The sequence below is a fragment of the Metabacillus herbersteinensis genome, from assembly GCF_042433335.1.
GTDB lineage: Bacteria > Bacillota > Bacilli > Bacillales > Bacillaceae > Metabacillus > Metabacillus herbersteinensis.
The window spans coordinates 57,672-108,515 of record NZ_JBHLVO010000016.1 but is presented as its reverse complement, the minus strand read 5'-3'; the positions used below and the strand labels follow the sequence as shown (position 1 = coordinate 108,515).

The following is a 50,844-nucleotide window of genomic DNA, read 5'->3' as shown; positions in this document are numbered from 1 at the left end:
GCATCATTCATCACCTCAAGATTTTTATTACTTCTATTTTAATACAAAAAAGACTGTAGGCAAACTCGATAAAATCGAGTTTGTCTACAGTCTGAGCTGACTCTATATCCTAAGAGTCAGCTCTTCCTTTTATACGTTTTTTCCATTTTTTAAAGCTTTTGTTAGTATTTCGTCATTTTCTGTCAGTTGTTCTTTTCGATACTGAATGTTTGCGACATCAAGACCATTTCCTAAAGAACCATAAAGATGTCCTTGATGAGGGTCAATTAATTCACTACCTTGATAGTAAATCCTAGGTGTTTTCCAAAGAGCAACGAGTGCCTTACTCATCGGCATTTCATGATAAAGCTCAGGCCACACTTTTTTTATATGTTCTTTAACTAATGGATAATACTTCGAACTCATACCTGGGAAAATGTGATGCTCTGTGTGGTATGAGAAATTAAAGTGAAGAACATCAACCCATTTTGGAACGGTAACCGTCAAACTGTTTGCGAGTGGATCATTCACTTCAGTCATTGGATTCAATCTATGATTTGTTGAAATATAGCCCATTACAATCGCGTTGGCAATTAGTAATGGGATGAAGAATGCGAAGAGCCATTTTAAAGGACCCATAATGAACAACAAGCCAATCCAAGTTACCCATGGTAAAATGAGCTGCATCCATACTTTAGGTTGATTTTTTGGATTGAATTCTTTTATATACATCACAAAACATTTTGTAGAATGTGCTGTAAACATCAAAGTTAATAATGCAAAGCTTGAAAATGCCCGGAAAGAATGTGGCAGTTTATAAATCCAACGTAGAAAACGTGAACGTTTCCATTTTTCCAATGTAGGCCAAGCATCAGGATCTTTTTCATCATTCTGTGTATGAACATGATGTGTTAAGTTATGCCATTTTCTCCACAACATAGGACCTGTCGTTAACGGCCAAAATGCAATAGCACCTAATAAATCACGTAGCCATGCCTTTCTTACAACCGTACCATGAAGAATTTCATGTCCGAGAAAGCCCATTGCTGCAAAACTAGTTCCAATAATGAACGCAATTCCTAAATACAGAAACGGGTTAAAGCTGAATAAACCTATCGTTAAAAATCCAGCCACAACGACAAGTAAATAAGCTAGACCACCCCATAAACGTGTTGGTACTGGTTTAAATGCCTTTTTAGGTAGATGAGGGGATATGCGAGCTGCGTACCACCCAAAGGAATGAAGATCTTTCATGTTGTAACTCCTTTCATAGTAAAGAGTATCTCTACTAATTCCCAATCTTTCTCATATTTAGATACATCTATTTTTCCCGAATTTCTAGAAAAACTAACTTTTTTTTAACATTTTTTTCGCTTTCTTAAAATGAACCTTTTTACCACAGGTTCAATCGTATCAGCACAGAGAATGAATTGCAATTAATAATTATTACCTGGTACTAACAATTGATTCCAAATGCCGATCTATTGTAAAAGACATCTTCCTCGCTTTTCACTGGAGTAAAGAAAAGTCCTCAAATGATACTAGATTACTCTGAGTCTTCGTTCACTGTTCTTAAATTAGAGGGGTTAATATTTTGAGGGGTTTGCGCTTTCACTCGCTTTTCTCTTTCAAGGGGCGATCGGATTGGAACGATTATTGTTACTTGAACTCTGGGGTTTGTTGTTCATTTTTATTCTGTTTTTGAAAATTTACTTAAAAAAATGAGTGCTCGTGTTTCATTCTAGTGAACACTTACACTCATTTGGTGTTTTTCCTATTTTATTAAAAGAGCTTTCACCCTAGATATTACATTCTCAACTGTAAATCCGTACTCTTGTAAAATCTTTTCCTTTGGAGCGGACGCACCGTACTGATCAATTGCAAGGATATCCCCTTCAGTCCCTACATATTTATGCCAACCTAAGGAAACTCCCATTTCTATTGCAAGACGTGCGTACATAGATAACTGGTAATTTCATTAGTGCTGCTAATCGAATCGCAGGTCTTAAATAGTCAGAAAAGACGAAGAATGTTGCTCCAAAAACTTTTAATCCTCCATGTAGAGCCATTCCATTCATTGCTGCTCCCATTCCAAATTTGCGAACGCCGAACCAGAGGTTACGTCCACTATAATTGGTAGATGAAGCAAGATCAGCTGAGCCACCGATGATCTGTGGAACATGATTTGCAAGAAGATACAATACTTCACCAGAAGTGGCACGTGTTGCTGCTTCATGTTCGCCTTCATAGGCTGGCAGGATCGTGTCTAGATTATCGGGTAGTTCACCTTTTATCCCGCTAGATTTTTAGATTAAATACCTCTTCAGAGACAGGACGTAGCATAGAACGAAGTTCATTTTTCAAATTGAGTATGGTTGTATCATTAAAAGAAACGTGGTTCACTCCATTTTTAGCATTCCACCCAAGTCCTTCCATTTCCCATCCATTTCTAAGAACATGCTGGGATAGAGAAACATAGATTGTTTGAAAGCTTACAATAGAATCAATTCCTAAAACACCTATTTTCATAGAATCCCTCTCTTAGAAATTTTTTTAATTAAAAAGCGCAAGCGCCTTGGTCAGCCCCGACAAGTATAAGGCGATTATAAATAGAAGGCGTTCTTTGCCTTCAATTTATAATTGACTTATGACCTCGAGGCAGTTACAACCGCGACGTCCTGTCGCTATAACTGCACTAGCACGTCCTGTGCGTCGGGGCTAGGCGCTGGAGCCGGATTCAGAAACGCATGCTTAGTCTAAAATTGATATAAATTCTAGTTTAAAAGAGGCACCCCATGCCTCTTTTGTTATTAAATCATCTTCTTTTGAAATGCAGCGATATTCTCATATTCATCTTTTAATAACCTAGAGATTCGAATGAAAATTGGAATTAACTCTTTGTAGACTAGTACATTCTCTTTGTTAGGCTTATGGTTAATATTTGCACCGACCATTTCTGAGACTACATTTAATGACTCAATTTCACCTATGGAATATAAGCCAAGTATTGCTGCTCCTAAGCAAGAACTTTCAAAGCTTTCAGGAACGTAAACCTCTTGGTCAAAGATATCAGCCATCATTTGTCTCCAAAGCTCTGATCTTGCAAATCCACCTGTAGCCTGTATTTTCTTTGGTTCACCGATTAGTTCCTCTAATGCAAGCAGAACCGTGTATAAGTTAAAGATGACGCCTTCTAAAACCGCACGAATGAGGTGTTCCTTTTTATGATGTAATCCAAGTCCAAAAAAGGAGCCTCTAGCATTTGCGTCCCATAAAGGAGCTCGTTCTCCCGCCAAGTATGGGTGGAAAAGCAAACCATCAGAACCCGGATTCACTCTTGCCGCCATCTCTGTTAGCAATTCATAAGGATCTTTACCTAAGCGATGTGCAGCATCAATTTCTGAAGAGCCTAGTTGATCACGTGCCCATCTGAAAATCATGCCTCCATTATTCACTGGCCCACCAATGACCCAATGATTTTCTGTTAAGGCGTAACAGAATATTCTTCCCTTCGGATCTGTAACAGGCTTATCTGTTACCGTTCTGATCGCACCGCTTGTCCCAATCGTGACGGCTACAACTCCTGGTTCAATTGCGTTGACGCCGAGGTTGGATAATACGCCATCACTTGCTCCAACCACAAATGGGGTAGAAGGAATTAAGTTCATTTCTCTTGCAAACGTTTCGTCTAGTCCTGTCAACTTATAAGTTGTCGTGACAGGTTGTGATAGTTGTTCCTTTGTAACACCTGCGACACGAAGCGCTTCTTCATCCCAATCTAGCGCTTCTAAATTGAACATTCCAGTTGCTGATGCAATGGAGTAGTCAATAACATACCGCTTAAAAAGTTTAAAAAATACATACTCTTTAATCGAAATGAATTTAAAGCTCTTTGAAAAAAGTTCTTGTTGCTCGTTTCGAAGCCACGTTAACTTCACAAGAGGTGACATTGGATGAATAGGCGTTCCAGTTCGGAGATAAATGTTATGTCCATCCATCTCTTTTAGAATTTTCTGAGCCCATTCAGAACTTCTATTATCAGCCCAAGTCATACATTTTGATAACGGCTTGCCCTCTTTATCAACAGCAATAACACTATGCATCGCTGAACTAAAAGATACACATAGAATGTCACTAGGTTGAACGTTACTTGTTTGAACTACTTGCTTGATTGTTTTAACAACAGCTTCAAAGATTTCTTCTGGGTTTTGTTCCGCTGTGTCTGGTGTCGGTGAGTACAAAGGGTATTCAATTCCATGGCTTGTAATAATCGAACCATTAACGGAAAAAAGAACAGACTTCGTACTAGTTGTTCCAATATCAACACCGATTACATATTTCGAGCTCATTTTATTCCTCCTAACATCTCTCTTCCTAAACAAGAAGAGCAACCACTTTCCTATTACTTATTCACAACACTGTGTCCGCCGAATTCATTCCGAAGTGCTGCCACTACTTTTCCTGAGAATGTGTCTTCCTCTAATGAGCGGTATCTCATCATTAATGATAGAGCAATGACTGGAGTTGCCGTTTGAAGATCAAGTGCTGTTTCAACAGTCCATTTCCCTTCACCTGACGATTGCATAACGCCCTTTAGTCCTGAAAGCTTTGCATCCTTTGAGAAGGCACTTTCTGTAAGTTCCATTAACCAAGAACGAATCACTGATCCGTTGTTCCAGACTCTAGCAACACTCTCGTAATCGAAGTCATATGAACTTTTCTCTAATATCTCAAATCCTTCTGCAATGGATTGCATCATCCCATACTCAACTCCATTATGGACCATCTTCAAAAAGTGACCGCTACCACTTTCACCTGCATACATATAGCCATTTTCAACGCATATATCTTTGAAAAGCTTTTCCACAACTTGAAAAGCTTCCTTATTTCCGCCAATCATCGTACAAGCGCCATTTCGGGCACCTTCCATCCCACCACTTGTACCTACATCTAGGAAATAAATTCCCTGTCCTATTAATTCTTCTGCTCGTCGTTTGGACTCCTTATAATTAGAGTTTCCACCATCAATCACAATATCTCCTGGTTGTAATAAACTTTTTAATTCCTGGATGACATTCTCTGTGATTTCGCCTGCAGGAACCATCAGCCATACTACTCTTGGAGTTGGGAGTTTTTCGACAACCTCTGAAAGAGAAGAAACGCCCGTTCCACCCTCTTGGGAAAGACTTTCAACTGCTTCTATATTCACATCTGTTGCAACAACTTCATGGCTATGCTCCATTATATTTAAAGAGAGGTTATACCCCATTTTACCTAATCCAATGATACCAATTTTCATAACTAAGTGCCCCTTTTGAAATATTTTTTCATGGTAACATCTATTATACGAAATTTTTTTCATTTTGCAATCGTTTACAAGGAATTTATTTTCTTTTATTACTTATGCTATACTTCTTTTAGAACAGGTTGAATTTTATGTAAGCGGACAATACAGATAGAGCTTTACTCTTTTAAAGGGGAATATCACATGACAACTAACAACTTAGGAAAAATACGATCTTATTATGCAAGATTAAGTGATAAGGAGAAAAAGATCGCTACTTATATCTTGGATAATCCTGAAAAAATTATTCATAATACAATAAATGAGGTAGCAGAGGAACTTGATGTTGCCGACGCGACTGTCTTCAGGTTTTGCAAGCGTATGGGCTTCAAGGGGTATCAAGCTTTGAAAATTGCTCTTGCTTCCGAAATTATGACACCAATTCAGCAGATACATGAGGAAATTAACGAATTAGACAATGAAAAGTCTGTTGCTGAAAAGGTCTTTAAGTCGAATATTAGAACACTAGAAAATACTTTGCAAATCCTAGAAGGCGACTCAATTCAAAAAGCAGTAGAACTCATTCTCAGTGCAAATAGGGTAGAGTTATATGGAACTGGTGGATCTGCTGTGATTGCAATGGATGCCTACCATAAGTTTATTAGAACGGGAATTAAGGCCTTCGCTTTTTTAGATTCTCACTTTCAGTTAATGGCAGCCTCCCAATTGACGGAAAATGATGTCGGTATTGTCATTTCTCATTCAGGGATGAATAAAGATACGATCCGTATTTTAAACACATTAAATGAAAACGGTGTCAAAACGATTGGAATCACTGGTTTTCCTAAATCGCCTATTGGCCAAAAGGTAAGTGTTCCTCTCTATACAAGTTCAGAGGAAACCGAATATCGGTCAGAAGCATTGGCTTCACGAATTGGCCAACTTAGTTTAATTGATGCATTATATGTTAACCTAATGATCCTAAATAAAGAGAGCGCAAAGAAATCTCTTAAAAAAGTAAGAAGTGCCATCTCCGAAACACGGATGTAACCGAATTTCATGAACTTACCAAATAATTAGCCGACTCCAACAAATAGGGAGAACGCTAATTTTTTTTTGATTTTGGGATAAATTATAATAAATGATCCCAGATATTTTTGACTAATGACCCTTTCTCGAAAAATAAATAAATTTTTTTTGAAAAAATGTGTTGATAAAAGAAAATTTTTTTCATATAATCGATTCACCGGATGAAAGTGCTTTCAAAAATATACACTCATAAATATAGGAGGTTACAAAAAATGTTATTATTAATTGTTTTAGCAGCAATAATTGCACTTCTTTTACTTATAACTGTTGCAAAATTGAACCCATTCGTTGCACTAATTGTTACGGCAATCGGGGTTGGATTAGCAACAGGCATGCCTCTCTTCACCACTTCACCAGAAGATCCTGGTATTGTAGATTCGATTAAAACTGGTATGGGTAATACACTAGGATTCTTAGCGATAGTCTTAGCACTTGGGACGATGTTAGGTAAAATGATGGCAGAATCAGGTGGAGCAGAGCGAATTGCTCAAACGTTAATTTCACGTTTTGGTGAAAAAAATGTTCACTGGGCAATGATGTTCGTTGCATTCATCGTAGGTATTCCAGTATTTTTCCAAGTAGGATTTGTTCTATTAATTCCATTATTATTTACAATTGCACGTCAAACTGGTGTTTCACTCGTTAAAATTGGTGTTCCTTTAGTAGCAGGTCTCTCAGTTGTCCATGGCCTTGTACCACCGCATCCTGCAGCAATGGCAGCGGTTGGAATTTTCCAAGCAGACGTAGGTTTAACCATTCTTTATTCACTAATTGTTGGTCTCCCAACAGCCATCCTTGCTGGTCCTGTTTATGGTAATTGGATTGGTAAACGCATTCACAAAACAGTTCCTAAAGAAATTGGCGATCAGCTTGCGGAGAAGAAAGAAGGGAAAGAACTTCCAGGCTTCTTCAATACATTATTTACAGTTTTAGTCCCTGTTTTCTTAATGCTATCAGCTTCTATCGCAGAGCTTACCTTACCAAAAGAGAGCCTTGCGTTTGGCGTGTTCCGTTTCTTAGGAGATCCTGTAATTGCACTATTAATTGCAACGATTTATTCATTCTTTAGCCTAGGTTTCTTCCGTGGTTTAAGTCGTGACACTGTATTAAAATTCACAAATGATTGTTTGGCACCCACTGCAACAATACTTTTAGTTATCGGTGCCGGTGGAGCATTTAACCGAGTGTTACTTGATTCTGGTATTGGTGAGTATATTGCGGAATTAGCAGAAGGATCCAATGTATCACCTATTATCTTAGGTTGGGGAATTGCGGCAATGATACGTGTTGCGACTGGTTCTGCAACAGTTTCGATGATGACTGCTGCAGGTATTGTTGCTCCAATCGCAGCTGTTGTCCCAGGCGTAAACTTAGAATTACTTGTTTTAGCAACAGGTGCAGGATCACTTATTTTGTCACATGTTAACGATTCTGGCTTCTGGATGATTAAAGAATACTTCGGCATGACTGTAAAAGAAACATTGCAAACTTGGACTGTATTGGAAACAATCATTGCTGTGGTAGCACTAGGGTTGATATTAGTTCTTGATTTGTTTGTTTAATACTTTTAAGAGAGATGAGCCTTTGTGGTTCATCTCTCTTTATTTAGAAATCAAAACTACCTATCTTTCTTGTAATGTGACTACACACAAAGAAACCCAACACCTCACGATTAGAGGGTTGGGTTTTTGGTATTGAACATTTCCAATAAAAGTTAATCAGCGAGTTGGTCTGAACAAACAACAAAGCTCTTCGGATAATAAATGATTAACCTCTTCCAAGTTTAGCTGATAATAACTCCAGGTACCTCTTGTTTCTCTTACGATAATTTTAGCATCAAGAAGTATTTTTAGATGATAGGACAACTTTGACTGTGGCATATCGACTAATGGAACAAGATCACATACACACATCTCTCCACGCTGAGTTAAAATGTTCATAATTTGGAGTCTCTTTTTGTCAGCAAGTGCTTTAAATTTTGCTTCATATGTCTCAAACGATTTTTCTAAAGAAATATCGTGTATGTTAAAGTTTGTGCTCATGGCAAACACCTTTTCTTTAATCAAATTTTATTGATATTACTAGTTTATAGCTGGAGTTTGCCTTTGTCAATGATTGATCAATTAAAATTGATATACTTAAAATCAATTGTACTTACTGTGTTAAAAACCTACGAAAACACAATTGTTTTATTACCATGAACAATTATACGATCCTCGAGGTGCCATTTTACCGCACGAGCTAGGACGCTTCTTTCGATTGAACGACCAATCTTCTTTAAGGATTCAATTTGATCCCTGTGGTCTACACGCATAATGTCTTGCTCAATAATCGGTCCCTCATCAAGTTCATTGGTCACATAGTGGGAAGTCGCACCGATTAACTTTACTCCGCGTTGATATGCTCGTTCATATGGTCTTGCTCCAACAAATGCTGGTAAAAACGAATGGTGAATATTAATGATTGAAATTGGATGAGCGCTCACAAACTCTGGTGTTAAGATTTGCATATAACGGGCTAACACAACGACATCAATTGCATATTCTTCGAGTAGCTGTAATTGTTTAGATTCTGCTTCTGCTCGGTTTTCCTTATTTGCTTGAATGTAATAAAATGGAATACCCAAAGCTTCAACCGTCTCCCTCGCGTCCTCATGGTTACTAATGACTAACGCAACTTCAGCCATTAAATCTCCACTTTGCCATTCCCATAACAGTTCTCTCAAGCAATGAAGTTCCTTTGATACGAAAATAGCCGTCTTTTTTACATCATACACAAACGTAAATTTCCACTTCATTATAAATTTTTCAGCAATCGGTAGAAAATTATTTTTCAAAATTTCTTCTTTCAATGAAAGTTCGGGACAATCGAATTCAATGCGCATAAAAAATGTTCCGCCTTTTGGATCCGTTGAATATTGGCTTGATTCAATAATATTTGCACCTTGCTCAAATAGAAATTGAGATACCGCTGTAACAATACCTGGTTGATCAGGACAATTTATAAGCAGTCGGCCTCGACTTTGTTGACTCCTTTGAAAGAACTCAATCCGTTCTTGTATTTCGTTTTTCATTATAATCCCTCATTTCGTTTTGCTACACATTATACCTAAAAATTTTTAAAATGACAGGAAGAATTTAAAAACAAACTCTTCTTCCAAATACTGTTTTTATGATTACTTTCCATTATAATAGTTGGAAACGTTCCTTTTAGCAAAACATAATTCGCTTTTTTGCTAATCTAGGGTATCTAAATTACGGATCAAAGAAAGAAGTGGAAAGAGTGGAGAATACCAACAAGAAGCACATTTACATCATTTTATTCTTGATCATGATTGTCTGGGGATTTAATGTAATTGCCACAAAAATGCTAGTGACAAGTTTCTTACCTGTTACGATGACCGCGTTCCGGATTTTCATCGCAGGAGTCAGTGTATTTATTATTTTATTTTTTTTGAAACAAATACGTTTACCTTCAAAAAAGGAGTTTCAGTACATCATCCTTGGTGGATTATTAGGAGTAGTCGGACATCACTATTATTTGTCAGTTGGACTTTCCGAAACAACCGCTTCAAACGGTGGACTTATCTTAGGCTTGATCCCGTTAATTACAACGATCTTATCAATTTTTTTATTAAATGCAAAAGTTACTTTGATTCGCTTTTTGGGAATTGTATTAGGACTCGTTGGTGTTTCAATCATCGTTTTCAATAATCGGGGCATTGGTGGAGGTATATCAATCGGGGATTTACATATTTTTTTATCTGCATTATTTCAAGGAGCAAGCTTTATCGTGATTAAAAAGGCAGCAAAAACTCTAGATCCCCGCCTATTAACTGGATACATGTTGGTTCTTGGTTCGGTTTTCTTATTTATTCTTAGTTTATTCCTTGAGCCAGAGGGTTTAAAAAGTATGACAACTGGCTCTGTTAGTATATGGGCCATCTTTTTTGCATCAGCGATCATTGCGACTGCCCTTGGTCATATGATTTATAATGCTGCAGTAGGAAAAGTTGGCGCTGCTGAAGCTTCCATTTTCATTAACCTAAATCCCTTTTTCGCATTAATTGGCGCAGCTATTTTCCTTAATGAAGTGATAACTCTTACACAAATTCTAGGATTTATCCTGATTCTTATTGGTGTTATTTTCGGTTCTGGTGCTTTTGAGGAAATGCTTCGAGCTAACAGACGAAAGCGAGAAAATATAGAAATGTCAAATTCTTCATCTGTATAATGACAAAACACTCTAAAGGATGGTCAGAAACTGACCATCCTCTTTATTCTTTATTCAATGTTATCGTGACCTTAAATAAATCTCCATCTACTGCAATATCAAGACTACCTTCATGAAGATCGACAATCGATTTGGCAATCGCAAGTCCAAGCCCAGACCCATCTGTATGCCTAGAGGTGTCCCCTCGTTTAAATCGTTCAAAAAGTTCATCAATGTTTTCACTAAGTTCATATTTGGTGACATTTTTGAAAATAATGACCACTTTACCCTCAATTGATTGGACAGAAAGATAAACTCTCGTGTTTTCTAGCGAATATTTAAGAATATTTCCAATCAGATTCTCAAATACTCTCCAAAACTTCTGACCATCAACAATCGCATAGACAGGTGTATCGGGATTGATCAGTCTAAAGTCCAAAGTGGATTCCTTAATTGTTTCATTATATTCAGCTACTGATTGCTGCAATAACTGGACAATATCTACTCTCTCTTTAACTAGTTCAATATTCCCACTCGCCATTTTAGAGGCTACGAATAAATCATCAATGAGCATTTTCAGACGTTTTGATTTACGGTCGATGATTTCAATATAGGCTTCTCGATCTTCAACTGTTAAATCTGGTGTTTTCAGCAGCTCTGTATAGGTGATGATTGACGTTAAGGGTGTCCGTAAGTCGTGACTAACATTCGTGATAAGCTCAGTTTTTAAACGTTCGCTTTTTGCTCGATCTTTTTGAGATTTTTTTACACCATGCTTTAACGTATTCACATTATTTGCTAAGGTGGCTAAGGCGGATTTCCCTTCAACTGAGATATCAGGTTCGAAGTTTCCATGTGCGAGTTCGGTTGTGTTTATCACGATGCGATTAAAGTAGCCAGTATTTTTCACGATCATCCATAAGATTGGCAGACCTATCAAGAAGCAAAGAGGCGCATAGAAAATGATGAGATCAGGATTAATGAGTACAATTATTGCACCCGCTCCTATAGCAAAAACAATTATTAACAACAGCAGCACTTGAGTCCCTAGTCGTCTATTAATAAAAACGTCTCCAATATTTTGAATCCCTTTAAAAATGAAGCTAGTTTGCCACTCCGATCTAAAACTCGATTCTTTCATCTTATTAAATAAAAGCTTCCCAAGAATGATTGAAAGTGCGACAGAAACAGATGCAATCACTAATCTTAATGAAAATTTAATTAACGTACTAAAAAGACTGTCATTTACATTAAGAAATTGATCCCCCGCTACTAACAATAAGAATAAGCTAGCGCATGCTACAAACCCGAAACCAATAATCCCCACATCAACTGGTAACCGATTGTATCGGTGCTGCCTATTTACATCTACAAAATGGGAAAGAATTGATCTTCTTTTCGCAAAAAAGAAACAAGTGAAAAGAGTGAAAAAACTACTTATCATATAGAAGATAAATCGATCTTGTTTTTGTTGATGATAATGAAAATTAGCCACAAGACTACTTGTCTCAGATGCAGATTTTGGTATCGCGATTTCCCCTTCATAACTTGCAGGTTCCGCACTCATTTCCGGTAAGGTGCTTAGGTCTATAGAAGAATAGTTGCCAAATTCATACTGCGCTGATGGATAACTTATACTTAATAATACCCGCTTATCCTCAAAAGCCTCTTTTACTCCGTTCTCATCTTTGTTCTCTAAGTTTGTATACACTTCTCCTGTTTTTGTATCCTTTAAATAATAAATAAAAGCTGATTTGTATTCTTCAAAGTATGAACGATAGCCTTCTATCTCAACAAAGTATTCATCAATTGCTATCTCTTTTTCTTTGATAATCTTTGCACTGATATGGTCATCACTAGAAAAGTTAGCTGTAATATCCTTGATTTTTTTGTCTCTTTCAGTCGTATACGTTTCTACTACTTCCTCATTTCCTGCTGCTTTTGCATCTTGAATCCTCTGTTCATATTGATCCTTAATGGTGGTAATTTGTTCTGATAAATCACCATATCTGTAGCGGTGCTCCTCTATATCCTCAGTTGTAACTATTATCTTCTTTTTTGCTTCATCTTTGCTTATTTCATTTAATTCAAATAGAGTAAGGTATTCTATAAATTGATTTAGCTCACTTTCGAACTGTTCTGTGTGGAAATAATCACTTTCTACATAATCACTTCCACTAGAAATTGCAGTAATAATTCCACTTAATCCATAGGTCAATAGTAAAATCCATGCACCAATCGCAATCCTACTTCTCCATTTTGTAGCCAATTCCCCATACCACCTTTAAAAATCTAGGATTCTTTGGATCAATTTCAATCTTTTCGCGAATTTTACGAATGTGAACTGCGACTGTATTTTCAGCGTTGTAGCATGGTTCCTTCCATACTCTCTCGTAGATTTCACTAATGGAGAACACGTGACCAGCATTGGTCATCAAAAATGCAACAATTTTGTATTCTATTGGGGTTAACTTAATAGCATCACCATTTACTGCCACTTCTTTAGCTGCTTGATCCAAAGTAAGACCGTTCAAATCAATCATTTTCTTTCGACCCTCATATGTACCTAAATTCACGTACCTTCTAAGCTGCGACTTCACACGGGCAATTAGTTCAAGTGGGTTGAAGGGTTTTGTCACATAGTCATCGGCCCCTACTTGAAGACCTAGTATTTTATCGGTGTCCTCACTTTTGGCACTTAGAATAATAATTGGGATGTTTTTATCCTGACGTATTTTAAATGTTGTTGAAATACCATCTAGTCTCGGCATCATGACGTCTAAAATAATTAAGTGGATTTGGTGTTCATTTAGTTTTTCAATTGCTTCAACGCCGTCTTTCGCCTTTATAACAGTGATTCCTTCATTTTTTAAATAAATTTCAATCGCATCTACTATTTCTTTTTCATCATCAACTACTAATACAAAAAACTGATCCATCGGTTTCTCACTCTCCTTTCAAAAGTATTTCAAGAATTATCCTGATTGTAAATGAAAACTCTTAAGAACGACTTGGTAAATTTCTTAAGATTCTCTTAAGATAATCATTTAATTAATACGATTCATGATTGAAAAATCTCTCCGAATCAAACTAGTTGAAATATAATTTCATAAAAAATATAATTAACATAAAATAATTAATCATTTTGCGTGTTTATGGACATATATATTAACAATCTACTATCAGGAAACAGACTAATGGTGATGAAAATTGGAGGTAGTTAAAAATGGAATATTCCTTACTAGCAGTAGACTTGGATGGAACTCTGTTAAATAGAGAAAAGGAAATTGATCAAGAAAATGTTCGGGCGCTTCACGATTATAAAAAGAAAGGAGGAAAGATTGTTATTTGCAGTGGACGTTCTCCCCTTTCTACAAGGTGGATAGCCGAAACGATCGGGTTAGACGATGCAATTATTTCATTCAATGGTGCTGTTCTTCAGGAAGCCGATGGAAAAATACTTGAAAAATTTATATTTAAACAGGAATCAATCCTAACCTTTTTAAATTTGTGCAACGCTTATGGTGCATACGCACATCTGTATGAGGGAGACACTATTCTAGTCCCAGAAGAAAATAAGTGGAATAAGAGTTGGATTGAAAATAACATTCCATGCCTTCAATTTTCAGGAGGAAACTTAACAAATTGCGAGAACTATCGCAATCAATGCCAAGTTAAGCTAGTTGAGGACTTCCCATTGTATGTTAAGGACAATCAGCCCGAAATTACAAAAGTAGCTGTTTTCCATGAAAATAATAACCTACATCCTTTTTCTAGCGAATTAAAACCATACTCCTCTGATTTTGAAATAAGCACTAGCTTCGATTATGCGAACCTAGAAATAACTGCTTCTGGCGTTACAAAGGCATTTGCTTTATTAAAGCTTGTAGGTCGATTAGGCCTTTCTTTGTCAGAAGTAGCCGCAATTGGTGATAATTATAATGACTTAGCAATGCTCAAAGAAGCTGGTCTTGGCATCGCAATGGGAAATGCTCCTGATGAAGTCAAACAGGCTGCTAATACAATCACCGAAACAAATGAAGAAGCAGGCGTTGCAAAAGCAATTCGCAAGTACTTACTGCCTAGATATTGAAATTATATTTTAATAAACAAAAACAAATATTGAAATATTATTTTAAACCCTTTATACTAGTCCTTAACAGAGGAACTTTTGATAAACAACAGGAGGACAATTTATAATGGAGCAAAATTTAACTTCCCTAACAACTGAGTCACGTAATCAACAAACCTTGCAAATTGATACTGCAAACACCAAGGACATTTTGAAAATGATGAATGATGAGGATCAAAAAGTAGCGCTAGCTGTTCAAGATGTTCTTGCTGACGTTGAGGTGGCCGTTAAGTTTACGTATGAATCTTTTAAAAGGGGTGGTCGTCTTATCTATGTTGGTGCTGGAACAAGTGGAAGACTTGGGGTTCTTGATGCTGTAGAATGTCCACCTACGTTTGGCACTGATTTCAACATGGTACAAGGATTGATGGCTGGTGGAGAAAAGGCATTTGTAAAGGCCGTTGAAGGTGCTGAAGATAGAGATGAGCTTGGTGAAGAAGATTTAAAACTCATTCATTTAACTGCAAACGACACAGTGATTGGAATTGCCGCGAGTGGACGCACTCCCTATGTAATTGGTGCACTAAAGTACGCACGTGAAATCGGTGCAAAAACGGTTGCACTATCTTGTAATGAGAATGCACTGATTAGTAAAGAAGCTGACCACAGTATCGAAGTAATTGTTGGACCAGAAGTATTAACAGGGTCGACAAGGTTAAAAGCAGCTACGGCACATAAAATGATTTTGAATATGATCTCTACTTCCTCTATGATTCAACTTGGTAAAGCATATGAAAACTTAATGGTTGATGTAAGCATTAGCAATCATAAATTAAAAGAACGCGCGATTAATATTATCTCAAAAATTACTAGTGCTTCTTATAATCAGTCAAAACTAACTCTTGAAAGCGCACAAAATGAAGTGAAAGCATCAATTGTTATGATTAAATTAGACACAACCTACGCAGAGGCAACTAAATTGTTAAATGAAGCTGATGGATATGTACGAAAAGCTATTGAACTTGTAAAAGGATAAAGGTGGGAGTTAATTTGTCAACTGGTGGACTTAAAATGATTCAAAATATGCTTGCACAACTTCCAGCATCTGAACGTAAAATTGCAACTTGGATCTTGGAGCATCCTCATGATGCAGTCGATTGTACAGCTGGAGAGTTAGGGGCACATGCAAACACGAGCAGTGCTGCAGTTATTAGGCTCTGCAAATCATTGGGATTAAAAGGATTTCAGGATTTAAAGGTAAGAATCGTTGGTGACCTCGTCAAGCCTGCTGAGCAAGGCTACCGAGACATTACACCTGACGAATCATTTTATTCCATTGTACAAAAGACAACAAGCAACAGCATCCAAAGTTTATTAGACTCTCAAGAGATCATAAATTATCAAGAATTAGAACGTGCAGTCAAGACCCTTCTTGAAGCAAAGAATGTTCATCTTTTTGGTATTGGCGCCTCACATATCATTGCAATGGACGCACAACAAAAATTTCTTCGAATTAACAAAGGAGCGACAGCTTTCACAGATGCTCACCTTGTCGCAACATTGATTGCAAACGCAGAGCAAGATGATGTGGTGTTTGGTATCTCCTTTTCTGGAGAAACACCCGAAGTCATAAAGGTTTTATCTTTAGCTAAGGAACGCGGTGTTAAAACGATTAGTTTAACTAAATATGGTCAGTCAAAGGTAAGTTCGCTAACAGATATTAGCTTGTTTACCTCCTACTCAGCTGAGGCTCCTTTTCGAAGCGCTGCCACCGCTTCACGCCTTGCACAGCTTTATATGATCGACATTTTATTTTTATGCATGGCAACTGAACAGTATGGAAAAACGGTTGATTACATTGATAAAACACGAGAAGCGATTAACTTTATAAAGAATAACTGATATAAAAATTTTTAAAAGCGCTTTCTTCTGCTAGAAAGCAATGGAAGGAAATAAAAAAGCGCAAGCGCCTTGTTCAGACCCGACAAGCATAAGACGATTCTAAATAGAAGGCGTTCTTTGCCTTCAATTTAGAATTGACTTATGACCTCGAGGGTCTAGGCGCTGGCAGTCAAGACGCGACGTCCTTGTCGCATTGACTGCACTAGCACGTCCTGTGCGTCGGAGCTGGACTTGCGAAACGCATACTAAGTCTAAAATTATATAAATACTGTTGATATTATAAAAAGGGGGAAAAAGAGATGGCAAATGTAAATCAAGCTTTAGCAAAAGACATCCTAGAACAACTTGGAGGAGCCGAAAATATCGCTTCTTTCACACATTGTATGACCCGATTACGTGTTACACCCATAGACGAATCACTTGTCAAAAAAGACGCATTAAAAAAGATTGATGGCGTCTTAGGTGTTGTTGAAGAAGAAACGTTACAAATCATTATAGGTCCAGGAAAAGTAAATAAAGTGACTGAAGAGTTTGGTAAATTAATAGATTCCTCAGGAGGTATTAACTTAGAAGAAAGAGCAGCGACTAAAAAGTCCGAATTGAAGAAAAAGAATTCAACACCTTTTAAGCTCTTTCTGAGAAAAATTGCAAGCATCTTCATTCCGTTAATTCCAGCTCTTGTAGCTTCTGGATTAATAACTGGGATCTCAAAGGCAGTTATTCAAGCGGGTTGGCTACCAGCAGATTCACAATTGGCGATAATCTTAACTGTTATCGGAGGCGGATTGTTTGCCTATCTTGGGATCTTAGTCGGAATTAACGCCGCAAAAGAGTTTGGCGGCTCACCTGCACTTGGTGGTTTGGCAGGTATATTAATTATTAATCCCCAGGTAGCAACGATTAGTCTTTTCGGAGAAGAATTATTGCCAGGTCGTGGCGGATTAATCGGTGTTCTTTTAGCAGCTATTTTCATGGCAATTGTCGAAAAACGAGTACGTCGTTTTGTTCCACAGTCACTGGATATTATTGTGACACCAACAATCGCCCTTTTAGTTACAGGAATTATGACATATATTGTATTCATGCCAATTGGTGGATTTATTTCGGAGGGAATCACTCAGGGGCTGCTTGCAGTTTTAGATGTAGGTGGCATTTTTGCAGGTTTTGTACTAGGTGCAACGTTCTTACCGCTTGTTGTAACAGGATTGCACCAAGGTTTAACTCCAGTTCACCTTGAATTAATCAATACAATTGGTGATGACCCACTTCTTCCGATTTTAGCAATGGGTGGAGCAGGGCAAGTCGGAGCAGCCTTTGCCATTTATATGAAAACGAAAAAGACTAGATTAAAACGTGCAATTGGTGGTGCACTTCCATCAGGTATTCTCGGCATTGGGGAGCCGTTGATTTTCGGTGTTACTTTACCGCTTGGTCGCCCATTCTTAACTGCATGTCTTGGCGCTGGAGTTGCTGGTGCTTTCCAAGCCTACTTTAATATCGCAACAATCGCTGTTGGCGTTTCCGGATTGCCTCTAGCATTCCTTGTAAATACTGGAGAAGTTCTTTTGTATTTAGTAGGTGTTCTAATTGCCTATATTGCTGGATTTATCTTCACTTATTTATTCGGATTTAAAGATGAGATGGCGAGTGAATTCGATTGATAGGAATTTCCTTTTATTTAAATGATCCTCTTGCGGAAAACCGAATTATTGAAGCAAGTAAAAAAGGAGTGAAGCGGGCGTTTACCTCGCTTCACATTCCTGAAGAAACAGGCGATTTAGCAACTCGTGCAAAAAAATTGCTACAGGTGGCAAAAGAGAACGAGATTGAAGTTTTTGCGGATGTCTCTTTGAAGACTCCATCCCACCTAGGCCTACGACGTTTAGAAGATTTATCATCCCTTGGTGTTGTTGGTTTACGGCTTGATGATTTTTTTGATCATGATGTGATCGTTAACTTATCAAAGCAGTTCCGTATTGCACTCAACGCTAGCATCATCTTAGAAAGTGAACTACTAACCTTACTAGAAAGTGGATTAGTAGCTGACCGTCTCATAGCCTGGCATAACTTTTACCCGCGCAGAGAAACCGGTCTTGCTGATTCCTTTTTTCAAAAACAAAACAACTTGTACAAGCAACACAATATTCCGATTTGTGCTTATGTTCCTGGTCGTGGCGAAAAACGTGGTCCGCTTTTCGAAGGACTTCCGACACTCGAAAAACATCGTAGAATTGATCCATTTGTAGCAGCTATAGAACTTTGTCAAATGGGCATTGAGGATATTTATATCGGCGATCCAGATTCTGGTGAAGAATTGCTAAATCAACTAATACAATTTGAACAAGACAAGATTTTGCCAATACGAATTCAGTCCTCTGTTCTCAAAACTGGACGTTATAGGCCTCGTCCTGATTTCGCCCGTGATGTTCTACGCTTAATGAACACGAGAAGCACTGAGAGCATTCTTCAAAGCACTACAGTTGAACGCCCCGTCGGAACTCTTACGATGGATAATGACCTTTATGGACGGTATTGTGGTGAAGTTTCCATAACACTACAAGATCTTCCCGCTGACGAACGTGTGAATGTAATTGGACGTGTCATTCCAGAAGACTTGCCACTCCTTGCACTGCTCCAACCTGGGCAGGATGTTTATCTTAACTGTGTAGAGAATTGAAAGTATGTAATAAAAAAAACGTGTGAACAAATTTGTTCACACGTTTTTTGTCTATTAGATCCTTATAGAAAGTTACTAGTTTCTAAGCTTTCTGTGCATACTCGACTGCTTCAGCTAACAAGTCCACAATATGGACAGCACGCACTCGATCGGATAATCCTTCACGTTCAATTCCGAGCTTCATCTGCAGTAAACAGCCCGGATTAGCAGTGACAATTGTTGTGGCATGTGTTGCTTTGGTATGTGCCATTTTTGTATCAAGAATTTTCATCGACATCTCAGATTCTACAATATTATAAATACCAGCTGAACCACAGCAACGATCCGCATCTTTCATTTCAATAAATTCTATCCCTTCAATTGATTGAAGAAGCTGGCGCGGTTCTTTTGATGTCTTCATCACATTTCGTAAGTGACAGGAATCCTGATAGGTAATAATTTGTGCTGGCAATCTAATGGGCTTATGCTGCAGTTCAAGTTCTACTAAGACTGCTGAAATATCTTTTAATTTGTTTGCGAATGCTTTTGCACGCTCACTCCACTCTGGGTCATCTTTTAATAAATGATCGTATTCTATTAAAAACGCACCACAGCCACCAGCATTTGAAATGATATAGTCTACCTGTAGATCCTCAAATGCTTTAATATTCCGTTTTGCTAATTCCATTGCACCACTTTTCTCACCACTATGACTGTGAAGGGCGCCGCAGCATGTTTGAGTTTCAGGAATAACTATTTCACACCCTGCCACTTGCAGTAGCTTCATTGTGGCATTGTTTGTTTCAAGGAACATTGTATCCATTAAACACCCAGAGAAGAACGCAACTCGCTTTTTTCTAGTTCCTAACGCATCTAAATGGTTAGGTCTGTTTTTCATTTCTTTTAAAGTCGGAACCTTTGGAAGCACTTTTTCCATCGTCGACATGTTCTCAGGCAAAATGTTGATTAAACGTGATTTGTGCATAAAGTTTTGAAGACCTGTACGTTGGTAGACACCTAGCAAACCTGTTAAGGTGCGCATCCGACCTTGATGTGGAAACAGATCTTTAAAGACAATTTTACGTAAAGCACGAACCGGTAACGAATGAGTTTTATTCTGATTAACAATGTCTCGTGCTTCCTCTAATAAATGACCGTAGTTGACACCTGGTGGACAAACAGGCTCACACGCTCGGCAGCCCAGACATAGATCTAATGAACGCTCGACATCCTCATCTGGTTCGATTAAGCCGTCGACAACTGCTTTCATTAACGCAATTCTCCCCCGTGGGGAGTGAGATTCCTGATAACCCGATTCAATATATGTTGGGCAGGACGGGAGACAGAAGCCACATCGCATACAATTTAGCAGCTGGTCTTCATCCATTCGCTCTTTGAATTGCTCTTGGATTACTTCACGTTGTTTTGTAGTCGTCATTTTGTTACCACCACTCGTTTCCGAGATTCTTTAGCAAATATTTTGCCAGGATTCATAATGTTCGTTGGGTCAAAGGCGCTCTTCACAGCTTTCATGGCTGCTATCCCTTCCTTCCCAAGCTTAAGTTCAAGATAAGGCGCTTTCATCACTCCAACGCCATGCTCACCTGTGATTGTTCCTCCTAGTTCAATTGCCTTCTCAAAGATTTCAGCGAATGCTTTTTCAACTCGTTCAATTTCATCATGATCACGCGAGTCAGTTGGGCAAGTTGGGTGGAGATTTCCATCACCAGCATGACCAAACGTACAGATCTTAACGTTATATTTTACCGCAATTTCATTAATTGCGTTTACCATTCTAGCAATCTCTGACCGAGGAACCGTCGCATCCTCCAAAATCGTTGTTGGTTTCAAACGAGCCAGTGCAGATAGAGCTGATCGGCGTGCAGTTCGAAGTGCCATTGCATGTTCTTCAGACTCCGCTACTTGAACAGATACTGCATGTTCCGCTGTGCATACTTCAGCAATCTTCCTTATGTCACGCTTAACTACTTCTTTGGGACCATCTTGTTCAATTATGAGAACTGCTTGAACGTTAGTTGGCAAACCAATTTTCGCAAAGTCTTCAACAACCTGAAGTGTTGGTTGATCGAGAAATTCTAGGGTTGTCGGAATAACTTTGCTTGCAATAATCTTGGAAACAGAACGTGCTGCAGCTTCGATGTCTTGGTATAGAGCGAGAATCGTTTGCTTTGTTTCTGGCATTGGAATCACCTTTAATGTCGCCTCAGTGACAATTCCTAATGTTCCTTCAGAGCCGACAAAAAGACGAGTCAAGTCATAGCCCGCAACATCTTTTGTAAGCTTTCCACCTGTACGAATAGTGTCACCATTCGCAAGAACAATCTCTAGGCCCATTACGTAGTCACGAGTAACGCCATATTTTAATCCACGAAGGCCTCCTGAATTTTCGTTAATATTCCCACCAATTGTTGAGATTTTCATTGAACTTGGATCAGGTGGATAAAATAACCCTTTTGCCTCTACTGCGTCAATGAGATCCAATGTGATAACCCCAGGCTGAACTGTAACCGTTAAGTTTTCTTCATCAATTTCTAAAATACGGTTCATATGCTTAAACAAGAGAACAAGCCCACCTTCAGTCGGACAGGTTCCCGCACAAAGGTTTGTTCCAGAACCACGAGGCACAATTGGAATTTGGTGCTCATTACACAGCTTAACAATGTCAGCTATTTCTTTTGCATTACGAGGTGCAATCACTGCATCTGGAAGAGATTGAAATTGAGGTGTTGCATCATATGAATAAACAAGACATCCCACTTTTGAGTCATCATAATTTTCCGTTCCAACGATCTCAAGAAATTTCTTTTTTAAGTGATCTGTTATCATCCAGCTCCACTCCCTTTGTTTTAGATATCTAGGCTTTACCTACTATCATAAAGGAGTTAATCATCATTTTATATAGATTTAAATACAAATAAAGTCAGTTTTTCGGATTGTTTTTTGTATCATCATCTAAAAAATACAGTGCTAGATACAGAGTCACAACATCAGGAAAATTTTTAAAATTTAAGCCTGTTAATTCTTCCATCTTTTTTATACGATAATGGAGAGTATTAATATGAATATGCATCGATGATGCTGTTGATTTTAAGGACATATTTTTCTGAAAGTAGAGTTGAAACGTCTCAAGAAGCTCTTTATTTGCTAGAACCGTCTTAAGTACACGCTTAGAAAACTCTTTGCGGGTTGAATGACTAATTTCTCCAAGACACATCTCTAAACGTAAATCTTCTTCAAATACAATGCTATTTTGTTCCATAGCAACAGTTAAAGCTCGCTCTGCTTGCTGATACGTTCTATATAGCTCATTGCTCTTTACGGCTTGTCCGATTCCAAAAGCAACTGCGGTATTCCATGTTTCCTCAATAAAGGATTTGAGCTGCTCCACTTTTAGAATCATCGTATCTTTTTTCTGATCCTTGTTCTCTCGTTGAATAATGAGCAGACGATCATTGCCCCAATGAATAAGTACGTCGTCGCCTTGCTGACCATTCCATATGTGAGTTAGTTGCTGTAATTCTTGATTTGAAAATTGCTGGTGCTTCTCGACGTAAGCTAACATAACCTGACGTTTTACATTTAAATTAATGTTAAGTAAATTGGCCCGTTCTAAAAAAACAGGAGACCAATCGTTCAATTGAAGCCAATCAATCACGAAAGCTTCTACCATCCTTGTGTGCCATTGCATTTGATCAGCGTAATAATTTTCCTGAATAAGTAACTCTGTCATTTTTTTAAGTATTTCTCCAAATGGAAGGACTCTTTCGGCTTCCCCAGTAATACCAATGACCCCAATGACCTCTTGAGAGAAAAAAATTGGCAGGTTTAGTCCGGACTTGACCCCTTTCAATTTCTTTTCATCTTCCTTTGTAATTAGTACCTTTCTCTTTTCTTTTACACAAATAAGCGAGCCTCCGTGAAACGTTCCCACTCGCTTTTCTTCTGTACCTGCGATAATTATTCCCTCGACGTTGACAATAATAATGTCCTCATCAAGTAACTTTTCCACTTCAGAAACAATTTTCTTAGCTAGGAAAGGCAGCAGCAACAATGGAATTCCTCCGCTTCAGTTTTTCTTTAGTATTAAGTATACAAAGCAAACAAACAATAGAAAAATAAAAGACCTGAAAAGGAGTTAATTTAAAATGAATAAGGAAAAGGATTCTGCTTGTAATGAAGAAATGGACTACCTACATCATATGCTAAATGAGCAAATTACACGGATTAGTGTAAAAGAAGAGGAAGAACGAGTAAGGCTTGAGATGAATAAGTAAGAGGAATAGAGATACAAGAGGCATCTGTTAAAGTATTAGATGCTTCTTTTTTAGGCATAAAATTACCTCATACTAAACAACCGTTACTCATATCTAACGTTTATTCTATAAAGAACCATATTTTATTGGCTTCAACCATTGAACCGCTTCATTGTGATTTCAAAGAATGTTACAATATTCACTAATAGTAATTGTGTTTAGTGTAAGGAACTTTTATAACTACGACTATATACTCAGGTTAAATTAAAATATGGAAGGTTGAAGATTGTGGAGAATAATACTTCGAACTTTATTAGACCAATAATTAAACAAGATTTAGAAAGCGGAAAGCACAACCAAGTTATCACACGCTTTCCTCCCGAGCCTAATGGCTATTTACATATTGGACATGCCAAATCAATTATCATCAACTTTGACCTAGCGGATGAATTTAACGGAAAAACAAATTTGCGTTTTGATGATACCAATCCTTTAAAGGAAGATACTGAGTTTGTAGAATCGATTAAAGAAGATGTGAAATGGCTTGGTTATGAGTGGGACGGATTATTTTTCGCCTCCGATTATTTTGAAGAAATGTATAAAAGAGCTGTACTACTTATCAATAAAGGCAAAGCGTATGTTGATGATCTAACAGCAGATGAAATTAGGGAGTACCGCGGAACCTTAACAGAGCCCGGGAAAGATAGCCCTTATCGTAATCGTTCAGTCGAAGAAAACCTCGAGCTGTTCGAAAAAATGCGCAATGGAGAGTTTGGTAACGGTGAGAAAGCTTTACGCGCGAAAATTGATATGAGCTCTCCGAATATTAACTTAAGAGATCCTGTTATCTACCGAATCTCTCATACTACTCATCATAATACGGGAGATAAATGGTGCATTTACCCTGTATATAGCTTTGCACATCCGATTGAGGATGCTCTTGAGGATGTTACACATTCAATTTGTACACTTGAATTTGAAGATCAACGCCCTTTATACAATTGGGTTGTCGAAGAAACAGAAATGGAAAGCAAGCCACAGCAAATTGAATTCGGTCGCTTGAATGTAACGAACACCGTAATGAGCAAGCGGAAATTGAAGCAATTAGTTGAAGAAGGCTTTGTGGACGGCTGGGACGATCCCCGCATGCCAACAATTTCGGGTCTAAGACGAAGAGGCTACACACCAGAATCCATTCTTGCATTTTGCCGTGAGTTAGGTGTTTCAAAGGGTGATGGTACAGTTGACTCGAGAATGCTCGATCACTTTGTAAGAGAAGATTTAAAATTAACAACCCCCCGTACAATGGGTGTAATTCGACCACTTAAGGTTGTTATCACGAACTATCCTGAAGCACAAGTGGAGATGCTCGACGCGGAAATTAATCCTGAAGTTCCCGAGATGGGGATGAGAAAAATTCCGTTCTCAAGAGAAATCTATATCGAGCAAGAGGATTTCATGGAAGAGCCACCGAATAAATATTTCAGGTTATTCCCTGGAAATGAAGTTCGACTCAAGCATGCCTACTTCATTAAATGTGAAGATTTCATAAAAGATGACAATGGAAATGTTATTGAAGTGCATTGTACCTACGATCGTGAAACAAAAAGTGGATCAGGCTTCACAGGACGTAAAGTAAAAGGAACAATTCACTGGGTAGAAGCGAGTCAAGCCCTCCCAGCAGAATTCCGTTTATATGAACCACTCATTCTCGATGAAAGCGAGAATGAAGAAAAGGAAGAAACAACATTCCTGGACAATGTGAATCCTAATTCAATTGAGGTCCTAGCTGGCTTCATTGAACCAACCATGAAAGACATTCAACCACAAGATAAATTCCAATTCTTTCGACATGGCTATTTTAATGTTGATCCAAAGCACTCGACAAGTGAAAAAGCAGTTTTTAATTTGATTGTGTCGTTGAAGAGTTCTTTTAAGAAGTAAGCTGATTAACCTCCTATTCTAATAGGGGGTTTTTTGTCGAACAAAATAAAGTGGGATGAAGCAAATTAGCTTTATAATAAAGTCAGCAAGGCTTTTATATAAGAGGGTGGTGTTTTATTGGCAAATCTCGAAGTGACTAAAAAGAGTAGCTGGGTTAAATGGCTGAAAATTAGTGGATTAGCTATCCTTAGTTTATTTTCTCTCCTGTTGCTTTGTGGTTTTATTTACGAAACCATTAGCTTGAAAAATGTAAAAAAAACTATCCCCCAGATGGTATGATCCTCAACATAAATAATCACAAAGTTCATGTTCAGTTAAGCGGAAATCCTACTGAGATGCCGCCTGTTGTCGTTGTCACTGGTACTGGAAGTTGGTCTTACGAATGGGAATTGGTTCAAGAGGAACTCTCAAAGCATACACAAGTGTTAACTTATGATCGCCCTGGATATGGTTGGAGTGACGCATCAGCAGACGGATTTTCAATTGACGAAACAATTATGGATTTAAAAGCAATTTTAGATGAAACGAATATTGATGAGCCTGTTATTCTCGTTGGGCATTCTCAAGGTGGAATCTACACACGCCTCTTTGCTGATAAATATCCAGATCGTGTTGCTGGACTGATTTTAGTTGATACAAGAAACGAGTTTTTCTCCAAAGAAGTTCCTGACTTCACTGAAAAATTTTTCGCTACTCAGAGTCAGGCAATGAATAAGCTGCTTTCGAAAATTGGAGTCGTTCGATTAGTGGGTGAAAACATTCTTCCTGAAAGTCTACCTGAATTTATTTCGCGTGAGAAACATGTTAATGTTCATTGGGATTCTGATTTTTTTACCGTTCTGGATCAAGAAATTAATCAGATTTTAACGTCTGAAGAAATGGTAGCCAAGACAAAGCCTCTTGGTGATAAGCCTGTCACCATTATTACTCCTGATACAAATCATAGCTCTGCGACATCGTTTGGATTTTCTGCAGAAGAAGAAGCTGAAATTAATAACCACTGGCGAGATGCTCAGCAGCAATTAACTAATCTTTCAACAAACAGTGAGTTTGTGCTCATCCCAGACAGTAGTCATGCGGTTATGTATGATCAGCCAGAAGCTATTGTTGAGTCGGTGATTAGGATGGGAAAAGGGTTGGAGTTGGTTTCTCCTTGATTCAATTTGTATGTGTTGTTAAATTGTAATTTGCTAGTTAATTATTGAAGTTTCATTTTAGAAAATTCTCGAGTAAGAAGCAATAAGGAGCAGTTATTCTCTTTATTGTTTTTTTCTGTGAAAAGAAAGAGAACTACATTTAGATTTAGTAAAGAAGATATTTTCCATGGTTGGCGAATTTTGCTTGTGATATTGGTTTAAAAATATAGCGTTTCATGGAAAAATGTCCTTGGATCTTAAATAAAGGGGTGCAAATTCCCGAATAACGTCTGGCCGATTCGTGAATTTTAAGTTCTATCAACGAAAATGAGCATTCTATCATCGCTTCGACAAAAGATAGGTATTTTCGACAACACGATAGTTTTTATAAAATTATCTAATTTAATACGAGGGGATAATCGTTATTGTTACTTATCCTTCTAAACTCACGAATACTTTAGACCTATATTTGTAATATTCTTAAAAAAGCGAAATCCTCTATTTCCGCCTCAACCTGAGAATTAATTAGTTACAACCAATAATGAGTCAGATAAAACAATTCTTTTTGCTCTTTATTAAGCCCATCTTAGGTCGTTATACCTAAACATAAATCATCATTTCTACACTAATCGTGACTTTTACATGGTTTTTCCCCATTAACATCAAATTCACAATAACTAAACATTAAGTTAATACAGCTTTGTTAGCTTGTAGATAGACCTTACCTCAGGAAGAACAACTCAAAAAAACAATGGAGGTACCTTTCAATGAGCAATCAAACGAGTAATAAGAGCATGAACAGACGCGATTTTTTAAAAGTTGGTGGAATGAGTACAGCGGCACTAGCACTTGGCACAACAGGAATTCTTTCCCTTGGTACTAGCAACGCATTAGCAGCATCAGGAAAAGGAAAAGGCTCATTCAGTGGTTATGGTCCCTTAGTAAAAGACCCCGGTGGAATTCTTGACCTCCCAAAAGGATTTCAATATCGTATTATTTCAGAAGAAGGCGGTTCACTTTCGGATGGTAGACCTATCCCTTCAAATTTTGACGGGATGGCTGCTTTCTCAGGACCACACAACTCAACTATTCTGGTTCGCAACCATGAGTTGAGTGGAAATACAAAGTACCCTGTTATAGGAAAAAATCCATACGATAAGGATAATACGGGTGGCACAACCGCTCTTGTTGTCGGTCCTAACCGCAAAGTAATTGATGAATATGTTACTTCTGCAGGTACAATTCGAAACTGTGCAGGAGGAGCGACGCCGTGGGGAACATGGCTAACATGTGAAGAAACAATGGAACAGGGGCACGGCTATGTATTCGAAGTTGATCCTCATGATCCTGAAAGCAATTTGTCAAAAACTCCAATTAGGGAGATGGGCGCTTTTTCACATGAAGCAACTGCCCATGATCCTGCAACAGGAATTGTCTATTTAACAGAAGATGCTAGTCCTAGTTACCTTTATCGTTTTATTCCGATCGATCGGAGTCAAAAGCCTGGTGCCTTACAAAAAGGTGGTACGTTACAGGCCGCAGCAATCGAGGAAATGGCCACAGCTAGTGCTAGTAATTTTTATACTGGACAAAAGTTCGGCATTGTTTGGAAGGATGTTAACCCAGAGAAGCCTAGCCTTGAAGCAGGACAAAAAGGATGCATCAAGTTTAGCCGCTTAGAAGGGGCATATTTTGCTGGAGGAGTATTTTGGTTTGACGATACATCAGCAGGTGACAAGGATTTAGGTCGCGTATATCGCTATATTCCAGCTACAAATACATTAGAGCTTTTTTACGAATCAACAGAAGTTAATGATTTAGAAATGCCTGATAATATCTGTATCACTCCTTGGGGAGATCTATGGATTTCTGAAGATGGTGGTGGTGTTGATCGAATTATCGGCGTTACTCCTGAGGGAGAAACATACGTGTTTGCTGAGAATAAAGTCAATAGTTCAGAATTAGCTGGGCCTACCTTCTCTACGGATGGACATACGTTTTTTGTTAATATTCAAAGTCCGGGTATTACCTTTGCGATTTGGGGACCTTTTGCACGTAAAAATGCTGGTCGTCAAAGACAAATGGGTCACTCTGCGCCACCTAAACAATACGGACCTAAAGTTTCGGACAAGCTTTCTGCATTTGCAGAGCTTCAAGGTATGTCCGATCTTGAAGCTGCAGCATTCCACCGACATGGGATGCCAATCGTATAAAAAAAGCGCAAGCGCCTTGTTCAGCCCCGACAAGCATAAGGCGATTCTAAATAGAAGGCGTTCTTTGCCTTCAATTTGGAATCGCCTTATGACCTCGAGGCAGTCAAAAGCGCGACGTCCTGTCGCATTGACTGCACTAGCACGTCCTGTGCGTCGGGGCTAGGCGCTGGAGCTGGATTCAGAAACGCATGCTAAGTCTAAAATTATACAAATTCTGGTGTGTATAAAAGGTATACTTTACCCGTCAATTATAGGAGGTGGAAAAACTGATTCAAAACATTGGAATTCCAGGTTTAATTCTTGTTCTTATCATTGCTTTAATTATCTTTGGACCTTCTAAGCTTCCTGAAATTGGACGTGCGTTCGGAAGTACTTTAAAAGAGTTCAAAAAGGCAACGAATGACCTTGTAAATGGAGATAGTGAACAGAAAAAAACATCTGAAGAAGGAAACAAACTTCAAGCTATTGAGAAAACTCATAGCAAAACAGGTAGCTAAATGAGGTGGAAGATGTGGGTGGGGACCTATCCTGCGCGCATCTTTCTCAGTTTTATTAAAGGAGCTTTTACATATGGATAAACGTGAAATGGGTTTAGTTGAACATTTAGGAGAATTAAGGAAACGAATAATCATCACATTACTTTCATTTATTGTCTTCCTCTTTGCATCATTCATCTTCGTAGAGGACATTCACCGTTTTCTAGTAAAGGATTTAGATAATAAATTAGCATTACTTGGGCCTGGAGATATTCTTTGGGTTTATATGATGATTGCAGGGGTTGTTTCTTTAGCGCTTACGATTCCAATTGCAGCGTATCAGGTGTGGCGGTTTGTAAAACCCGCGTTAAAAAAAGAGGAACAACGAGTCACATTAGCATTTATTCCGGGTTTATTTTTTTTATTTCTTTTTGGAATTTCCTTTGGATACTTTCTTCTATTTCCAATTGTCCTTTCCTTTATGGAAAGCCTAGCAGGAGATCAATTTCTAACATTTTTCACGGTTGAAAAGTACTTTAGATTTATGATCAATCTTACCTTACCGTTTGGCTTTTTATTTGAAATGCCAGCTGTCGTCATGTTCTTAACACATCTTGGAATTATCAATCCCTTTAAACTAATGAAAGCCAGAAAAGTTTCTTACTTTATTCTCATTGTAGTCTCTGTGCTAATTACGCCTCCTGACTTTATTTCTGATATTCTTGTAATCATTCCACTACTCATTTTGTATGAGTTCAGTATTACATTGAGTAAAATTGTTTATCGAAAAAGGATTTCCTCAGAATCGACAGTTGCTTCGGTTTAGAATAAACCTTTGGTAGCGGATAAGTGGCTTCGGTATTTTGGCTGGAGCCATTTTTAGAGTAGAATTTATTTATCTTGCAGGACCAACTTTATTCAGTTATCCAGTTACTTTTAAAGTCTTCTATTTTACAGTTTGGATATATTGAAGTTTCCTCAAAGTTTATTATCCCTTTTTTTAGGTCACTCATTATTTTATCCCGTCTTAACAATTATCAATAAAAATCTAAGCTTTTGATGTACTCTCTGATCTTTTCTTTTGCTATTAAATCTCTTATTACAGGTAAATCTTTAAATGTACGAATTGGTTTTTTCATTTGGAATAAGGCTTCGATTTCATCTAAATTCACATCTTTTTCAAACACGAATTGCTCTTTTTTATAGAACGCAAATTTAATAGCATCTTGGACGCTCATTGTAAACAAAGAAATTCTATTCTCTTCAATACTATGATTTCCCACCGATAATGTCTCAAATTCTATGCCATTATATAAAGCTCTTTTTCCGCTTCTCATATTAATCCTCCACAAATATTAGAAAAATAACCCTAACTTGTCATGTTAAGGTCACTTGCTTCATAAAGCTGGTCTAATTTTGAAAATAGATTATTCTTATACCTGCATCACGAGATCTTGGATCTTCCCATTGTTGAAATTCTACCCCAGTCATAAACGTTTTCTGATAGAACTCCATCAGGACGCCCTAGCTGCTCCACTAGCCATTCTCCATGTTGATCCATTAATGCCTCGTAGTCCCATTCATTAATTCTTGTGTTATCTACTCTTAATTCTATTGTCCAGATACTGTTATTTTAAAACGATATACTTATGTTAAAATGTTTACTACCTAGTTGTACAGGTCTTGAAAAATACACAGTTGCTTTGTCATTTTCACCTTTTTCCACTTCGAAAAAATTGTTAGTTGTAGCTTTTTCTTCAAAATGATTTAATTCAGTTGTTTTGTTTATTTTAAAATTTTCTAATGGCAATACTCCTTGCCTTAAAGTTTTCAGTGGTTCATCCTCCATCTTTTCTTCTATACTCGAAGTGTCAGATTATCTCCATTTAGTACGGATTTTATTAGTATTGATATAAGCCTAGGTTTAGCACTCTTACTAATTTCCTAGACCTTATCGTTTATATTACTATAGTATCTTTAATTTTAAAGAGGTCTCTTTTCCTCCCAAATAGCTTCAACATCACTCTTTAAAATCCACTTTTTATATAAACCTCGTTCCCAAGGTAATTCTGAAGGAGGAAAACCTACCTCTTCGGCTTTGGTGTAGCTACCTTCTCCAAGTAATACGGAATCCTCACTCATTTCCCATATCGGAAAAGTATGTCCTCTGTATTTAGCAAATTGTCTTATATAATAAATATCTTCTAAATCATCTCGTGAGACAAATTTTTGATAGTTTCCTTTTTGATTTAATTCAAAATCACTCGGTGCATGAGCTTTTTCCCTTGAAAATAACATGTAAATTTTTTCATCAGTAGTAATATACTCAAACTCTTTTCCTCTATATAAAGCTCTTTTACCTTCTCTCATTTAAATCTCCCTTCAATAGGCTGACAAACTTTCTGTCTTGTTCACTATAAACGCCTATTAACTTTTCACCTGTATTTGTAATTTCAAATAGCTCAACACCATCATATAGTTCTAGTTTTATATTGTTTTCGTATTCTGGAATGATATATTTTTCACTCTTAGTAAAACCGTTGCCCGTAAATGGATCTCCTTGCAATTCATCAATAAAATCTCCGGTTTCATCTCCATTAATCATCTTTGCTACATCATCTTTACTATTTCCTCCAAAAGGAATTTTATAATTTTCTGGTTCAATTGCATTAAATCTTAGAGCCAACGCAGAATCTGCTGTTAAGAACTCATTTGGCCACTCTGGAGCACCTTTATAATCTAGGCGAAGACCTTCGAAAATTTTGTCATAGCTTGTTAATTCTTTGGTATCTGACGCTTTTGCTAAAAAACCACCCATCTTAATTTGACCACCATCTCTAGGCTGTACAAATAGCCAGTTAATTGCACTTGGTGGCAACACTTTCTGCATCATTGTACCTTTAGAAATAGGCGGTACACTTCGCCTTATATCTTTCATCTTCTGCACTTCAGCAGGAGTTAGACTAGATATTGGTCTTAGTCGCATTTCATTAAAAGACTGTAAATGTAAATTTTTCTCTTTTAAGACATTGTTTAATTTCCCTTTAAATGCATCTTTATCTACTGGTCTCTCATTGTTTATACTCTTAAAACTTGGAGTTTTTGCATACATTCGATCAAAAGCATGAGCCGCACCCCCAACCCCAATAATCCCCAAAGCCTGCACCAAACTCTGCTGTCTTTGCTCTTTAGTCAGTTCATTTCCGAACATATCCTTGCCAAAAACGGCTTCGTTTAGGCCGTTTGCGGAGATGAGGCCGTAGATGCCCATTTCTGTTTTTTGGAGGGTGCTGAATGATCTGGTTGTTTTGTAGGCGTCGAGTGCATGGGTGGCGGATTCAGTTGCTTTGACAGTTTTGAAAATGGCACTTCCGCCTTTGAAGGCTCTTCCTGCCCAGCCGACGACTGGGATAAAGCCTGCAGCTGCCATAGCTCCAGCTGCAATTCTTTCTGCGTCTGATAGCTTCTGCCCTGTTATTGGGTCAATTCCTTCTGCGGCTCGTTTCGAGTCGTAGTAGCCGGTTACTTCACCTGTGAAGGTCGCAATGGTATCCCACGCTTTTTCGTACCATGGTCTATTTTCAAGCTCTTCCATTTCCTCTGCAATTTCTCTCGCTTCTTTTTGCTCTTTTTTGAACGTTAAATAGTCATTTGTTTGTTTTTCCGCTTCTGAAATTAACTTATATACTTCACTATTTTGATAGAATTGTGCATTAAAATTAATCGGAGAAATAGTGCCACCTTGTCGTGTCGCTTCAATTAACTGTCCAAACAGACTAATGACGTAGTCTTCTTCACTTCTAGATGACGAATATTCAGTTTTTAAGTCGCTGTCGATTGTAATGACCTTCTGAATGGCTTCCGTTCTTTCTTTTTCTGCCTCGTTCATGTGATCATCAAAGGAATCCCTTGAAAATACTTGTAAAGAAACTAGATCATTGATACTAGTTAAGATCGTTTGCAATTCCTCTTGTTGTACCGCTACAATGTCTTTTGACCTGCGAATACCTATCGCTAAATCCTCCTCTAAAAAAGGAACCTCCACAACGGTACTTCCTGCTAAATCCATATCTTCAGTGGTGCTAGAGATTCCATTAAAAAAAGCAATATTCCGGTCAAATAGCCGTAGCCACGCTTCTGCTACATCTATTTGCGCTTGATAAAAGCCTTTGATTGCAGTCGCACCTTTTCCTTGGAATTCCCCCATGTTAACTACGTCGTGAAACTGCTTTTTTAACCGCAGGACTTGTTCTCTTGATTCCTTAAATTGCTGGGCACGTTCTTCTGTTGCAGATATTAATGTTTTTGCTTCATAAACCTTAATAGTCGCCATTTTCCTATGCCCTTTCTGTGATTATTTTCTAACAATTGCCTCGTCCTGCTCTTTTAAAAGGGTAATGTTAGCACGGGTATCTTCTAGGTTTTTTTGAACGATTGATACGTACTGTGTAAAAAAATAGTGGAGATTCTCTTCTCGTTCAAGCCACTCATCTGTAAATTCTAATTTATTTTTCCCTAGTGAACTTTCCGAAGGTCCTTCAATTCCAAGGGAATCCAGGGCCCGTTTCACATCGTCTAGCTTTTGCGTCAGAGCTTCATAATCCAGTCTGATTGTTGCCATTAAAACAACCGCCTTTTCAAATCATTAATCCTGCTGCCTGCTTCATCAAGAGCATCTTCACCTTTTGCTAACAAACGATCGGTCTCAAAGGCCAATCCACTTGCCAAATCGAGCATACCTTTTTCAGCATGTAACATACGAATTTTCGCTTCAATTGTCTGCTGATAGTCTTCGTATTCCTGTGTCACAATTGAATTCATTACTTGCTGTGCCTCATTGCGAGTTTCATGAAAGTGATTTGCCCGTTCTCCAATCCATGAGCTTCCCAATTCCGGCTGTGTGATCCTTCTTATTTCAGTCATGCTGACACTTTGTTCTTGATTAATTCTTTCCTTTGCTCGCTCCAATCTAGATATCTTTGCCTCTAGATCAGCACTTTGATGGGAAATTGAAGCATGAATTTGACCTAACATTCGTGCAAAGTCCATCTCTAGCCACCCCTATTTTAGTTGATATTAAGGTGATCTCTTTAAAGCTAATACTTATGAATTTTTTAATGAATTAGCTCTTTTATATTGCCAAATTATAAATCCAAAAAGTGTAAGTACGCTTACTGCAATTAACCCTCCAAACAGATAAAGCAAACCTGAGGATTGGCTGGCAGAGTCTTGACTAGTAACAGGACTTGTTGCTCGCTCTTCCGTAGATGAAAATAACTCCATTTTTTCCGCTTTTGCGGTAATGGTATTATTTTCACGTGTGTAATTTGAAAAAAGCTGAGTTTGAATTCTTTCGAGTTCGTTACCTGATTGTTTTTTAAAGGTTAGACTCCGTTGCTCTTCTGGAATACTCTCTGGTGTTTCATTTTTTGACTTTTCCCGAAAAAACTCTGCACCCCTCTTTGTTTTTTCACCTTCATAATAATAAGGTTCCAAACCATTAAGGTCAGGTTTTGCATGAGCTGGCGGACTGGCTAGAAGAAAAGAAAGGAGCATAATGTAAAATGCTCCTTTTACGATCCATTTAAATCTCATGGACTTCATCTCGATCCTTCTTCATTCCTGTATTTTTGAAGGTTTTGGCTAAAAACGGAAGAGCAGTGAGAATAACGATAAGCGTTACAGCAAAGGTTACTCCCTGTGTAAATAAACTATTTGTGTCATATTGCAGCGATAAGTATACGCGTGACATCGGATCCTCGTAATTGAAATTTGGTGTGGTTTGAGCAAGCAACGGACTGACAAAAAATGCAACTAATCCTACACTTGCAACCCAACCAATCATATTGCCAAAGAAGAAGGCTACTCGAACAACAGTAGATCCCAGTAACAGTAGTAGAATCGTGAAAATGGACCACTGAATTGCTCGTTCATCTGATAGGTTGTAAATATTCAATCCGAACAAGCTGATAATTAAACCAACAATTAGATTTAATAAGCCAAACAATGAACCTCTAACTAGTAGTGGAGCATTGCTAAAATAATGACTGAAGAATCCAATAAGCAGGCTGCTCAGAAGGATAATCACTAAAATAACAACAGGTGGAATCTTCTTCGCCGCCTCAGCAGGAGCATCTCCACTGATTTGCAATGGATTCGCTAAGTGATTGTAGACCATGTCATTATTTTGTCCGTCAACAAATGCGTTCCCTAGCACGCTAAAGACATCCTCACGAACAAGCTTGGTAGAAGCCACAGTTGTCGCCCACTTTTCATTAAGCGTGTCTGCGTCTTCCTGAACATTATTGACTTGCTGTTGGAGCTCTCCTGTAAACGTGACAACATTATCTTGATTTTCTCCGACAGAACTGACTAAATCATTTAAAAGTAACAGTTCTTGTGCAACATTTTCTTGATTATTCATCAAGGTTGCATCTTCAACATTCGGACGTGGAGATTCAACTCCAGTTGAGTTTGCAGGATCTTGAATTTGTGACAGGACAGTTGTAGCACTCTGTTGCATTGCATCTAAATCTTCAGCCGTGGCCGTTTGTAAGCTGTCTATGTCACTGTTGTACTGCTCTATAAATGTCATAAATGATTTTTCTATCACTTTTAACTCTTCTTGAGTAGCTGGAACTTCTTCATTCATGATGACTTCCCATGCATTCTGCTCCTCTTCAGTAAGAGAAAGGATTGTTTTGATGTCATCGTTTAGGAAGCTGTCATCCATGACGAAATCTCTTGTTAAATTTCCTTTTTCTTGGATGCTAAGGATTTCATTTAGAATGGAATCAACTTCGGAAAGCTTGCCATAGTAATCCATAATTTTAGATAGATTTTCGGTGTTGTAGACAATTTCTGGTTCAAAAATTACTTGTAGCTCTTCTTTTCTGCTGCTAGTAAGAGCTTCTGAATCAAGTATCTCTTGTTCTTTGTTCTCAATGTTACCCAGGAAATCAGTTTTATCCTTGGAAAGATTTTCTCTTAAACTAGTAATCATGTCGACTAGATTATTATGCTTTGTGACAAGATCGTTATTTTTTACTAACAAATCTGCAATCTGTGATTTATCTTGTTTATTTATCTCTAGCAATTCGTTGTGCTTTGTTAAAAGGCTATCGAATAACGTAAAAAGACTTCCGTATTCAACTTTCCAAGCATTTTGATCTTCTTTAGTGAGAATTGCCTGTTCGGTTGCTTTAATTTCATTTGAGACTTCAATAAGCTGCTCAAGTGTAGCTTGTACCTCAGGTGATGGTTCTTCAGCTAATTGTGTTGTTAATGTATCTTTAAGAGCAACGATCTCATCTGAAATTAAAATTAATTGTGCTCTCTCTTCCTCGAGACTCATAGAATTCGGGTCTAGATCTTCTGGAGCACTGATGTTATCTCCATCTTCACCTGGCTCTTCTGCAGTCTCTGGTTCTACTTTTTCAAGATCTTCATCCACATCGTCTTCCCCAGAAGAGATGCTACTTTTTAATGAGGCAAGGCTGCTTTGAAGACTCGTCAAATCCCGCTTATTCTCCTCCTGCTCATACAAATCAATGAACCCCGCATGAACAGCTTTCAATTCCTCTTCCTGTCTGTCAACCTGTTCAAGTCGAACAACACTTAGATCAGCAAGTGTCTGACCGTTTTTGTTCAGTAGGGCTTGAAAATCTTGAATCCCCATCTCGATTTGCTGACCTTGATCATTAAAGGCTTGAATCGATTCTCGTTGCATGTTGAGAAACTCTTCTGTACCGGATTTGATGGTTAGAATACTTTCATCCTGCGCTTCTTTTAAGAGCTCGCGCTGCCTGTCTTGGTATTCTTGATAGCTTTCTACATACTGAATGAATTCAGTGAGGTTTTGTTCAAACATTTCTAATGTGTTTTGTCTAGTAGTTGATCCTTCCTCACCTTGTTGCATTGTGCTACGAAGGGATTCAAGCATTTGCTTTTGCTGTTCAATTTCACCCGCTAGGTTTTGCGAGCTAGGCTGATAGAAACTGAGCATTGCATTTTGGAAGTTGACTTCATTTTCAAGAATGCGATCAAATTCCTGCCGAACTGTTTCTAAGTCAGTCGAGACATAGCTCCAATAGAGAGATGACATCTCTTGATCGACTCGGTTTGCTGCATCTTCAAGCTCACGGAGTACTTTTTCTCGGTTAGCTGAGTTGAGCTGTCCTTGTACTTTATATTGAAAATTAGCTTTTTCAGGCTGTTGTTGATCATATGTTAAGATATTTTCAGAGAAGTCAGATGGAATATAAATGACTGCGTCGTACTTTTGACTGTTTAGACCATTGTCAGCTGCACTTCGTCCCATCACTGTCCACTCATAATCTGATTCGTCTTCAAAAATATAGGTCACTTCTTGCCCAAATTGGGTGAGCTCTTCTTCATCGTTATCTGCAAATACTTGTACAGAGCCAATGTCCTCGTTCACTACCGCAATCGACCTTGTTGCGTTCTCTGTTATTTCCATTGGATTATCCCCTACAAATTGAAAAAAGAGTGTAGGGGTTGCGAGGATTAGAAGAACTGCTACGATCATTTTTACGATATGCATCCTTTGTTCTGTCATGAATAAATCTTCCTTTCAATCGCACATAAAGGTATTTGAATTTTTGTTTCTTTTCCATTTTCAATAAAGTAGCCGAAACCTGGGTGAATATCTTCTTCTTTGCGGTTATACGACAGAGTATATAGAGTTTGTTCTGATTTTTTCATTAAGATTAGGGCTTGTCGTATTTGCTTGACTTCATTTGTGAATGAGTCAAAGCCTTTTGTAAGCTCATTATTGTTACCAGAAACAACAACATGAAAGCCTAAATGGCTGTAATTTTTCATCGTTCGCGTTAATTTCTCTTGAATAATTGAATCAATTGTTTGTGAAAATCTTGAATAGCCATCAATCATTAGCAAAATCGGTTTAAAGGAAAGGTTCTGAACAGATCCTTTAGCTACTGCCGCTAAGTATGCTTGTTCTCTTCCTGCAAAAATTGCTTCTACTGAGTTTAACCATGAAACAATTCCTTCCTTTGTTTCTATATAGTTGACTTTTTCTTCGGATGAATAGCTAGAAAGACCTCGATCAATTGAATCAAAGATACCTAATGTTTCAATATCCTGATTTAGCAATGTGCCAATCATGACCTTCAACGCATTTGTCTTCCCTTTTTGTGTTTGACCTAGAACAAGGCAATGCTTATTTCTTGGTAGATTAATTGAAATCGGTTGAACAAGCTCCTGATCTAGACCAATTGGGATGACTCCAGCCTGCTGGCTTTCTTTTGCATATTGGGTGAAATTGATCATCGTTAGCTCAGAAGGTAACATCGGGATCGATTCAGGCTTAGAAAGTCCTTCATATTTTTCATTCAAAGCGACAATATCTTCTTTAATATGATCAAGTAGTTCATAATCATCCTCGCCGTGAGAAGCTAAAAACACTTGTGAAAAGAACGCTTGATCTCGCTTAATAATTGCTCTACCCGGAATTGGCTCAGGTGCAAATGGTACCTTGCCTAGCACCATGTATGCTTCAGATTGGTCCATTAAGTAATGGACAATTTTTGTTTTTAAGTTATTCATTAATGACTGACGAATTGAGTTGATTCTTGTCGCAGAAAAGATCATATAAATCCCAAGAGATTGACCATCGCGTGCAAATTGAGTCATTTGGATTTCGATGTCCTGCATTTCCTCTTTCACAAGGTCAAAGTTATCAATCGTGACAAAAAGCAATGGAAGCTTTTCATCGTTTATTGAGTTGTACATTTTAATGCTACTAACTTCTCGCTGTTGAAAAAGTTGTTTTCGTCGAGAAATTTCTTCTTTTAAGATGCGAAGGAATTTCTCTATTTTTAGTTCTTCGTCTATTAAAAAGTAATCAGCTGTATGTGGCAGCTGTCTTAATGGCAATAGTGACCCATTACCAAAATCAAATAGGTAATAATGAACTTCTTCTGGACTGTATTTAGCCGCAATGCTTAAAAGAAGTAACATAATCGTCTGAGATTTTCCGTATCCTGATGACCCGAAGATTCCAATGTTACCATCGTCCATTAGCTGATAAACATAAGGTGTTTGACTTTGTTTCTCCGGCTCATCAATTAATCCAAGAAGTATTTCGGTCTTACCTTCAGCTGAATAAGTAAAACGAGACAACCTGCTTTCAAGAGGTGGTAACCATGGGCTGTTTAATTTGCTAATCCCCATCGTCTTTTGAATGGCTTCAATTTTATCGACAACAACCTCAATTTCAGGTGCTACCTCTTTTTTAGCCATCGTATCCGCTGAGATATTTGATAAGGGCACTAACCCAAGATCGGTTACAATTGCAACCTCGTCCTCAGCTTGCTGTGTTTCTTCCATGTACGGTGCCCCGCTCCATGCGGACTGAAAGAGCTCATATACCTCATTGTTACCAACCTGTAGATACCCTCGTCCAGTTACGGTTATGGAAGCTGCATCAGAGTTTTTAATGATTTCACGGCTATCAGCTGCATCCTGTACTTTCAAGGCAACTTTGAAGCGTGCATTACTCCAAATCTGCTCGTCAATAACTCCTCCTGGCTTCTGGGTAGCTAGGATAAGATGAACACCTAAGCTTCTACCAATTCTCGCAGCACTAACAAGCTCTCGAATGAATTCAGGCTCTTCACTTTTTAGCTCCGCGAACTCATCCGAAATTAAAAATAAATGCGGGAGAGGCTCTTCTACTTTGCTTTGTTTATAGAGTTTTGTGTAATCGTTTATGTGATTCACTTGATATTGGTCAAATAAGCGCTGACGTCGCTTTAATTCGCTCTTGATTGATGCAAGTGCGCGGTTACTAAAGTTTTTGCTACCCTCTATGTTGGTAATTGTTCCGAGCAGATGAGGTATATCTTTAAACGGTTGTGCCATTCCTCCACCTTTATAATCAATTAAAAGAAAAGCAACTTCATGTGGATGGAAATGAACAGCTAACGATAGAATATACGTTTGTAAAAATTCACTTTTCCCCGAGCCGGTTGTACCTGCCAGCAATCCATGTGGTCCGTGGGCTTTTTCATGAAGGTTTAGTTCAACAAGGTCGGCTTTACCCTTTAGTCCAACTGGGACAGAAAGAGACTTAGCTGACTCCCTTGTTAGCCAATTTTGTTCAATTGGTAGATCATCCACTTCTTTCGCATTAAATAATTCTAAAAAAGACACACTTTGTGGAATCGAGTTTGTCATCCCAACTTGATGATCAAGTGTTCTCAAGCTCCGTGCAAACTCTTCGTTCCCTTTGGTATGATGTTCATCAAGATTAAACGGAATTTGAACAGCTTTTTTCTCTTGAATGAGAATATCTCCCTCTTGATCATTAATGTAACGAACAAGTGTATGAATATTTTCAGATAAACTCTCTTTTGTTTCGGCTGCAAATACGACAGAAATGCCTAAGTGCGCGTACTCTCCTTCAAGATACTCTAAAACGACATGATCAGAGATCAATTGATAGTCGGTAATGATGAAGACAATATGTGGCGTGTATCTTACCTTTTCTTCTTGTTCATCCATATCTCTATCACGCAACATTTCATAAATCGATGATAGTATCTGATCTCTTGTTTGCTCATTATAGATAAGTCCTTTTGCAAAAGAGTGGGGCAACTGAAAATGGGGCAACCATTTTACCCACTCCCACTTGCTATAATCCTTTTCATTGAAAATAAACACAAATCGTACGTCGTGGTAACTATGGAAAAATGCAAGCTGGCCGATTAATTGGTGAATTTCTTTTTTTACAATTGATGTTTTTCCAATTAGACCCATTGCTCCTGTCGAGAGATTCACGTTGATTGGAACCGGTCCAACTTCACGATACACCTTCTCCATTTGCTGAGATTGTTCCAACAAGTCGTCGATCTCACGATTTGCCATGTCTCCTGAGTTAACAGAGACCGTATAACTGGAAGGAACTTTTCCAGTTCCAATTCTTAGCTGAAGTAGATCTGTACTTTCAAGTGTTCTTTCCCAAATCCGGTCTGAGATTTGTTCTGTTAAATACTTCATTCGTTCAAAAGAAGGAAAATGATGGCTTAAAACCTGCTTTTGCTTTTCGGCTAATTGTTGAAGTTCTTGACGCTTATTATCTAGATAGGCTGTATAGATTCTTTGTCTACGTTCTTTTCGCCTCTTTTGATTGCCTCTTTCCTTAAAGTACTGAACAGTTGAGGTAATTAAGGTCATTCCGAACATCACCATTGAGATGATTATGAAGATCCCACGTGGTGCAACCAAGGCGACAATTCCCATAACCAATAGCATGACGATTGGAGGCAGAATAATCATCCAAAGACCACGATTTTGATCTTCAGCTTCCTGACTAGGAAATGAAAGGGTAACCTTCTCCTTTGGAAGATCATAAATCATCCGTGGTGTCCGTCTATAGTTTGGGTATTTTTTTCTCATTTCAGAGGTTGGTTGTGCCGTATGTGAAAGGTTAGTTTGATAGCTTTCTAGACTCTTAATTTGGATAAGATCTTCCTCTATAAATTGAATCGTCATTAATGACCAAAGAAGAACATCGCCTATTTTCACTTCAACTTCTGTCTCTACTCTTCTTCCGTTGAGAAAAAGATCGTTTCCCTCTGGAGAAAGAATCCAACTGCCATTAGTGCGTAAAAATGTAAATGACTGCTTGGTTCCTAAAAATGCAGGAGGGTGGGAACAAACTACCTCCGCTAATAAGTCCTCAGTTGAGAAACACAATTCAGGTTTATTCCCTGTGTAATAGGTTTCCACCTTTTGATAAGATTCAGTTAGGTAAAAGTCAATAGTCTGACCTTCCTCGGTGTACCGAAAGGGTTCGCTTGCTACTATTTCTATCTGCTTGCCATTCTGAGAAAGGATTAAGCTATTTTCATCAGCATGCTTCGAAAAGAACACTGGACCTTGGTTAAATGCAAAAGAAGGAATCGTTAGATCTTGCTGATAGTTATTTCCAAGTGAAAAAGGACGAAATGTTTTAAAATCAAATTCATGCTGTTGATATGTATCACCGTAAATCACCCATAAAATACTCATGCTATCACCTCCTGAAGCAAGGGTTTAATTTGTAGAGTTTTCATTTGCTGAATCAGCTGCTGCGTCCTTTTGATCATTTTGAATTGTCGTATCTTGCTCAGTTGGACTTTGCTCACTTACCTTTTCATCTGATTGTTGGGTTTGTGCTTCTGATGTGTCAGCTTGTTCTTCTACTTTCTCACTTGCCTGTTGCTCATCTTCTGCCTTTTGTTCTTCCTCTTCTTGTTGTGACGCTTGTTCTTCCTGGTACTCTTGAATTTCAGCTTCAACTTCTTTTAATCGCTGTTGTCTTTCTTCACTAGACAGCTCTTCATTAGCTTTAATTGCTTCTCGGTAGTTTAACAATCCGAACACGATCAGGTCTCGGTCCTCCAAAGAACGCGCAACGTCTAATGCCGACTCAGCAATTCCTCTTCCTATAAAAATCCAGTAATCAAAGTATTGAGAATCTGACTGTAGCGTTATTGTATTTTGAACATTCTCTTTCTGATCTTCCGTTAGTGATTCATTTACAATAAAAGCAGATGCTAATTGGAATTTGACTACGTTTGGCATTTCTTCCACATCATAGTTTGCTAGCGTGTTCACAACTTCACTATAATCACTTGCAAGAAAGTGCTCATTACTTGCAACAAATGCTTCCTGTTTTGGTTGTAAAAAGAACATGGAGTATACGGTATAAATCAATGCAGGCAGTAAACAAATTAAAAAACCAAGGGCAACGTATCTAGTTAGTTTCCATTTGTTTTGAGGAATGTGTACCAGAGTTTTTTCATTCTCTTCTAACTGAGTTAACTTTTCCTCGAGGAAAAAGAGAAGCTCCTCTTCGGATTTTGCATGTAAGACTTCTTTTGAAAGTGCCGTTAGCTCTAATGTTTCATGCAAATTCAAATACTGCAAAAAGGTATACTTGTGATCTATTGCAGCTGCTACAGTCGCCTTCACTTCTGCCCATAATCTGTCCTTGTCTTTTTCATAAGGTGGAATACTTTCCTTAACACCATAATGTAGAATAAATGGTGTGAAACTTTGATCAAAGACAATGTTCTCCGGGCAAACTAAAAGATTGAGTCGAGTATAAGAGAATTCCTTTACCTTTTTGACGAGCTGATAGGCTAATAGATATTTACTACGCTGGTCTTTTTTCTTAATATGTACGAAAGATAGATAGCTAGCTGGAATTTGGACAACAATCTTGAGTTCATCTTCATTTAAGATGATGTCCCTTTGAATGGAGGAATCAATTTGCTTAACCAAGTCCATTTCAACAGCGTGGTCTAGTTTTATTTTCTCCTTTTGAAAGGTAAATGTGTAGCCGTCTTCTTTTGTAATAACGGCTTCAAGCTGCTGTTCCAAGTAAGATTGTTTTTTCTCAGACATGATGCAAGACTCCTTTAAAGTATTTCAAAACGATCTCCGGTTGTAATTCCACAATCCAACAATTTTCGGTTTCCTGAAATGACGATTTTCTTGTTAGGAATTCGCACCCAGTACCCTTCTCGAGGTGGATCCGAAATGCTTTTCGCTTGCCAAACAATATCCACCACTTTTTTGACAGAGTGGTAGTTCGATAGCCGAATATCAAATGTCTCGCCTGTGTAGTTCTTTAAATCAACTGTCACTTCTATGTACATGCCTTTTCACCTCATTAAAAAAAGCGCAAGCGCCTTGTTCAGCCTCAGGCTTATGACCTCGAGGCAGCCAAAACGCGACGTCCTGTCGCATTAACTGCACTAGCACATCCTGTGCGTCGGGGCTAGGCGCTGGAGCTTGATTCCGAAACGCACACTTATTCTTAACCTTTAAACTTCATGATATCAAAAATAAGAAGCGCCAACTTCTAATTAGAATTAGCGCCTCTCTTTACATACATTTGATTAGTAAATCCTCAAGATTAACCACGGATTTGGCTAGCGATTTGTTGGTCAGCATCTTCAATTGCACGAGCTGTGCTGTTAAGCTGTCTAGAAACTTCTTCTAATAGTTGTTGCATTTGGATGATTGAAGGCTTTAACCCTTCATATTGCTCAGCGAAAGCGCGACTTGATTCACCTTCCCACATCCCTTGAAGCTGGCTAATCATTGAATCAAGACGAGTAATTTGCTCCCCTACTTGACCGCTTTCTGCATTGTAACGAGTGGACATATCGACAAGTTCAGCTGGGGTAACGCGAATAATACCTGACATTCAAATCTCTCCTTTTTCTTTTAGATTTACTTTAATTGTAAAAACAATAACCTATAAGGTCAATTGTTACTTCTCTAATATGACTAAATTGGTAAATTGTATCTATATTTCCTGACCTAAGGAAATTTTTGAAAATATAATAGGGGTAATATCTATCACAGCACTTTACCGCATTAGGATAATACGCCCCAATATATTGAATTGTTAGAAAATAATAGTTAGTTGATTTCTCTTATTGACTTTTCTAGTTAACTTGTTATCTCTTGATCTTCATAACGAAGAGTTATATATTGCTTATTCAAATCGTTTATATAATGAGCATATTGATAGGCAATTGTATCCATTGCAACCAATTGTTCAGCTATAATTGCATCGTTTTTGACTTGATGTTTAAGTAGGGCTTCGTTCGAGCTAGCAATCAGCTCACCTGAACTCAACTCAAGCTCTTGATTCACTAGCTTCGTCATTTCAACACCTAATGCACCCATTTGTTCTAATAGGTTTTTGAAAAGATCAGCCTTGTACCTAAGGTCTTTCTCTGCTTCAAATTCATGTAATTTATAGATTAGGCCCATTTCCATCATCCTTTTACTGAGCTTTCAAAAAATTATCTTAGGTTGAAAATTTCCGATACTTTTTGTTCTTCTTCAAAGAGGGCTTCTATTGAGGATCGAATACTTGAAAGTAAAGCGGTTCCCTCCGCCCTTTCTACTTGAAATGATTGAATACCACCTCAAAACGGTTGTTAAACGACGCATTTAAAGTAGGAATTTGGTCATGAACATAGATACTATTTAACACACGATTTCCGCTTGTGCCTAATAGGTATTGATAGGAGCGCGGATTTCCTTCCATGTCATTGATATGGTTTATAACCCTGCGTTTTCTCTGCTCAAAATCCTCAAGGTAGTTTTCCTCATAGGCCATCTTAAATTGATTGATCACACTTTCTTTTTGGTGATAGATATCCATGCCAAGCTGATAGGTTCATACCGCAGAAGAAAGGTTAACTTCTATTTATTTTATTATCCTTTGTATAGAGAAGTAAATCACCGGTTTGGGGATGATATCTTCTTCCTTCTTCTCCAAGAGTGTTTATTACCGGATTCAGCAAATGGGCATGAACCGCTCCACCAAATTCAGCTTTAGCATGATTAATAATTTCGCTTATCTTCCCAAAACGTCCGATAAATTGCTTGATCTCAGCATGTATCTCTTGAAGGGTTTCATCGATGTAGCCTAAGTCCTGAATAATTGCAAATGGCTGCAATCCCATGAGCATACCAATCTTACTAAGCTCAGTTAGACTTCTGGGGATGGTATAGATTTGGTCTATATTTCTCCCATTTGAATTGAATTTTCTAAGAACATAGTTCTTAAAAGTTAAGTCGGTTGTAAACAATTGATATGCACTGGGTGGGGCATCATTAATTGCATAAACCTAGTCATAATCGCCACGTGTTAAGGTTAACATTCTAATTAAACTACCACCCAGGGAATGTAATTTTTCAAAACTATTTTCCTATACGAAATGATTGTTTTATACTAATAAATTTTGATGCCCCCGAATCATTAGACCTAGTATTAGGTTATTTTATGACTTCAACCGTTTCATAATAAGCTATCTCCTTATTATGAAATGTAAGAACACCATGAGTAGTCGTGTTAAGTGTAACCTTTATTTGATTTGGCCCCTCTTTTAGATTTCCCAATTGATAAGAATGCCGGTACAGGCGTTTTATTTTCTCTCCATTTACATATAAGTGGGCATGTCCTTGATTGTATTGGAGTTCATTACTATCGGCCTTTTCTGGAGTAAAGGTAAAGTTCTCTGTTTCTAGGTGAAGCAGCCAAGAACCTGAAGCATTTTGTTTTACACTTCCTTTTATAGAAGGAACCTTATGACCTTTTGGCAACTCAATAGCTTCTAGTTGGTGATTTTCATGATGACCAGATGTCATTTGGTGGCCATTCTCATTATGGAAGTATAGTAGAATTGATATGATCGATGATAGGAGGACAAAGCTTACAAACCTATACAAAATCCCCACTCCCTTTAAGCACTTATTTTTATTTCCTGTTTTTGCCCACTTTTTCTTACAAGTAGACCTATAACAAGTAAAAGAGCACCCATTCCAAGAAAAGCCAAATCAAATGCAAGGGCATTTGGGTCATCAGGTTTAACACGGTGTATTTTCAAAATATGGTGATTGATTATTCCTTCGACTAAATTAAAAATGCCCCCACCCATTAAAAAACCCCCAACGAGTAGTCTAATTCCTTTTGAAAGATCGGTTGGATTCCCTGCAAGCCATAAAAAGACTCCTCCAACTACTAGTGTGATTGTGACAGCTAAGTGGAAGACTCCGTCGCTGATGATTTGTTCTGGTCGACTTGTATCCATAATGACACTGTGCCACTGGAGTAATTGGTGAAATATTATACCGTCTAACGAACCTAAAAAACCAAACCCTAATATGAAGCTGCCAATATTTATAAAATTCCTTTTTGTTTTTGTGCTCATTTTCGGCTCCTTTGAAATGAATTCTGAACATTAAGATAGTATAGCCAAGAGTGATGCAACTTAACGATAAAACTTAGTTCATATTTTAATAGAATTTAAAAAGGACAGGGAGTCATATCCTCCCTGTCCTCTAAATGGTTAATTAATAAACCGGTCAAAAAACTCCAACACTTTCCGATATACCTTAATCTCATTTTCCTTTTTAGAAAAGCCATGTCCTTCATCCTCTAGCACAAGGTATTCGACGTCTCTTGCTTTTTCCTTTAGTGCAGCAACAATTTGATCTGACTCTACTTTTACAACACGTGGATCTGTAGCTCCTTGAATGACTAGCATTGGCTTTGTCATGGTATCGAGGTAGTTAATCGGCGAGTCTTCCTCTAACTTCTCTTTATCTTCAACTGGGTCACCAACCCATTGCTTCATGACAGGCTTCCAGTGTTCAGGTACGGATTCAATGAAGCTGAATAAGTTAGATGGGCCAAAGATATCAACGACCGCTTTAAAGTACTCAGGATGTCTGCCGTGAAGAAGGAGTGCCATGTAACCACCATAGCTGCCACCCATTAATAAAATCTTTTCTCGATCGGCATACCCTTTATCGATTAGCCACTCTAATCCTTCTATATTATCTAGCCTTGGACCATGACCCCAGTCTCCTTCAACCATTTTCGTAAACGCTAATCCATAACCCGTTGAACCTCGGAAGTTTGGTGCGAAAATGCTGTAGCCTCTGTGAACTAAAAACTGAAACAGAGAGCGGAAATACGTGCGTTCTGCTGATTGAGGACCACCGTGTGGCCATAATATGACATGGCTATTACTTGTTTCTGGTTCTGCTTTAAAGTAAAGTGCTTCAATGTTCAAACCATCAAAAGAAGGATATGTAAGCACTTCAGGTTCCACTAATTCCGATTCTTTTACCCCAGGAACAAGATATTTCGTCAAAGGTTGCCATTCTCCATTTGACATTTTATAGAGATTTAGCGGTCTAGTAGCTGAACGTCCTAGCAAATAAACGTTCCCTGATTCTGAAACTGATAATTTTCCAACAATAGTTGTAGGCAATTCAATTTTCTTAATTGTACTATCTGATAGATTGTATTTATAAAGATTATCCTTCACACCATTTTCACTCGTTATATAAAGGGAACTTGAGCCTTTATCGTATTCTAGATTAACGAAATCTTCATTTTCTAAATTGAGCACTTTCACAAATTCACTTTTTTCCATGTCGAACTTCGCTAAGTATGAATAGTCTTCTTTATAGTTTGTAAGGAGATAGATTTCCGTTTCAGAAACATAAGCGGTGCTAGAAACAGTATGCTCTGGAAGGGTGCTTGGTGTAAGTAGGATATCTTGATCTCCAACTTTCACATAAGCTAGAGCATATGTATTTGCAAAATGTTTCCCATAGATAAAACTTTTTTCATCTGGACTTTTCCCTACTAAGTATGTGGCTGCTTCCTTTCCGTGTACCACGACTTTTTCTTCTCCTGTTTCTAGATCATACTGATACGACTTTAAAAAGGTAGCATCTTCTTTGTTTGAAGTGTAATATATTTGTTTGCCATCATTTGAAATCATCGGTACCATATGACGACTATCTTCTTTTAAACGAATTGGTTTTAAATCCCCACCATGAGGAGGTAGCGCGTAAATTTGCCCATTTTCGTCTCCATCTTTGTCCATAATTGCAATTATAAAGTTCCCATTTTTATCATATGCAAGTTCACTACAGCTCTGATTATGAAAAGTTAATGGATAGGGAAATAATGTCGGCAGATCCATTGCCCACAAATTATATTTCCCATTTAAATTTGTACTGAAAACAAGTTGTGACTCATCTGGACTCACAGTGAAGGTTTCGATCCCGAACGTTTGAAAAAAGTATTCTACATCCGGCTTAGAAAACGCTATCATATACTTAATCCTCCAGTAATAAGTTTTTTTGGTAGTCTTATTAACACTATTCGAGACCTTGTTAAAAAATCCTATCCATTGTTTGGTATTTCATAAGAATATCTAAATTAAAAAGTATTCCCCAAGAAATAAGTAAAAAAAAACACTCTCATAGTCTGAAAGTGTCCTAGTCTGAAAATTATTTACTTATTCATTTGAGCGAGGAAATCTCCAAGAAGATTTTCTCTATCATCTTCTTGTTCATCCTCTTGATTATCCTCAATAGAAGAAGCTTGCTCTTCTTTCGCTTTATTCCAATCAAAATTCATTAGATCGTCTTCTAATTCAGCTTGCTCTGTTGAATTTTCTTGGGTTTCCTCTCCATCATTTTTGATGGTGGTTTCATTCTCCGTGTAGTGATCTTCAAGATAATTGACTTGTTCAAACTCCTGTAGATAGAGTGCCTCATTGATATCCAACGCGTTACTATTCAATGATGCTAAAACAGATGTTGCACGTATTGGATCAGCTAACAGTTGATAAACAATACTTCCAAGCAAAGCTTCTGAATGCGCATGTTTAAGCCAATTACGCTGTTCTTTACTTAATTGTTTTGGAAGCGGAACTGTTACTATTTCTCTTTCTTTTGACAAGGAATTACTAACCCCTTCTACAACAAACTCTGCAATTTTGCTCGAAAAGTTTCGTCTTTCTGTATCCTTTAACTTCTGCAATTGCCTTAATATGTGATCAGGTGTGTCAGAGGGTAGGCGAAAGGTAATTGCCTGCCCTCTCTGTATTCCAGTCATTCCCTTTTTAATCATGGAACCACCCTACTGTTATTTTTTTACAGTTTCTTTAACTGTCTCTTTGCTTTGTTTTGCTTTTTCCGTAGTTCTAACAAAATCAGAAATTAACTTGTAATACGCATTCGCCATCATCCAAATACTTTCTTTCTCATCCTCAAAAAATTCGATATTATAGCCATCTAGGTTGTTGTTTAGTGTTTTGAGATAATCTTTCAATACCATTGCGCCACCGCCTACAAAATAGCAGATTTCCGTTTGAGAGTTTTTCTGCCATACATTTCGTAAATGACGATATTGTTTTTTTGCTAATTCCAGAAGAATTCTATCGGTAATTTCATGAACGCTTTTACGACTACCTTTTACCATTATATGGTTTCTATCATTCTTTTTCGTTATGATTTCAACTACATCTCTACGACTATCTAATTCCACACCGTGTTTGGATCTAATCTCTTCTCTAATTGCTTCTAAAGATTCAGAGACACCGATATTAAACCCTTGCGCTTTGTCATCATCTACATTGCGGTTTTTGATGACAGCGATATCTGTTGATAATCCCCCAATGTCCTGGATAAGTATTCTTTTATCTATTAAATCCTTGTTAATAATATTTAGGTTATTATCCATAACTAAATTAATATAAGCTGCAAATCCTTCTGGATATACCTTCACTTGATCAAATTTAATATTGACCTTTAATCCTTGATATTTCGGAGTTACTAAAAATTCTACTTGATGGACCGAACCTAATAACTGTAGACGGTAGCCTACGTCTTTTCCTTCTTTAACTTCACGCAGAGGTAAGCCAGTACCCAAAGTATAATTCGCATCAACAACATTATTAACTCGTTTAAAGATGCTAGAGTTTTCCTCCCTTACTGCATCTAATGCTAATGATGCAAAAAGCATGACTAAAGTTTGATCTTCCTCGGACTTGCTACTTCCCAAATCAATTTCAGCTGCATTATCACTTTTTGTCGCTAAACTACCAACACGATAAATAACATTGTTCTCTTTTAGAGCAGGGGAGTGGACTCTAATATGAATACCATCTAGTGGATCTTTTTCATTCAATTCTTCTATGCCAATAACAGGTCTATCTTCTATATCTCGTGCAACAACATTAGG

At 37.9% G+C, this 50,844-nt stretch carries 47 protein-coding genes and 1 pseudogene (1 of these 48 cut by a window edge); 15 read left to right on the top strand and 33 right to left on the bottom strand.

What is annotated here, in order from left to right; translation table 11 throughout:
* Nucleotides 1-129 precede the first annotated feature (129 nt).
* From desB to gnd, 6 genes and pseudogenes are all read right to left on the bottom strand, one after another.
* On the bottom strand, nucleotides 130-1,233 hold the full coding sequence (desB, locus tag ACFFIX_RS17200) for a Delta(10) desaturase DesB (RefSeq protein ID WP_378936150.1): 1,104 nt from the start codon (nucleotides 1,231-1,233) through the stop codon (nucleotides 130-132).
* Nucleotides 1,234-1,753: 520 nt separating this feature from the next.
* Nucleotides 1,754-1,915: a transketolase-like TK C-terminal-containing protein gene (locus tag ACFFIX_RS27970; protein ID WP_446686113.1), complete on the bottom strand. Its 162-nt coding sequence runs from the start codon at nucleotides 1,913-1,915 to the stop codon at nucleotides 1,754-1,756.
* A 13-nt stretch (nucleotides 1,916-1,928) separates the two neighbouring features.
* A pseudogene (locus ACFFIX_RS17195) lies at nucleotides 1,929-2,273 on the bottom strand (transketolase); the annotation flags it as partial.
* Nucleotides 2,274-2,277: 4 nt separating this feature from the next.
* Nucleotides 2,278-2,508: a hypothetical protein gene (locus tag ACFFIX_RS17190; protein ID WP_378936148.1), complete on the bottom strand. Its 231-nt coding sequence runs from the start codon at nucleotides 2,506-2,508 to the stop codon at nucleotides 2,278-2,280.
* Between the two features lie 281 nt (nucleotides 2,509-2,789).
* The gene (gene gntK / locus ACFFIX_RS17185; protein ID WP_378936146.1) at nucleotides 2,790-4,328 is read right to left on the bottom strand and encodes a gluconokinase; all 1,539 of its coding nucleotides are present in this window, start codon (nucleotides 4,326-4,328) and stop codon (nucleotides 2,790-2,792) included.
* Between the two features lie 53 nt (nucleotides 4,329-4,381).
* Complete coding sequence (gene gnd, locus ACFFIX_RS17180) at nucleotides 4,382-5,278, bottom strand: phosphogluconate dehydrogenase (NAD(+)-dependent, decarboxylating) (RefSeq protein ID WP_378936144.1); 897 nt, start codon at nucleotides 5,276-5,278, stop codon at nucleotides 4,382-4,384.
* Between the two features lie 189 nt (nucleotides 5,279-5,467).
* Between gnd and ACFFIX_RS17175 the strand changes: the two genes are divergently transcribed.
* Together ACFFIX_RS17175 and ACFFIX_RS17170 are read left to right on the top strand one after the other, a co-directional pair.
* A complete protein-coding gene (locus ACFFIX_RS17175) occupies nucleotides 5,468-6,313 on the top strand; it encodes a MurR/RpiR family transcriptional regulator (RefSeq protein WP_378936142.1) in 846 nt (281 codons plus the stop codon).
* A 251-nt stretch (nucleotides 6,314-6,564) separates the two neighbouring features.
* Nucleotides 6,565-7,914 carry a GntP family permease gene (locus tag ACFFIX_RS17170; protein WP_378936140.1) on the top strand — a complete coding sequence of 450 codons (1,350 nt, stop codon included), beginning with the start codon at nucleotides 6,565-6,567 and terminating at the stop codon, nucleotides 7,912-7,914.
* Nucleotides 7,915-8,070: 156 nt separating this feature from the next.
* Here the strand turns inward: ACFFIX_RS17170 and ACFFIX_RS17165 are convergent, their stop codons facing one another.
* Nucleotides 8,071-8,394 (bottom strand): ArsR/SmtB family transcription factor, encoded by a 324-nt coding sequence (locus ACFFIX_RS17165; protein ID WP_378936138.1) that lies wholly within the window; start codon nucleotides 8,392-8,394, stop codon nucleotides 8,071-8,073.
* Nucleotides 8,395-8,522: 128 nt separating this feature from the next.
* Nucleotides 8,523-9,425 carry a formyltetrahydrofolate deformylase gene (purU, locus tag ACFFIX_RS17160; protein ID WP_378936136.1) on the bottom strand — a complete coding sequence of 301 codons (903 nt, stop codon included), beginning with the start codon at nucleotides 9,423-9,425 and terminating at the stop codon, nucleotides 8,523-8,525.
* 209 nt (nucleotides 9,426-9,634) lie between these two features.
* Between purU and ACFFIX_RS17155 the strand changes: the two genes are divergently transcribed.
* A complete protein-coding gene (locus tag ACFFIX_RS17155; RefSeq protein ID WP_378936134.1) occupies nucleotides 9,635-10,585 on the top strand; it encodes a DMT family transporter in 951 nt (316 codons plus the stop codon).
* Between the two features lie 43 nt (nucleotides 10,586-10,628).
* On the opposite strand, the gene ACFFIX_RS17150 is transcribed toward ACFFIX_RS17155, so the two are convergent.
* Both ACFFIX_RS17150 and ACFFIX_RS17145 read right to left on the bottom strand, forming a co-directional pair.
* On the bottom strand, nucleotides 10,629-12,833 hold the full coding sequence (locus tag ACFFIX_RS17150; RefSeq protein ID WP_378936132.1) for a sensor histidine kinase: 2,205 nt from the start codon (nucleotides 12,831-12,833) through the stop codon (nucleotides 10,629-10,631).
* The gene (locus tag ACFFIX_RS17145) at nucleotides 12,811-13,503 is read right to left on the bottom strand and encodes a response regulator transcription factor (RefSeq protein WP_378936130.1); all 693 of its coding nucleotides are present in this window, start codon (nucleotides 13,501-13,503) and stop codon (nucleotides 12,811-12,813) included. The genes ACFFIX_RS17150 and ACFFIX_RS17145 overlap by 23 nt, the downstream gene beginning before the upstream one ends.
* 287 nt (nucleotides 13,504-13,790) lie before the next feature.
* Between ACFFIX_RS17145 and ACFFIX_RS17140 the strand changes: the two genes are divergently transcribed.
* The 5 genes from ACFFIX_RS17140 to ACFFIX_RS17120 all read left to right on the top strand — a co-directional run bounded on the left by ACFFIX_RS17140 (nucleotide 13,791) and on the right by ACFFIX_RS17120 (nucleotide 19,215).
* A complete protein-coding gene (locus tag ACFFIX_RS17140; RefSeq protein WP_378936128.1) occupies nucleotides 13,791-14,657 on the top strand; it encodes a Cof-type HAD-IIB family hydrolase in 867 nt (288 codons plus the stop codon).
* A gap of 106 nt (nucleotides 14,658-14,763) precedes the next feature.
* Entirely contained in the window at nucleotides 14,764-15,672 is a 909-nt protein-coding gene (murQ, locus tag ACFFIX_RS17135; protein ID WP_378936126.1) for an N-acetylmuramic acid 6-phosphate etherase, read from the top strand.
* A 14-nt stretch (nucleotides 15,673-15,686) separates the two neighbouring features.
* The gene (locus tag ACFFIX_RS17130) at nucleotides 15,687-16,538 is read left to right on the top strand and encodes a MurR/RpiR family transcriptional regulator (RefSeq protein ID WP_378936124.1); all 852 of its coding nucleotides are present in this window, start codon (nucleotides 15,687-15,689) and stop codon (nucleotides 16,536-16,538) included.
* Between the two features lie 299 nt (nucleotides 16,539-16,837).
* A complete protein-coding gene (locus ACFFIX_RS17125) occupies nucleotides 16,838-18,199 on the top strand; it encodes a PTS transporter subunit EIIC (RefSeq protein ID WP_378936122.1) in 1,362 nt (453 codons plus the stop codon).
* Nucleotides 18,196-19,215 carry a MupG family TIM beta-alpha barrel fold protein gene (locus ACFFIX_RS17120; protein ID WP_378936120.1) on the top strand — a complete coding sequence of 340 codons (1,020 nt, stop codon included), beginning with the start codon at nucleotides 18,196-18,198 and terminating at the stop codon, nucleotides 19,213-19,215. Before ACFFIX_RS17125 ends, ACFFIX_RS17120 begins: the two co-directional genes overlap by 4 nt.
* Nucleotides 19,216-19,297: 82 nt before the next feature.
* On the opposite strand, the gene ACFFIX_RS17115 is transcribed toward ACFFIX_RS17120, so the two are convergent.
* From ACFFIX_RS17115 to ACFFIX_RS17105, 3 genes are all read right to left on the bottom strand, one after another.
* Entirely contained in the window at nucleotides 19,298-20,632 is a 1,335-nt protein-coding gene (locus ACFFIX_RS17115) for a (Fe-S)-binding protein (RefSeq protein WP_378936118.1), read from the bottom strand.
* Entirely contained in the window at nucleotides 20,629-22,041 is a 1,413-nt protein-coding gene (glcD, locus tag ACFFIX_RS17110) for a glycolate oxidase subunit GlcD (protein ID WP_378936116.1), read from the bottom strand. Before glcD ends, ACFFIX_RS17115 begins: the two co-directional genes overlap by 4 nt.
* A 94-nt stretch (nucleotides 22,042-22,135) precedes the next feature.
* Nucleotides 22,136-23,266: a CdaR family transcriptional regulator gene (locus tag ACFFIX_RS17105; protein WP_378936114.1), complete on the bottom strand. Its 1,131-nt coding sequence runs from the start codon at nucleotides 23,264-23,266 to the stop codon at nucleotides 22,136-22,138.
* Nucleotides 23,267-23,360: 94 nt separating this feature from the next.
* On the opposite strand from ACFFIX_RS17105, the gene ACFFIX_RS17100 reads away from it, so the two are divergent.
* From ACFFIX_RS17100 to tatC, 7 genes are all read left to right on the top strand, one after another.
* Nucleotides 23,361-23,489, top strand: coding sequence for a hypothetical protein (locus ACFFIX_RS17100; protein ID WP_378936112.1), 129 nt, complete (start codon nucleotides 23,361-23,363; stop codon nucleotides 23,487-23,489).
* A 267-nt stretch (nucleotides 23,490-23,756) separates the two neighbouring features.
* Nucleotides 23,757-25,412, top strand: coding sequence for a glutamine--tRNA ligase/YqeY domain fusion protein (locus tag ACFFIX_RS17095; RefSeq protein ID WP_378936110.1), 1,656 nt, complete (start codon nucleotides 23,757-23,759; stop codon nucleotides 25,410-25,412).
* Nucleotides 25,413-25,529: 117 nt separating this feature from the next.
* Nucleotides 25,530-25,691, top strand: a complete 162-nt coding sequence (locus tag ACFFIX_RS17090) for a hypothetical protein (RefSeq protein ID WP_378936108.1) — start codon at nucleotides 25,530-25,532, stop codon at nucleotides 25,689-25,691.
* Nucleotides 25,688-26,569, top strand: coding sequence for an alpha/beta fold hydrolase (locus ACFFIX_RS17085; protein ID WP_378936106.1), 882 nt, complete (start codon nucleotides 25,688-25,690; stop codon nucleotides 26,567-26,569). Before ACFFIX_RS17090 ends, ACFFIX_RS17085 begins: the two co-directional genes overlap by 4 nt.
* Before the next feature lie 746 nt (nucleotides 26,570-27,315).
* Nucleotides 27,316-28,761, top strand: coding sequence for an alkaline phosphatase PhoX (locus ACFFIX_RS17080; protein WP_378936104.1), 1,446 nt, complete (start codon nucleotides 27,316-27,318; stop codon nucleotides 28,759-28,761).
* A 266-nt stretch (nucleotides 28,762-29,027) separates the two neighbouring features.
* Nucleotides 29,028-29,258: a twin-arginine translocase TatA/TatE family subunit gene (locus ACFFIX_RS17075; protein ID WP_378936158.1), complete on the top strand. Its 231-nt coding sequence runs from the start codon at nucleotides 29,028-29,030 to the stop codon at nucleotides 29,256-29,258.
* A gap of 73 nt (nucleotides 29,259-29,331) precedes the next feature.
* Nucleotides 29,332-30,063, top strand: a complete 732-nt coding sequence (gene tatC / locus ACFFIX_RS17070; RefSeq protein WP_378936102.1) for a twin-arginine translocase subunit TatC — start codon at nucleotides 29,332-29,334, stop codon at nucleotides 30,061-30,063.
* A gap of 211 nt (nucleotides 30,064-30,274) precedes the next feature.
* On the opposite strand, the gene ACFFIX_RS17065 is transcribed toward tatC, so the two are convergent.
* The 20 genes from ACFFIX_RS17065 to ACFFIX_RS16965 all read right to left on the bottom strand — a co-directional run.
* A complete protein-coding gene (locus ACFFIX_RS17065; protein ID WP_378936100.1) occupies nucleotides 30,275-30,574 on the bottom strand; it encodes a hypothetical protein in 300 nt (99 codons plus the stop codon).
* A 296-nt stretch (nucleotides 30,575-30,870) separates the two neighbouring features.
* On the bottom strand, nucleotides 30,871-31,086 hold the full coding sequence (locus tag ACFFIX_RS17060) for a hypothetical protein (protein WP_378936098.1): 216 nt from the start codon (nucleotides 31,084-31,086) through the stop codon (nucleotides 30,871-30,873).
* A 134-nt stretch (nucleotides 31,087-31,220) separates the two neighbouring features.
* Nucleotides 31,221-31,607: a UCP033725 family protein gene (locus ACFFIX_RS17055; RefSeq protein ID WP_378936096.1), complete on the bottom strand. Its 387-nt coding sequence runs from the start codon at nucleotides 31,605-31,607 to the stop codon at nucleotides 31,221-31,223.
* Nucleotides 31,594-33,570 carry a ribonuclease YeeF family protein gene (locus tag ACFFIX_RS17050; RefSeq protein WP_378936094.1) on the bottom strand — a complete coding sequence of 659 codons (1,977 nt, stop codon included), beginning with the start codon at nucleotides 33,568-33,570 and terminating at the stop codon, nucleotides 31,594-31,596. The genes ACFFIX_RS17055 and ACFFIX_RS17050 overlap by 14 nt, the downstream gene beginning before the upstream one ends.
* Before the next feature lie 21 nt (nucleotides 33,571-33,591).
* On the bottom strand, nucleotides 33,592-33,858 hold the full coding sequence (locus ACFFIX_RS17045; protein ID WP_378936092.1) for a YwqI/YxiC family protein: 267 nt from the start codon (nucleotides 33,856-33,858) through the stop codon (nucleotides 33,592-33,594).
* The gene (locus ACFFIX_RS17040; protein ID WP_378936090.1) at nucleotides 33,858-34,286 is read right to left on the bottom strand and encodes a YwqH-like family protein; all 429 of its coding nucleotides are present in this window, start codon (nucleotides 34,284-34,286) and stop codon (nucleotides 33,858-33,860) included. The genes ACFFIX_RS17045 and ACFFIX_RS17040 overlap by 1 nt, the downstream gene beginning before the upstream one ends.
* 54 nt (nucleotides 34,287-34,340) lie before the next feature.
* The gene (gene essA / locus ACFFIX_RS17035) at nucleotides 34,341-34,841 is read right to left on the bottom strand and encodes a type VII secretion protein EssA (protein ID WP_378936088.1); all 501 of its coding nucleotides are present in this window, start codon (nucleotides 34,839-34,841) and stop codon (nucleotides 34,341-34,343) included.
* Nucleotides 34,822-37,815, bottom strand: coding sequence for a type VII secretion protein EsaA (gene esaA / locus ACFFIX_RS17030; RefSeq protein ID WP_378936086.1), 2,994 nt, complete (start codon nucleotides 37,813-37,815; stop codon nucleotides 34,822-34,824). The genes essA and esaA overlap by 20 nt, the downstream gene beginning before the upstream one ends.
* Nucleotides 37,812-42,293: a type VII secretion protein EssC gene (essC, locus tag ACFFIX_RS17025; RefSeq protein WP_378936084.1), complete on the bottom strand. Its 4,482-nt coding sequence runs from the start codon at nucleotides 42,291-42,293 to the stop codon at nucleotides 37,812-37,814. The genes esaA and essC overlap by 4 nt, the downstream gene beginning before the upstream one ends.
* A 24-nt stretch (nucleotides 42,294-42,317) precedes the next feature.
* Entirely contained in the window at nucleotides 42,318-43,673 is a 1,356-nt protein-coding gene (gene essB / locus ACFFIX_RS17020) for a type VII secretion protein EssB (RefSeq protein WP_378936082.1), read from the bottom strand.
* Nucleotides 43,674-43,687: 14 nt separating this feature from the next.
* The gene (yukD, locus tag ACFFIX_RS17015) at nucleotides 43,688-43,927 is read right to left on the bottom strand and encodes an ESX secretion system protein YukD (protein WP_378936080.1); all 240 of its coding nucleotides are present in this window, start codon (nucleotides 43,925-43,927) and stop codon (nucleotides 43,688-43,690) included.
* Nucleotides 43,928-44,187: 260 nt separating this feature from the next.
* Nucleotides 44,188-44,481, bottom strand: a complete 294-nt coding sequence (locus tag ACFFIX_RS17010) for a WXG100 family type VII secretion target (protein WP_378936078.1) — start codon at nucleotides 44,479-44,481, stop codon at nucleotides 44,188-44,190.
* A gap of 248 nt (nucleotides 44,482-44,729) precedes the next feature.
* The gene (locus ACFFIX_RS17005) at nucleotides 44,730-45,056 is read right to left on the bottom strand and encodes a hypothetical protein (protein WP_378936076.1); all 327 of its coding nucleotides are present in this window, start codon (nucleotides 45,054-45,056) and stop codon (nucleotides 44,730-44,732) included.
* 133 nt (nucleotides 45,057-45,189) lie between these two features.
* Nucleotides 45,190-45,453, bottom strand: coding sequence for a hypothetical protein (locus ACFFIX_RS17000; RefSeq protein ID WP_378936074.1), 264 nt, complete (start codon nucleotides 45,451-45,453; stop codon nucleotides 45,190-45,192).
* A 34-nt stretch (nucleotides 45,454-45,487) separates the two neighbouring features.
* Nucleotides 45,488-45,913, bottom strand: coding sequence for a DUF6792 domain-containing protein (locus tag ACFFIX_RS28010; RefSeq protein WP_512700172.1), 426 nt, complete (start codon nucleotides 45,911-45,913; stop codon nucleotides 45,488-45,490).
* A 157-nt stretch (nucleotides 45,914-46,070) separates the two neighbouring features.
* Nucleotides 46,071-46,523: a hypothetical protein gene (locus ACFFIX_RS16985; protein WP_378936070.1), complete on the bottom strand. Its 453-nt coding sequence runs from the start codon at nucleotides 46,521-46,523 to the stop codon at nucleotides 46,071-46,073.
* A 14-nt stretch (nucleotides 46,524-46,537) separates the two neighbouring features.
* Entirely contained in the window at nucleotides 46,538-47,005 is a 468-nt protein-coding gene (locus ACFFIX_RS16980) for a DUF2243 domain-containing protein (protein ID WP_378936068.1), read from the bottom strand.
* A gap of 138 nt (nucleotides 47,006-47,143) precedes the next feature.
* Nucleotides 47,144-48,928: a S9 family peptidase gene (locus tag ACFFIX_RS16975; RefSeq protein ID WP_378936066.1), complete on the bottom strand. Its 1,785-nt coding sequence runs from the start codon at nucleotides 48,926-48,928 to the stop codon at nucleotides 47,144-47,146.
* A gap of 182 nt (nucleotides 48,929-49,110) precedes the next feature.
* Complete coding sequence (locus tag ACFFIX_RS16970) at nucleotides 49,111-49,731, bottom strand: hypothetical protein (RefSeq protein WP_378936064.1); 621 nt, start codon at nucleotides 49,729-49,731, stop codon at nucleotides 49,111-49,113.
* 15 nt (nucleotides 49,732-49,746) lie between these two features.
* Nucleotides 49,747-50,844, bottom strand: the 3' portion of a protein-coding gene (locus ACFFIX_RS16965) for an Alp7A family actin-like protein (protein ID WP_378936062.1). 87 nt of this gene lie beyond the right edge of the window; only the last 1,098 of its 1,185 coding nucleotides appear in the window; its start codon lies beyond the right edge, outside the window; it ends in the stop codon at nucleotides 49,747-49,749.

Bases quoted from the DNA above. Each gene is read 5' to 3' on its own strand.
- desB (WP_378936150.1), bottom strand. From the start codon at position 1,233: ATGAAAGATCTTCATTCCTTTGGGTGGTACGCAGCTCGCATATCCCCT.
- ACFFIX_RS27970 (WP_446686113.1), bottom strand. From the start codon at position 1,915: ATGGGAGTTTCCTTAGGTTGGCATAAATATGTAGGGACTGAAGGGGAT.
- ACFFIX_RS17190 (WP_378936148.1), bottom strand. From the start codon at position 2,508: ATGAAAATAGGTGTTTTAGGAATTGATTCTATTGTAAGCTTTCAAACA.
- gntK (WP_378936146.1), bottom strand. From the start codon at position 4,328: ATGAGCTCGAAATATGTAATCGGTGTTGATATTGGAACAACTAGTACG.
- gnd (WP_378936144.1), bottom strand. From the start codon at position 5,278: ATGAAAATTGGTATCATTGGATTAGGTAAAATGGGGTATAACCTCTCT.
- ACFFIX_RS17175 (WP_378936142.1), top strand. From the start codon at position 5,468: ATGACAACTAACAACTTAGGAAAAATACGATCTTATTATGCAAGATTA.
- ACFFIX_RS17170 (WP_378936140.1), top strand. From the start codon at position 6,565: ATGTTATTATTAATTGTTTTAGCAGCAATAATTGCACTTCTTTTACTT.
- ACFFIX_RS17165 (WP_378936138.1), bottom strand. From the start codon at position 8,394: ATGAGCACAAACTTTAACATACACGATATTTCTTTAGAAAAATCGTTT.
- purU (WP_378936136.1), bottom strand. From the start codon at position 9,425: ATGAAAAACGAAATACAAGAACGGATTGAGTTCTTTCAAAGGAGTCAA.
- ACFFIX_RS17145 (WP_378936130.1), bottom strand. From the start codon at position 13,503: ATGGATCAGTTTTTTGTATTAGTAGTTGATGATGAAAAAGAAATAGTA.
- ACFFIX_RS17140 (WP_378936128.1), top strand. From the start codon at position 13,791: ATGGAATATTCCTTACTAGCAGTAGACTTGGATGGAACTCTGTTAAAT.
- murQ (WP_378936126.1), top strand. From the start codon at position 14,764: ATGGAGCAAAATTTAACTTCCCTAACAACTGAGTCACGTAATCAACAA.
- ACFFIX_RS17125 (WP_378936122.1), top strand. From the start codon at position 16,838: ATGGCAAATGTAAATCAAGCTTTAGCAAAAGACATCCTAGAACAACTT.
- ACFFIX_RS17115 (WP_378936118.1), bottom strand. From the start codon at position 20,632: ATGACGACTACAAAACAACGTGAAGTAATCCAAGAGCAATTCAAAGAG.
- glcD (WP_378936116.1), bottom strand. From the start codon at position 22,041: ATGATAACAGATCACTTAAAAAAGAAATTTCTTGAGATCGTTGGAACG.
- ACFFIX_RS17100 (WP_378936112.1), top strand. From the start codon at position 23,361: ATGAATAAGGAAAAGGATTCTGCTTGTAATGAAGAAATGGACTACCTA.
- ACFFIX_RS17085 (WP_378936106.1), top strand. From the start codon at position 25,688: ATGATCCTCAACATAAATAATCACAAAGTTCATGTTCAGTTAAGCGGA.
- ACFFIX_RS17080 (WP_378936104.1), top strand. From the start codon at position 27,316: ATGAGCAATCAAACGAGTAATAAGAGCATGAACAGACGCGATTTTTTA.
- tatC (WP_378936102.1), top strand. From the start codon at position 29,332: ATGGATAAACGTGAAATGGGTTTAGTTGAACATTTAGGAGAATTAAGG.
- ACFFIX_RS17065 (WP_378936100.1), bottom strand. From the start codon at position 30,574: ATGAGAAGCGGAAAAAGAGCTTTATATAATGGCATAGAATTTGAGACA.
- ACFFIX_RS17060 (WP_378936098.1), bottom strand. From the start codon at position 31,086: ATGGAGGATGAACCACTGAAAACTTTAAGGCAAGGAGTATTGCCATTA.
- ACFFIX_RS17055 (WP_378936096.1), bottom strand. From the start codon at position 31,607: ATGAGAGAAGGTAAAAGAGCTTTATATAGAGGAAAAGAGTTTGAGTAT.
- ACFFIX_RS17050 (WP_378936094.1), bottom strand. From the start codon at position 33,570: ATGGCGACTATTAAGGTTTATGAAGCAAAAACATTAATATCTGCAACA.
- ACFFIX_RS17045 (WP_378936092.1), bottom strand. From the start codon at position 33,858: ATGGCAACAATCAGACTGGATTATGAAGCTCTGACGCAAAAGCTAGAC.
- ACFFIX_RS17040 (WP_378936090.1), bottom strand. From the start codon at position 34,286: ATGGACTTTGCACGAATGTTAGGTCAAATTCATGCTTCAATTTCCCAT.
- essA (WP_378936088.1), bottom strand. From the start codon at position 34,841: ATGAAGTCCATGAGATTTAAATGGATCGTAAAAGGAGCATTTTACATT.
- esaA (WP_378936086.1), bottom strand. From the start codon at position 37,815: ATGACAGAACAAAGGATGCATATCGTAAAAATGATCGTAGCAGTTCTT.
- essC (WP_378936084.1), bottom strand. From the start codon at position 42,293: ATGAGTATTTTATGGGTGATTTACGGTGATACATATCAACAGCATGAA.
- essB (WP_378936082.1), bottom strand. From the start codon at position 43,673: ATGTCTGAGAAAAAACAATCTTACTTGGAACAGCAGCTTGAAGCCGTT.
- yukD (WP_378936080.1), bottom strand. From the start codon at position 43,927: ATGTACATAGAAGTGACAGTTGATTTAAAGAACTACACAGGCGAGACA.
- ACFFIX_RS17010 (WP_378936078.1), bottom strand. From the start codon at position 44,481: ATGTCAGGTATTATTCGCGTTACCCCAGCTGAACTTGTCGATATGTCC.
- ACFFIX_RS17005 (WP_378936076.1), bottom strand. From the start codon at position 45,056: ATGGGCCTAATCTATAAATTACATGAATTTGAAGCAGAGAAAGACCTT.
- ACFFIX_RS17000 (WP_378936074.1), bottom strand. From the start codon at position 45,453: ATGGATATCTATCACCAAAAAGAAAGTGTGATCAATCAATTTAAGATG.
- ACFFIX_RS16980 (WP_378936068.1), bottom strand. From the start codon at position 47,005: ATGAGCACAAAAACAAAAAGGAATTTTATAAATATTGGCAGCTTCATA.
- ACFFIX_RS16975 (WP_378936066.1), bottom strand. From the start codon at position 48,928: ATGATAGCGTTTTCTAAGCCGGATGTAGAATACTTTTTTCAAACGTTC.
- ACFFIX_RS16970 (WP_378936064.1), bottom strand. From the start codon at position 49,731: ATGATTAAAAAGGGAATGACTGGAATACAGAGAGGGCAGGCAATTACC.